Source organism: Bdellovibrio sp., assembly GCF_047637665.1.
Classification (GTDB): domain Bacteria; phylum Bdellovibrionota; class Bdellovibrionia; order Bdellovibrionales; family Bdellovibrionaceae; genus Bdellovibrio.
Map to the genome: position 1 here is coordinate 1 of NZ_JBLJBT010000043.1, position 57,671 is coordinate 57,671.

Sequence of the window (57,671 nt, forward strand, 5' to 3'; positions counted from 1 at the left end):
GGGATAAAGTTGTCTTCATAGTATTGATTCAGGAAATCCACCAGCCATTCGCGAGGATCCTCAACCGCGTCGTTGGGATCAAAATGCGGAAGGTAGTGTGACCTTGTGCCAATCACCCTTCCGGCACGAACGTGAACCGTTTCAATAAGACATCCACGCTCATCCCCGAAGTAACCAACCGCATCCTGGTCTTTTTCGGTGGTGTCGTTGATCACGGCTTGTTTTTCTAAAATCGCTTTGATGGCTTGAACGGAGTCCCGCAAACGCGCTGCCACTTCAAACTTTTCTTCCTCCGCCGCCAGCATCATCTTTTCGGTGATGGACTTCACAACTTTGCGATTTTGTCCTTTCAAAAAGAGTTTGGCTCCTTCGACTTCTTCGCGATACTCATTTTGTGAAATGTAATTCACGCAAGGCGCCGTACACCGACCAATTTGATAGGTCATGCAAGGGCGTTTGCGGGTTTTAAACATCGCATCTGTACAATCACGGATTTTAAAAGTTCGATTTAAAAAGCGAATCGTCCCTTGCACCGCCAGTCCCGAAGTGTAAGGACCAAAATACAAGGAACCATCTTTTTTAACTTTTCTTGCCAAATATAAACGAGGGAATTCATCCCCCCAGCTAAAACGAATGTAGGGATACGCCTTATCGTCACGAAGTCGGATATTGTATTTGGGACGATGTTTTTTAATCAAAGAGGCTTCCAGCAAGAACGCCTCCACTTCGGTTTTGGTCAGAATGTATTCAACTTCATTGATATTCTGAACCAGCAAACGCGTCTTGGGAGAATGATCCTTGCTGTCGTTAAAATAGCTGCGCACTCGATTGCGAAGATTCTTGGCTTTCCCGATATAAATGATTTTATCCGTCTGACTTTTCATCAGATAGACCCCACTTTGCGTGGGGAACTCTTTCACCTTATCGCGAAGTTCCTCGAATCTACTTGAGGCCATCCTTGAGCACCTCCGCACTTTCGGACTCAACCTCACCACTGCGAATACCCAGTTCAGCAATCTGCAGACGTTTGATTTCATCACGGACCTTGGCGGCTTCCTCAAACTCCAAGTTGGCCGAGTGTTCTTTCATTTTTGCGCGAAGTTTTTCAATCTCTTGCTGCAACTTATCCGGCTGATGGGCAAATTTATTCATAATTGCCCCCGCCTTATTTTCACCCTGCAAAACTGTGCTTGCCAATGTGCCGTCAAAAACTTCGCCCAGGCCTTCTTTAATTCTTTTACGAATTGATTGAGGCGTAATACCGTGGGTTTCGTTGTATTCCTGTTGGATACGACGGCGACGTTCCGTTTCTCCAATGGCCTTGCGCATGCTTTCCGTGATTGTATCGCCATAAAGAATTACACGACCGTTGATATTTCTGGCAGCCCGTCCGATCGTCTGAATCAGGGACCGCTCTGAACGCAAGAAACCCTCTTTATCCGCATCCGTGATACCGACCAAACTGACCTCGGGAATATCCAAACCTTCTCGCAGAAGGTTGATCCCGACCAAAACGTCAAAAACTCCCAAACGAAGATCGCGCAGAATTTCGGTTCTTTCCACAGTTTGAATTTCACTGTGCAGGTACTTCACTTTGATACCAAGATTTTCATAATACTCGGTAAGATCTTCAGACGAACGTTTCGTCAGCGTGGTGATTAATACCCGCTCTTTACTTTTGATTCTTTCGCGAATTTCTTTGAGAAGATCATCAACCTGGTGTTTCACCGGGCGCACTTCCACAATGGGATCAATCAATCCCGTCGGACGAATGATCTGTTCGACGATAACACCTTCGGATTTTTGCAGTTCATAGTTCCCTGGAGTTGCCGAAACATAGACCACCTTATCCATCATACTTTCAAATTCTTGAAAATTCAGAGGTCGGTTGTCCAGAGCCGACGGCAGACGAAACCCGTGCTCCACCAAAGTGGACTTTCGCGCCCGATCTCCTCGGTACATGCCCCCAATCTGGGGAACGGTGACGTGGGATTCATCAATAAAGGTCACGAACTCTTTAGGGAAGTATTCTAAAAGAGTGGGAGGCGGCTCACCCGGTCCCCGCCCGGTCATGTGACGAGAGTAGTTTTCAATGCCTTGACAAAAACCCATCTGCTCCATCATCTCGATGTCGTAGTAGGTTCTTTGCTCCAAACGTTGCGCCTCTAAAAACTTCATTTCCTGATTGAGCACGACCAGGCGCTCTCGCAGCTCTTCCTGAATCGTCTTAATCGCACGATTAAGATTGTCTTCACTGGTGACGTGGTGACTTCCGGGGTAAATTCCGACTTGATCCAACTCTTCAAGAACCTGCCCGGTCAGAGGATCAATCCACGAAAGTCTTTCAATAAAATCACCAAAGAACTCAACTCGCACTGCGCGCTCTTCTTCATAGGGAGGAAAAATCTCGACATTGTCCCCGCGCACTCGCACGGTTCCCCGTGAAAAATCAACGTTGTTTCTTTGATATTGAATACGAATGAGTTCCCGTAAAAGATGATCCCGCTTCATCTCGGTATTAGAGATAATTTGAATCATCATCCCTTCATAGGCTTCAGGTGAGCCCAAACCGTAGATGCAGGAGACCGAACTCACAATGATCACATCACGACGATCAAACAACGAACGCGTCGCTGAGTGGCGCATGCGATCAATCTGTTCGTTGATGGCGGAGTCTTTTTCAATATAGGTGTCGGTCGAAGGGATATAAGCTTCGGGCTGATAGTAATCGTAGTAGCTGACAAAGTACTCAACGGCATTGTGCGGAAAGAGTTCTTTAAATTCAGCATAAAGTTGCGCTGCTAACGTTTTATTTGGAGCCAGCACCAAGGCCGGCTGGTTGAGTTTGGCAATCGTGTGTGCCATCGAGAACGTCTTTCCCGACCCCGTGACCCCGAGCAAAGTCTGATGTTTCAAACCCGCCTCAAAATTTTCAAGCATCTGCTGAATCGCTCGCGGCTGATCCCCAGAAGGCTTAAACTCCGACACCAATTGAAAGTTCTTTTTAAACGAAGACCCCATCCCTCCAACTCTACCACGCCCCCCAAAAAGGTGCCTGGTGTTTTTTTCAGTCTACAATGCGTTATCGAGGTCCAGAAGGTCCAATTTTGCACAGTGACATCAAAGCCGCTTGCGTCCCAACCCGGTCCATCCGAAAGTTTCTGAATGAAATTATTAAAGCGCGGCCTTCCTGGTCTTATTCTTTTTTTGGGGCTTATTTCCTTTGGTGTTTATCTATTTTTAAAAACCACTTTAGCGCCCTTGGATGGACAGATTCAGATTCAAAATCTTTCACATCCCGTGACGATCACCCGCGATACCTTTGGGATTCCTCATATTCAGGCCGACAACAAGACCGACGCTCTCAGAGCCTTGGGATTTGTGATGGCCAGCGAGCGTCTTTTTCAAATGGAGTTGTCACGTCGAATGACCCAAGGAAACTTGAGTGAGGTTTTTGGCGAGGCCGCCCTCAAAAGTGATAAACTTTATCGCAGTCTGATGCTGAAAAGATCCATGGAGCGCATGCTGGAACTGGAAAAACGCGAGGGACGCTTCGATAACAAACTCTGGGCCGAGATGGAGGCTTATTTCGATGGCGTCAATCAGTACATAGAGACTCGCCCTCTCCCTTATGAGTTGCAAATTCTAAGAATAAAACCTCGCCCCTTCACTCCGCTTGACGCTTTTATTATGACCGGCCACATGGCCTATAGTTTTGGAATTGCACTCAAAGCCGATCCCTTGATGACTGAGCTTGCCAAGAAATTCCCTCGGGAGCAATTTCAGACATTGAGAAATGACCCCCTCACTGCCCCACTAAAAACCGCCGAGAATCATTTCTTTAAACCCTTTGAGCTTTTCACCGAAGGCCTTTTCTCTGCCTCCTTCGACGGCAGCAATGCCTGGCTGGTGGCCCCCCAGAGATCACAATCTGGCAAAAGCCTTTTTGCCAATGATCCGCACATTGGTTTTTCCTCCCCTTCCGTTTGGGTCGAGGCCCATATTCAAACTCCCGACTTTGAACTCTATGGCCATTACCTGCCACTCGTCCCCTTTGCGATCCTTGGTCACAACCGTCACCACGCCTGGGGCTTCACGATGTCTTTAGCTGACGACATGGATCTTTATCGCGAAACGCTGGATCGAGAACAAAAGACCGCTCTTTTTCAAAACAAACCCCTACCTTATCAAGAGTGGACAGAAACAATAAAGATCAAGGGCCAACCCGATCTGAATCTCGCCATGATTGAAACATCGCACGGGCCCTTGATGGATGAAGTCCTTAGTGACAAAGGTTTATCTCTCAAGTGGGCCTATCATCGCCCGTTAAATAATCCCATGAAATCCCTGCGCGAGATGGCCGAGGCTCACACACTAAAGGATTTTGAAAATGCTCTTCAGCATGCCACGGCCCCCGGGCTCAATGTGATGTATGCCGATGCCGAAAATATCGCTTGGTGGATTTTCGGGGATATCGCCGTGAAAAAGAATCCGAACTCAGACATGATCCTCGATGGAGCCTCCGGCGTTGACGAGTATCAAAAAGTCCTTCCCTGGGAGGAAAAGCCTCACTTGGTCAACCCTCCTCAAGGGTTTATCGTGACCGCCAATTCAAGACCTGCAGGACTCTCTTGGGGAATTCGCGGAGATTGGCAGGCCGACGACCGCCACCAAACCATCACCAAGGCGCTGTCAGAAAAAGATCTCTGGAGTGCTGAAGATTTTAAAGTTTTGCAAACTGAAAACTACAATTCTCAAAACAAACTCCTCCTGGAAAAACTCCTTGAGAATCTTGAGCTTGGCGCGAGTGATTCGCAAACTTATTCAAAACAACTTGAGTCCTTAAAAGCGTGGAATCTTCGTTCCGACAGCTCCTCCCTTGAGGCCGCTTTGTTTCATCAGTGGAACAACGAAAATATCCTTTTACTTCTAAGCGATTGGGAGGATGAAAAACGTCAGGCCTATCTGAACACTCCTTACGCCTGGTCTTTTTATAAAAAGGTCCTTTTAGATCCGCAATCGCAATGGGAAAAGGGAAAAGATCTTTCGCAACTTCTCACTCAAGGCTTCCTTTCGGCTGCAAAAAAAACAAAAGACAATCCGACCTGGGGAAGTCTGCACACGGTTGAGTACACTCACCCCTTGGGACGAAGTTTCCCTCTGAATCTTATTTTCAACCTAGGCCCCTACCCCATGCCGGGAGCTTATAATGAAATCAATAACAACAAAATGCGCGCCCTGGGGGGCGACTTCAAAGTGATCGCGGGCCCCTCCACTCGTCGAATCATCGATTTTGCGAACCCGCAAAAAAGTTGGGGCATCAATCCCATTGGAATATCAGGCCATCTTTTGTCGCCTTTTTATAAAGACCAAGTGCCGATGTTCTTAGAGGGCAAATACCGTCCGCAACTGATGGATGAAAAGGATATTGCGGCGACAAAAACTCACGAACTGAAGCTAATTCCCCCTGCCATGTAGAAGAGCAGATAAGAACCTTGTATCCTCACAGGTCCTGCGCAGAACCGCTTTCAAATGGAGCACTTTATGCCATCCTTCCTCTTAATACGGAGGATGAATCATGAAGTATGCCGTTGGTCTCTTAATATTTCTTTGTGTCACCCAAGGCTTGGCTTATCCCGGCGTCGGAGACAAAGTCCAGTGGACAGGAACCATCCGACTTCTTGATGGATCAAACACCCCTGTGCATATTTCCAAAGAAGTCAGCGCTTTCAATGCTCGAACTCATATGTGGACCATTAAACTTGAAACCACGTTAGGCGAAAAGAAGTCCTCTAAAGTGATGGAAGTCGCCGAACTTTACACACCAGAGAAATTCAAAACACTTATTGCGGGGTGCCTCTCTCAAGGGGGAGTCCTTGAGAAAATCACGGCCCCTGCGGGGACCTACGAAACCTGCAAGATCACGGAGACAACCCCGGAAGGACTTGTTGTCGAAAAATGGTGGGGGGATATTCCCTTTGGAGTGGTCAGCAAAAGCACCAAGGACTTCACAACCAAAGTGGATCTCAAAGATCTGGACTCTCTGCTGGCGGGTCTCTAAAGAGCCCTCGACTTCGCGAACTTGACTCACACTCTCAAAGCCCCTCCTTGGGATGACATGGAGCACTTAAATTGCGCCGCAAAGTATCAGGTATCATTAGACAATCCCAGACCTCCCCTGATACATTTGAGGGCTATGGAAACAGCAAATAATTTTCTCAAGCAGATCATCGAAAAGGATCTTGAATCCAAAAAACACACTTTCATTGTCACGAGATTTCCACCGGAGCCCAATGGATATCTTCACTTGGGTCACGCCAAGTCGATTTGTCTGAATTTTGGTTTAGCCCAAGAATACAAAGGTCGCTGCCATCTTCGCTTCGACGACACCAATCCCGAAACTGAAGACGTTGAGTACGTCGAGTCCATCAAAAACGACGTCAAGTGGTTGGGCTTTGACTGGAATGAGCATCTTTACTTTGCCTCAGACTACTTCCAACAACTTTATGACTGGGCCGTTTACTTGATCAAAGAAGGCAAAGCCTATGTCTGCAGTCTCAGCGAAGCCGAGCTGCGCGAATATCGCGGGAACTTCACAACCCCCGGCAAAGACAGTCCTTACAGAACCAGATCTGTGGAAGAAAACTTGAAACTCTTTGAGCAAATGAAAAATGGAGAGTTTGAAGAAGGCGCCCATGTTTTGCGCGCTAAGATCGACATGAAATCGCCGAATATGAACATGCGCGACCCCTTGCTTTATCGCATCCGTAAAGCGCATCACCATCGCACTGGTGACAAGTGGTGCATTTATCCTATGTACGACTATGCTCATCCTTTGTCCGATGCGATTGAGGGCATCACGCATTCCATTTGTACTTTGGAATTCCAAGATCACCGTCCCTTTTATGATTGGTGTATCGAAAATTGTCCAGTGACGGCTCATCCTCACCAGTATGAGTTTGCGCGCATGAACATGACCTATTTGGTTATGAGTAAGCGCAAACTTCTTCAGTTGGTAAAAGAAAAATACATGGATGGTTGGAGTGATCCACGAATGCCGACGATTTCAGGCATTCGCAGACGCGGTTATACTCCAGAGTCTATTCGCCTGTTCGCAGAGCGCATTGGCGTTGCCAAGGCTGAGTCTGTGATTGAGTATGACATCCTTGAATCCTGCGTTCGCGATGACCTCGATGCTCGCGCACATCGTGCGATGGCCGTTTTAGATCCCATTAAAGTAGTGATCGAAAATCTTCCGGCGGATTACAAGGAAGAACTAGAATCCTCCGTTCACCCTAAGAAGCCCGAATTGGGTAAAAGAAAATTCTACTTCACCAAAGAAGTGTATATTGAGTCCTCCGACTTCCAAGAAAATCCAGAGGCTGATTTCTTTAGATTGTCTCCCGGAAAAGAAGTACGACTTAGAAACGCCTATGTTATTAAATGCAACGAAGTCATCAAGGATTCTTCAGGGAAAGTTACAGAACTTCACTGTACGTACCTTCCCGAAACCAAAGGTGGAAAACCGACTTCGGATGGTCGAAAAATCAAAGGCATCATTCACTGGGTTTCAGCTTCCGAGTGCGTTGAAGCGGAAGTTCGTGTTTACGGTCGCCTGTTCTCTGTATCAGATCCAGAGAACACTCCAGAGGGCAAAGACTTTAAATCCAATCTCAATCCAGATTCTTTGAAAGTCGTAAAAAACGCAAAACTGGAAGTGGGATTGAAAGAGGCTTCTCTTGAACACAGATACCAATTTGAACGCGTGGGTTACTTCTGCTTAGACAGTCAAGACTCCAAACCCGGAGCCTTGGTGTTTAATATGACGGTCGGCCTGGCATCAGGGCATTAATCCATCGATAACAAATCAAAAAAGGTCCTCACCCCGAGGACCTTTTTGTTATTCTCGCCGGTTCACAAAGACTAATTGATTCTCATCAAGTCTTTAGCAACAACGCCTAATTTTAAATCATGAACCGCCTGGAGCGCCTCTTGTTCTGAAGAGAACGTTCGGTCTTTCAACGATTGCAAAACCTGCTCCGTCTCTTCTGCATACTCTTGAATCTCCACGTCTGTGTAACCAAGCTGTCGCAAAGATTCAACATCGACAGTCACGTCCTGCGAGTTTTCACTCAACAATAAAAGGGGAAATCCTATAATGATCCCCGCATAACCAAGTACATTATACTTTTCAGGCCGGGCCAGTTCACCAAACCCCTTTCGGGTCATGAGAAATACATAGTTTGTAGGCTGCTGGTCCGTCGAAACAGACGCCAGCGTCATCCAAACGGTAAACGGCAACGTAATGACGTCAAAAGCATGGGCGCTTCTGACTGAAAACGTAAGCAGACTCGCAACAAGAAGAGTTAGCATGTTTTTTTGAAATCCCTTTTTCATAAAAGCTCCTGTTAAATCAATATTTAATTTATTCGTTTCAGCATCATATTACGAGCACTCTCATTTAAGGATAAATCATCTGCCTATCCGGCGGCAGACTCTCTTCAAGCCAATATCGAGCAAGGGAGGTCACCTCTTTTTTATACAACCAAGAACCCAGAGTAGACCGCTTCGAAAGATCAATCTTCACTCCCTGTTTCGACAATGCATGAAGCAAGATATCAACACTTGAGAATAGCTCTCCAGACTGATGAGAGTTATAAAAATCTTTCCCATAATTTAATCCACACACACTCAGTCTGAATTTTTTAAGTTGCCCATTGTTCAAGCGCGAAGACAGTGATTCAAAATATCTCTTGGTTAAAACAATCTTTCTTCCATTGTCTTGAACCAGTATCGGCGCGCTGTACTGACTGATCCCATCAGCAAGGACTCCGTGAGAAACCCATACAACTTCGTCATATTCATCGCGCGTCAGACATCTCTCCACATCTTCCAACTGAGCCCGTCGAAACACATCAATTTGAGGTTCATACTGAAAAACAAGATTCACGAGTCGATCATACTGAGAGTCCTTTTCAAAAAAAGACAGTACACAAGTTCTCGCCTCAACCCTAGAGGTCATAACAACTATTGAAGCGACAGATAAAATGAATTTAAACACCGAGTGCCACATAAACTAGTTAATTCTCATCAAGTCTTTAGCAACAACGCCTAGCTTTAAACCATGAACGGCCTGGAGAGCTTCCTGTTCTGAAGAGAAGGTTCTTCCTTTCAACGTTTGCAAAACCTGCTCCGTCTCTTCTGCATACTCTTGAATCTCCACGTCTGTGTAACCAAGCTGTCGCAAAGATTCTGCATCAACGGTGACCTTCTGTGAATTCTCGTTCAACAATAAAAGAGGAAGTCCAATAACGAGCCCAACAAAAAGAAGTCCATCAATCTTTTTGAGCCCGGTAAGATCCTCCAGCCCCATTCGGGTCATAGCAAAGAAATACACTTTAGGCTTAGAGTCCGACTGAATAGATTCAAGTGTTAGAACAAGGGCCATCGGCGACATAACGATATCAAACGCATGGGCGCTTCTAACTGAAAACGTAAACAGACTGGCAACAAGAAGACTTAGCACAGCCTTTTGAAATCCCTTTTTCATTATTAACCTCCAGAAAAGTAATACTTTATAACTTTTCCGGCAGACTAGCGGGACTCCATGTGCCTGTAAAGGAGGCATTTTAATTGAGAGACTTCTCCCTATTAAACAGAGGCTAAATAACCATAATGATTATACAAAGAGAACTTAGTAGATTTTACTTACTCATCAGCATCATCTCAAACCCGCGCATTACAAACCTCAAGATGACGCTGTTGTAACGATTAAATGAATTGAATCTCCGTTACTTCGTCACTTCCCAGAAACTGCCTTCGGGAGTGTCACTCACAGAGATCCCCATGGCGGTTAACTTCCCACGAAGCTCATCTGATTTCGCAAAGTCCTTTGCTTCACGAGCTTTCGCTCGCTCTGCCACCAAAGCATCCACTTGTGGACGTTCAATGTTCATCTTTCTTAAAAGCATATCGTCCAGTTTCACCAAAAATTCATGAGCCGGTTCCTGGAATAGACTTAAAAGTCCGCCGAATTTTCTGACGAAATTCACAAAGGCCAGGGCCTTGCCTTGCACAGCAGGATTGGATTTAAGACCACGGCGCACTTGATTGTTAAACTGGCGAACCACCTCAAACATGGCCGCAAAGGCTTCCGGAGTTCCAAAATCATCATTCAACGCGGCTTCAATCTTCACCCAAGCCTCTTTGGTGATTTTCTCAAAACCAGGATCTACCGCTGTCACTTCAGGTGACAGATAGCTTTCCGCCAAAGACAACGCCGAATAAACTCGAGCCAGGCCCGCGACTGCCCTGTCAATGGCAGCATCACTAAAATCACTCATGGAACGATAGTGAACAGACAAGATCATCCACTTGTAGATCTCGGCGTTGTATGTCTCCATGAACTCGCGCATGGTGACGACGTTACCTAAAGACTTGGACATTTTCTGTCCACCGAAATTAAGCATATTGTTATGCATCCAGTATTTCACAAAGTGTTTCCCCGTGCAGCCTTCACTTTGCGCAATCTCGTTTTCATGGTGCGGGAAGATCAAATCCATACCACCACCGTGAATATCAATCTGCTCACCAAAGATTTTCTTAATCATAGCTGAACACTCAATATGCCATCCCGGACGCCCCGGTCCCCAGGGCGACGGCCATGAAACTTCTCCGGGTTTTGCCGCTTTCCACAATGCAAAATCCAAAGGACTGCGTTTCTTTTCATCCACATCCACGCGAGCCCCGGCTTGCAACTCATCGGTGTTGCGACCACTGAGTTTGCCGTACCCTTGAAAAGACTCAATCGAGTACATAACGTCGCCTTGAGTTTCATAGGCTTTCTTATTTTCAATCAAGGTCTGCACCATCGAACGAATTTCATCCATATGCTCGGTGACCTTGGGATTGTGATCGTGAGGTCTTAGCCCCAAAGAAGCGAAGTCTTTCTTATATTCGGTGATATACATTTCCGAAAGATCATGAGGAGCAACCCCCATGTCGGCGGCGCGATTGATGATTTTATCATCCACGTCCGTGAAGTTTAGAGCATAAGTCACCTTATACCCCTGATTCTCAAGCCAGTTGCGCACAAGATTAAAGAACACAACCCCACGAAAGTTTCCCACATGAAGGAAGTTGTAAACGGTGGGACCGCACACATACATCTTCACCTGACCCGGGGTCAGAGGAATAAATTCTTCAAGCTGCTTAGACTGGGAGCTGTAAATCTTTTGAGACATGTATCACCTTATGTTGCCGCCAAAGCTTGTTCCGCTCTGGCAATCAAAGAGTCTTTTTTAAGAAGTGGCACCAGGATTTTTAATTCCGCCCCATGAGGCTTGCCAATGACAGCCACTCGAATCGGCATAAAAAGATGTTTCCCTTTGGCGCCCGTCTGATTTTTCACTTCATCTTGAAGCTTCAAAAACTCATCTTCAGTCATGTACTCCGATGGGAACGCTTTCACCAGATCTCTCCACGCAGTCAAAACTGCCTTGGTCGGCTCCCATTTCAAAGTTTCTTCAGCCTCTGGCAAAATCACATAGGATTTATCATTCAACGGTCTGTAGAGTTCAATCGCATCCGCGAAGGTTTCCATGTAGTTCTTAAATAACGCCACAGATTTTTCCTGCCATACCGGGTCCGTGGGTAACTCCATCTGCTCGCGCGCCAAGAAAGGCTGAATATGATTCCAGATTTCCATATTCGGAAGCGCCCGCAAATGCATCGAATTCATCCACTTAAATTTCACACGGTCAAAGATCGCTCCTGACGGATTCAAGCGAGAGACATCAAAAGCCTGAATCATATCTTCCACCGTCATGATCTCTTTCCCTTCTGGATGAGACCAGCCAAGAAGAGCAATAAAATTCAATACTGCAGAATTTAGATAGCCTTCTTCTTTGAGCTGACCACAAGCCACAGCGCCTTTACGCTTAGAAAGTTTTTGGCGGTCCTCATCCAAAATCAAAGCCATGTGGCCAAACTCAGGAGTTTGCCAGCCCATCGCCTCATAGATCATCATCTGTCTTAAGGTGTTAGGAAGATGCTCTTCCGCGCGAAGCACGTGGGTGATCTTCATCATATGATCGTCGATCACGCAGCAGAAGTTATACACCGGCATTCCGTCAGAACGCAGAAGTACAAAATCCCCCACCATATCCGATGGGAACTTCACCTCACCGCGCACGATATCAGTGAAAACATAGTCTTTTGCTAAACCCTTGGTTTTAAAGCGCACCACACCTTTATGGCCGGCTTTGATATGCTCTAAAGATTTCGCTAAAGGCCACTCCTGATAAGGAGAGTTCACATGCGGAGGTTGACCGGCAGCCTTGGCCGCTTCTCTTTGTTGCTCTAACTCTTCATCCGTCAAAAAGCAGTAATACGCTTTGCCACTTTGAAGAAGTTTATCTGCAATCTCTTTGTAAATCGGAAGACGTTCACTTTGACGATAGGGACCATAGGGGCCCACATCTTTGAGAGTCACAGGGTCCACCCCCTCATCCCAAAGAAGATTCAACCACACCAAATCATCCACCACTCCGCGCAGAGATTCTTCGGTGGAGCGAGCTTCATCGGTGTCTTCGATACGCAGAATGAATTCCCCTTTGTTCTTTTTCGCAAAGAGATAGTTATAAAGAGCTGTTCTAGCTCCGCCGACATGCAAATAGCCCGTCGGAGACGGTGCAAAACGAACGCGAACATGAGGGGAAATTTTTGAGGTCATGTGAGATACTCCAACTACCCAAGCGCAAATAAAAAAGGCCTGGTTTAGAAAAACCAAGCCTTGAATTTATTACGTTTTTTGACTGGCGTCTAGGGCTCGTGCTTAACCCGTAATCCCAAAAATCGCTTTTACTTCTTCTTCTTTGAAGAGCTCTTCTTGGCTGGTCGCCAAAGTGAGTTCTTTTAAAAGAAGGCTGCGAGCAGAATCAAGCATTTTACGCTCTCCGAAAGACAGCTCTTTGTCTGCTTTCAAAAGGAATAAATCGCGTAAAACTTCAGCAATTTCAAAAACCGAACCCGTTTTGATCTTTTCCATGTACTCACGATAACGGCGGTTCCAAGTTTGATTGTCGATTTTGATGTCTTTTTCTTTAAGAATTCCAACAACCTTAGATGCTTCTGCTTTAGAGATGATGGGACGAAGCCCCGCAGATTTTACGTTTGTAGTCGGGATCATGATCTTTAGGCCCGTGTCTACCAACTGCATATTGTAAAATGTGGTCTTAGTACCCAACATTTCTTTGGTTTCAATAGAAACCACTTTTACAACGCCGTAGCCGGGATAAACTGCATTATCACCGATAGAGAACGTCAGCATCAAGAACCTCCCCCGAAAATTGGACAGAGTTACAACCTCGACAGTTCTATCAAATTTGACACGAGTTATCAAACCAGAGCGGTGTGTAAGGAAATATTTTCAGAGCCTCTCTCGAATGCAAAAAGCCTGAACAGAGTCAGGCTTTTTGCAAGTAATTTAGCTATGTTAGCTCAATTAACTAGAGCTCTTTTGCGGTATAAACAAGGGCGTAAGCTTGAGCCCCGCTTTTCGCCTGAGGGATCTTGTAACCCTTAACAGTCAATTTATAGGTTCCCGCAGGAAGACCCGACTTTTCGATCATCTCCAAGTTATTGATATGATCGTTCATGCTTAAAGTTTGCCCGTTAGGTAGAGTTAATACTAAATCCAAGTCATTCACCAAGGCCTGAGCCGCATTGGAAGAGCCCGGAGCATCTGTCCATACGAGGTTGGCGTAAAGACTGCCCGTCTTAGACAAAGTAAACTCATAAGAAACCTCCGCTCCTTGAGCCACCCCTTGGCGGTTATCAACAAGCTTTGTTTGGGATCCTAGGTTTACGATATTTGAAACATCCACACGCCCATACCCCTCATCTGAGTTGGGACGACGAGTAAGGATCTCTTGCCCACGAGCGGCACCGATCTCACCGAATTGGCCTGGATACATATCCACCGCTGTGTGAATCATCGTCGCTTTCATCAAAGCGGCAGACGGGTTTTGAATTCCCAATTTTTCTACAAGAATCTGACGAGCCACAGCCACAGCCCCTGCTGTCAGAGGAGTCGCCATTGAAGTACCACCAGACCAAACATAGTCTTTATTATAAGCGCCCCACAAATCAGATGCGTCTTTGGTTTGTGATTTTACGCTCAAGATATTTGTTCCTGGAGCCACGATATCAGGCTTCACGCGACCATCTTGTGTCGGTCCACGCGAAGAGAACATCGCAATACCATTTTCATTGTTAGAAATATAGTCGCTGTAGATAGGTTCCGTCGGCCACTCATCTTTAGCGGCTCTCAACTTGCTGATAGGAACCTGGATACCACCGGTAGAAACTTTGTTCTCAGAGGCACCGACAGTCAGAACGTTTTTAGCCGTTCCAGGGGACGCCATCGAGTTCGCATCAATACGACCGTCTTTGTTCTTATCAGAACCGCTGTTACCTGCGGCAAAAAGAACCAACATATCAGGATTTGCGTAAAGCCATTCATCCACTTGAACAGCGAAGTTATCGTAAGCACCAAAAGTACGAGCTCCACCCCAAGAGTTTGTGTGAATACGCGCGCCATCAGCATAAGCTTTTGCGAAAAGATCGCCCAATTTCGAAGGAACACTGAGGTTCTTCATCATTGGAGACCACATTCCCTCAGCCACCATTTTCGCCTCATAAGCGCCGCCCTTCAAAAGGCCCTTAGACGCTGTTCCTCGGCCCATCACAGAACCCGCTACGTGAGTTCCGTGTCCCATCGGATCATCCCAAGTTTTTGACCACAATCCAAAAGGGTAACCCGAAAGAATGCCACCAGCGAAATCCTGGTGAATCGAGTTCACGTCACCTGAATCCAAGCCCGTGTCGGCCATAGAAACCGTTTGCCCACGTCCGGTGTAACCCAAAGCCCAAGCCGCATCAAATTTCATCACGCGTGTTCCGGGCTCATCACCGGTCAAATCAGAATAGTCCCCTGCTGCCGATGCCTTCACGTCACCCGCGACATTTTCATCCATCAAGAAATGGAAGGATTCAATCTCTGGAGTCGGCTGAACGTGTTCAACCCCCGTCAAACCGGCCACCTGAGACACCACACCGCGAGGAACTAAAGCCATGATGGACTTTCCATCAACAACTTGAAGTTCTACTTGAGGGTTTAGTTTTGCAATTTTATTGGCAATAGCTTCCGTTTCTGAAGCTTTAAAGGTCTTTACCAAAACACTTTCAACAGAATCTTTATTGAAAACACTCGCGACAGAAAAGTGAGTGCTCACTTTGTATGAAGGAGAATATTTAACGATCGCCTGAACTCCCGAGTGAGAATTCTTAAAGCTCAACAAGCCAGCGTAAGTCCCACGCACAACCAAAGCGTCATCAGGAAGATACCCAAAAACCTCAAATTGAGATTTCATTTGAGCCTTGTCTTGCTCCGTGATCGCTTTCTTGAATTGTACGATGTACTCAGTCGCCTGAGCCTCCATCATCCAAGAAGCTGCATAGTTGTTTGTGATTTTATTTGTGTCGATAGCCCCGGCGTTCAACTTAAGAACTGTTCCTGCCTGAGCCACACTGACAGACAATGCCGCCATAGTCGTGATGCTTTTCACAAGACGAATCATCATTTACCCCCTCTACAGGAGAAAATCAGATCACGACCGAAGTCGGGTATCAATCAGGAATGTTTATTATGCCGCACTGAGCGAAAGCTCTAGGGCGTCCTAGAGCTGATGAGCCATCACAGCCAAAGAAAGATTCCCGGCGGTTTTACCTTTGGAGTTCGTGCCAAACTCCATTTCTTGGTTCTCAGGGGCAAAAATCTGTGCGCGTTCGGTGATTTTAGACTGCCCCCGCACCCGTCTTGTCACTTGAACATCCATAAAAAGACCGTCTTTTTTATTTACCTGAGATTTTTTTGAGTAAACCTCCACCAAGGTTTCCGTTTGTCCGTCATCAGAGAACTGACTGATAAAACTCTTTTTCCCTGATTTTGCCACGGTATTGATGGAAATCGGCGACTGCCCTTTGATGCCAACACGCATGTTTACTTGATAGTGGGGCGCTGCCCCCGCTGAAATAGATACGAAAATTGATGCTATAACACTGCTGAGAATTCTTTTTTTCATCGAACACATCCTTGTGATCTCTGCTAACAGGATGACAAAGATATTTTTAGGACGCAACAGAAAATCTTCTTAAGCGATTCCTGCCAAAGCCGCAGGCCCATGTTCACGCAAAAGCTCTTCACGAAGTCCCTTATGATCGGCAAAAGCAAGTTTGGGATCTTTTCGCAAAACCTCAAACGCCGCCTCCCGAGCTTGCTGCAAAACTTGCATGTCACGCACCAGATTCGCAAGCTTAAATCCCGAGAGACCTGACTGACGAGTTCCCATGAATTCTCCGGGACCACGCATTTCAAGGTCAAATTCGGCGATTTTAAATCCGTCAGAGGTTTTCTCCATCATCTCGGTTCGCTGACGTCCCTCTTCGGAGACCGCATAACCCATGATCAGAACGCAAAAACTCTTATATTCCCCCCGTCCAACCCGTCCACGGAGCTGATGAAGCTGAGAAAGACCAAACCGTTCGGCATGTTCAATGATCATGATGTTGGCGTTGGGCACGTCCACGCCCACTTCTATCACGGTCGTTGATACCAGCACTTGAATCTCATGACGACGGAACTGCTCCATCACCTGCTCTTTTTCATCCGGCTTCATCTTCCCGTGCAACAAGCCGAATTTAACTTGAGGGAACTGCTCTTTAAGCTTTTCATACTCTGAAACAGCATCCTTTAAATCAATCTTTTCACTTTCTTCCACCAACGGGTAAACGATATAAGCCTGACGCCCTTTTTGAAGTTGTTCGAGCATGAACTGCAGGGCCTGAGGACGTTTACTTTCATACGTCACGCGAGTCTGAATCGGACTGCGACCAGCCGGCATCTCGTCAATAATAGAAACGTCCAAATCCCCATAAACGGTCATCGCCAAGGTTCGTGGAATAGGGGTTGCGGTCATGACCAAAAAGTGGGGGGAGTTTCCCTTATTTTTAAGAACCCCTCTTTGCTCCACACCAAAACGATGCTGTTCATCAATGATAACAAGGCCCAAGTTTGCAAACTGCACTTCATCTTCAATCAACGCGTGGGTTCCGATAATCAAATCCACCTCCCCCGCCTGAAGAGAAGCCAGAACCTGTCGGCGCTCTGCCGCTTTGGTTTTTCCAACCAACAACGCCAAACGAAGCCCCAAGGGCTCCAAAATCTTCTTGGCATTTTTGAAGTGCTGTTCGGCAAGAATTTCTGTCGGCGCCATCAGGCAGGATTGGTAACCACTTTCAGCGGCGTAAATCGCCGCCATAAAACTCACCAACGTCTTCCCACTTCCCACGTCCCCCTGAACCATGCGATGCATGGGGTGAGGCTTTTCAAGATCTGCCTTAATCTCACTGAAAACTCTTTTTTGAGCGCCGGTCATCTCAAACGGCAACGCCTGCAGCAAACCTCTAAGTTTTTCACCCTTATTTTGAATCTGCGGGGCCCCTTCTTTTTGGAATCCTGTTTTGCGCGAGGCCAGATAAAGTTCTAACCAAAAAAACTCATCAAAAATAATTCTGCGTTGAGCGGCACTTTTAAACTCCGCATACTCCCCGGCTTTATTGGGATCAGGAAAATGAATTTCTTTAAGAGCGTCCTTGCGAGGTTTCAACTGATACTTTTCCAAAATCCACTTTGGCAAAGCTTCTGGAGGCCATTCTTCAATTTGCGCAAAAGCCTGACGAACGAGCTTCATGATTTTGGCCGTGGCAAGCCCCTCAATTTCCGTGTACAGAGGGATCAACGCATCTTGGGTTTCTTCATCCGGCTCGATATCCCGAATGTCGGGGTGATGAAACTCAATTCGCCCGCGATACTCGATCACCTTCCCGACCACACGCACTTCCGTAAAAGGTTTGAAGCGTTCAAAATACCCTTTGTACGGGACGCGGAAGTACTTGCAATGAATCTGTCCCGAGGAATCGCGCACCACCACATCGTACATTTTGCGAGAAGATCGCCCCATATTGATACTATGAACAGCCACCACCTGCGCTTTAATACTGACGATATCATTCACTTTGAGACTGGAAATGTTACGAGCGGCCCTTTGATCCTCGTAGGCTCGAGGATAGAACTCAAAGAGATCTCCCAAAGTCTTTAATCCCTTCCGCGAGAAGAGATCGCCAAGCTTGGGACCAACCCCTTTAAGGTACTGAATGGAGGTGTCTAGACGAAGGGCCATGGTCTTCGATTATTCAGGATTTTGTTTCTAAGTCAATGTATCCATGGCAGAATTTTACTATGGATTCGTCATATTTCCGTATTCGCCTGAGCACCATCCGCCCTGACAAAGTCACTAGCTTCAATATCTATCTGTACGTAGATCAAAAGTATCTTTTGTATTTACGCGAAGGGGATCGCCTGTCTGACGGAAAGATCAAAGCCCTTCACGGTAAAGACACCGGTGACTCTTTTTTTGTGAAAGTCGAAGACAAACAAAAATACCGCGACTGGGTTCGCGAAGAAATGAACTCAAGTCTTATTGATCCTTTTGAAAAAGCCAAAATTCTTCGCGAATCTTCCGTGGCTTTAATGGAGGATCTTTTTGAAAATCCCGACGTCAACAAAGCTCTTGATGACTCTCGCCCGATCATCAAAGACTTTATCGATCTGATGGAAAATGCTCCCGAGGCGATGGGCTTTATGATCTCTTTGTCGGGGCATGATTTTTACACTTACAATCACTCTTTGGACGTCAGCATCTACTCTTTGGGACTAGGAAAAGCTCTGGGTTATGATGCGCCGACCTTGGAAGAACTCGGTGTCGGAGCCCTTTTTCATGACATCGGAAAACGCAATGTCAGCTTGGACATCCTGTGCAAAAAAGGCGGTTTGAGTGACGCCGAGTGGGAGCAAATGAAAATGCACCCACAGTATGGACTGGTTATTTTAAACAACCACCCCAACATCAGTGATGCCATCAAAGCCGCCTGCTTTGAACATCATGAGTCTTGGGCTGGCAATGGCTACCCTCAGCAGATTGTGGGCGAAGAGATTCATCCTTTCGCACGTATTGTCGCCATCACGGACACCTACGATGCCATGACGACACAAAGATCCTACAATGTGCCCATGGCCCCCGTTGACGCCGTGACGATGATGAAAGAAAAACTGGCAGGACGCTATGATCCCGACATGCTAAAAGCCATGTACTCAGTGCTGTTTAAGATCAAGGTGGCCTCATGAAACTCATCTTTCAAACACTCGCCCTGGTTGTCAGCATCCCTCTTGTCGCTTTAGCTCTTGAGCCCTCCAACCCTGCAGGATTCTGTGATCGCTTTATCGCGGACGCCGATGTTGAGTTTTGCAAAGCCCGCATAGAAAAAGACGAAGTTGACTGGTACGCCGCCACCGTCTGCAACTTACAAAATGACGACAAAGCTTTCTGGAACTGCTGGGACAGCATCAAAGGAAAGAGTTTCAACCCTCAAGCCCTTGAAAAATGCGGAGAAACTCAAGACTTCTCTGACGAGCAGCGCCAAAACTGCGTCAATGGCGCCAATAGCGGCAGAAAACCCGCCTCGCACAGTGATGGACTTTATCAGCCACTGAAACTCAAAACTAAAAAAAAATAAGCGAAAAAACCTCAAAAACCAAAAACAAATCTTAACAAAACCCTGACCATCACAAAGAGATGAATGGGGCATATTCGGCTCAACTTTTACTTTTGCAGAAAGTGGGCCTCTATGAAGACATTGTTATTTGTTCTTTCAACGATCTTGTCAGCAAAAGCGTCTGCCGTGTATTCGATGAACGACTGCTCTGCTGATGCCGAAGGATACCTTGTTAAACTTGGCTACACGCAACCCGCGGAACTTATGGGCTACACTCCTGAAGGCGTTCAAATCTATCACGTCCGAGTCAATCAGCACGGCGGAGATGCCGCTTACGAAGTCGTTGTCGACTCTAGCTGCGACTACATCTCGCATCGCCTGTTGTGGTCTGAATAATTCCCAACTATCCGAAACGGCCTGTAATGTAATTTTCTGTGCGAGGATCCCGAGGGTTCGTATAAACCTGATCACTGGCTCCGAACTCGATCAAGTCCCCCAAATACATGAAGGCCGTATAATCAGAAACCCGGGCCGCTTGGTGCAAGCTGTGAGTCACAATGGCAATGGTGACGTCCTTACGAAGTTCTTGAATAAGCTCTTCGATGTGACGTGTAGAAATAGGATCCAGAGCCGACGTCGGTTCATCTAACAACAAAATTTCAGGCTCAGTTGCCAAGGCGCGAGCGATACAAAGACGCTGCTGTTGCCCCCCGGAAAGAGCCGTGGCCGAAGAGGTCAGACGATCTTTCACTTCATTCCAGAGTCCGGCTTGCTGCAAAGAACGTTCAACACGCTCTTCGATAAAACTTTTCTTTTTGACTCCACGAACTTTCAACCCGTAAGCGACATTTTCATGAATGCTCTTCGGGAACGGATTGGGTTTTTGAAAAACCATTCCGATGCGCATGCGCACTTCCATGGGATCAATGTCCTTACCAAGAATATTGCGTAGATCTGGATGAAGTAGGATCTCCCCTTGATAGTTCGCATTGGGATAAAGATCGTGCATCCGATTAAAGCAACGCAGTAACGTGGTCTTCCCGCACCCAGAAGGACCAATCAAAGCCGTGACACGATTTTCATAAATCGGCAAAGTGACGCCATTAAGGACCTGTTTATCCCCGTAGGAAAAAAGCAAATTTTTGACTTCAGCACGAAGTTTTAATTCCATAGATACTACCACTTCATCTTTTTACGGAAGCGAGAGCGCAAATAAATCGCCCCCCCGTTCATGATAAGAGTCATCAACAAAAGAACGACCCCGGTTGCCGCCGCATTCACGTGGAATTCAGGCTGAGGACGGGACAACCAGTTGAACATCTGAATCGGCATCACGGTAAAAGGATCCATGAGCCATTTAAAATTCACAAAAGGAAAGTGCCCATCAATGGGCGCCGTCGGCAAAAAGGCAATGAACGTCAACGCCCCGATCGTAATCAAAGGCGCTGTTTCGCCAATAGCCCGAGACAAAGAAATAATCACACCCGTTAAAATACCGCCCGAGGAATATGGCAAGATATGATATCGAATGGTCTGCCACTTGCTGGCGCCCATCGCATAACTCGCCTCGCGAATTGTATTTGGAATCGAGCGGATCGCCTCGCGCGTGGTGACAATGATAATAGGTAAAACCAAAAGCCCCAGGGTCAATCCCGCAGTCAAAATGCTTTGCCCCAGCTTAAGTTTATAAACAAAAAGCCCCAGTGCCATCAGACCATAGGTGATCGACGGAATCCCGGCCAGGTTGATGATGTTCAGCTCAATGATTTGCGAAACCCAGTTTTTCTTCGAGTACTCTTCAAGATAAACCCCGGCAGCCACCCCCAACGGAATGGCACAGAACGCCGTCGTGAGCATAATGCAAAAAGACCCGACCCACGCCGAAAGGATCCCCGCTTTTTCCGGGAATCGAGAGGGGAAACTTGTAAAAAAGGCCGCATTAATACGCGGAACACCCGTCAGCGACAGATCCACAATCAAGGTCAAAAGCGTCACCAAAGCAAAGAGCAATGACAAAAGACCCACCATCGCAAAAATAAAATCCCACATCTGACGGCGCTTGATATTCGCTAAGATATCTTGAGAAGGTTTCATCACTCTTTCTCCTGAAACTTTTTACGCAGCCATAGACCGATAATATTAAAACAAAGTGTCAGAACAAGAAGACTCAAACCCGCCACATAGATGGATTGATAGCCGATAGAGCCATGCGGTAAATCCCCTAAACTGACTTGCACGATAAAAGCCGTGATCGTGGCTGCAGGCTGAGTGGGATTCAAGGTCAGATTGGGCTGCATCCCCGCCGCAATCGCCACGACCATGGTTTCGCCAAGGGCCCGAGAGATCCCCAGGACATAGGCAGAAGTCATACCCGAAAATGCAGCCGGAATGACCACACGGAAGGCCGTCTGCATCCGCGAAGCCCCGACAGCAAAAGAAGCCTCTCGCAAGTGCCCGGGCACCGCTCTCATCGCATCTTCACTAAGACTGCTGACATAGGGAACAATCATCACGCCAATAACAATACCTGCACTTAAAACGTTAAATCCCCCCATGGATGGGATGATTTTTTGCAAAAGTGGCGTCACAAAGAGCAAAGCAAAGTAACCGTACACCACGGTAGGAACGGCCGCCAAAAGCTCTAGGATCGGCTTCAAAACTTCACGCCAGGACGGACGAATATATTCACTTAAAAAGGCCGCGGCCACTGTTCCCAATGGAATCGCGACGATCAGGGCAATCATCGTGGATAAGAATGTGCCACTCAACAGAGGTAAAATACCATAACGAGGATTTTCAAAAAGGGGCGTCCACTCGGTCCCCGTCAGAAACTCCTTCAACGAGACATGAGCAAAAAAAGGCAGACTCTCGGTGACTAAAATACCCACGATACCGATGGTCACCAAAACAGAGGACGCCGCCGCCAAGAAAAGCAGAGTTTCGATCACCCGCTCTCTTAAACGACGCATCCGCCGAACAGGATGATCGGCGGATGTAAACTCAGATAATTTTTTGAGTTGATTTTTTGTCACTGGCCTAAACTACAACGAACCTTCACGTTTCATCAACTGTTCAATTTTAAGTCCCACTTCAGAGTGTCCCCCAAAGACCGTTCCCAACTTGTTCTTTTTCACATGCTCTTTGCCCATTTCATAGGCTTTAGCAGGAAGTGGAACGTATTTTACCTGGGGCACAATCGCCGCCGAATTATCCAAATAGAAACCTACGAAGTCTTTGACTTCAGCCTTCTTCAGGGAAGCTTCGTTCACATAGATAAAGATCGGACGAGACAACGGGAAGTAAGTTCCAGCCTCTACCGTGGCACGCGATGGCAAAACGGCTTCGTTCTTTTTAGGAGCTTTTTCTCCACCCACGATCCCTACGATTTTAAGTTTGCCCTTATTTTCTTCATAATAAGCCAAGGGCACATACCCCAAAGAATACAGATCATTGGAAACGCCGGTCACAAGAGTATTGTCATCTTCACTGGCAGTGTAATCACCACGAGACGACTTGGCTTTTCCAACAATAGCCTCCGTAAAGTAATCAAAAGTTCCAGAGTCCGAACCGGCTCCATAAAGCTTTAAATTTTCTTTCGGCCATGCCGGATTCACATCGCTCCACTTCATGACTTTTCCTTGAGCTGTGGGCTCCCACATTTTCTTGAGTTCATCCACCGTGATGGATTTAAGCCATGTATTTTTAGGATTTACCACGACCGCCGTTGCATCATAGGCGATAGGGATTTCAAGAAATTTAATACCCGCTTTACGGCAGGCCTCTAGCTCTGACGACTGCACGGGGCGAGACGCATTTTGAACATCTGTTTCTCCACGGCAAAACTTCTTAAAGCCGCCGCCGGTTCCAGAGATACCCACCGTCACGCGAACTTTTCCTTTTTGCGCCGTTTGAAACTCTTCCGCCATCGCCTCGGTGATCGGAAAAACAGTGCTAGAACCGTCAATCTTAATAACGGGAACCTGAGCGTGAGCCCATGATGCTCCAACAACCAAAGAGAAAGATAGAATCATATTTTTAAGCATAGACATCTCCTGTACGGATATAGGTCTAGCACCATAATGCCGCCCTGTATTGTTAAGGTTTTATTTAGATTTAGCCGTTTCGCGTTACAGAAGAAGTGGGTAAACTGGGGGCGATGGAAAAAAAGTATCTCGCCGATTCAGCCAATATTTTTGACAAAATCAACAAGGCTATTTCTCACGCGGTCTATATTTTCGATCTCGAAAAACAGATGGTCGTTTGGAGCAACGAACGCGGCCAAGAACTCTATGGCTACTCCAATGAACAAATCCGCAAGATGGGCACCGACTACTATGCCAAAGTGATGCACCCCGACGACATCCCTCTCCTTCATGAGGCGGGGCTCAAATCCAAAACTCTCAAAGATGGAGAAGTTCTGGTTCTGGAATATCGGTTTAAAGACTCTGCCGGAAATTACCATTGGATCAATGATCGAGTGACCGTGTTTACTCGCAACGAACACGGCGAAGCCACCGCCGTCTTGGGTGTGGCCACGGATGTGAGTGAACGCAAAGCTTACGAAGACACGCTTAAAAAAACCATCGACAAATTAAACCTCTCCTTGTCAGCTGCCAATCTGGGCACTTGGGAGTGGAACCTGGACGACAACTCTTTGGTTTGGGATGAGCGGATGTATAAAATCCACGGGATCTCCACACACCTTTCAAGCTCTCTCGTCCAAGAGGTTCGCAACCGCACCCATCCCGAAGACCTCGAAGCCAACGCGGCGAAAATCCGCGAAGCGATGGAAAAAAAACAAGACTTCTATCTCACCTACCGGGTCACCTACGAAAATCAGGAAGTGCATCATATTCGCTGTTACGGAAAAATTTTAAGTTATTCCGGAACCCACCGCGCTTATGGAGTCGCCTGGGATTCGACCGAAGAGGTTCTCACCGAACGCCAGATTGCCGACGCTCGAGCGAAACTGATTTCCTCCACCAAGATGGCCGCCCTCGGAGAAATGTCTGGCGGCATTGCCCATGAAATCAACAACCCTCTGACTGTCATTCAGGCTCGCGCCTTTCAGCTTTCGCAAATGGTGGAAACCAACAATATTGATCCAGAGAAGATCAAACAAGCCTCCGAAAGCATCAGCAGAACTGCAGACAAAATTGCCCGCATCATTAAATCCTTGCGCTCTTTTGCACGAGAAGGAACCTACGACCCCTTTGAGGTCGTTCCCGTAAAACAAATCATCGAAGAGACTTTGGAATTTTGTCGCACGCGTTTTTATAATCACGGCATTGAAATTGAGATTCCCGATATAGATCCCGATCTTGAAGTCGAGTGTCGTCTTATTCAGATTGAACAAGTTCTTTTAAATCTCCTCAACAACTCTTTCGATGCCATCCAACATCTTGAGAACAAATGGATTCGCGTGACCGTCAAGGAACTGGTGGACGCTATCGAACTCTCAGTGACGGATTCTGGCAAAGGAATCGCTGACACCATCGCCGAACAAATCATGCTGCCCTTTTTCACCACCAAGGAAGTGGGTAAAGGAACGGGACTGGGTCTAAGTATTTCGAGTGGGATCATGCGCAGCCATAAGGGCTCTTTGACTTTGGCTCAGGGAACTGAAAACACGACCTTTGTGATTCATTTGCCTAAATGGCAAAACGAGGAAGCCCTTCATTACTGACAGCGAGAGCAGACACCGAAAAAATCCAGACGATGGGAAACTTGTTTATATCCCATCTCTTCAACCATCTTGATGTGCTGATCAAGATCGCAAATATGCAAAGGCTCTACACGTTGGCAGTGGCGGCAAATCACATGGTGATGATGGTGACCAGACTCCAGAGTCAACTCAAAGCGGGCGACACCATCGCCGAATTCCAAACGTGAGACCAGGCCCGCCTCTTCGAACTTTTTAAGAATTCGATAGATCGTCACCAAATCCATTCCCTCGGACTTATTATCAAATTTTCGAAAGATCTCATCCGCAGAAATAGGATCCGGATGGTTGAGCAGGATCTTCAACAATTGAGACCGCTGCTGGGTGATTTTCATCCCCGCCTTGCGCACCCTCTCGTTGAGAGATTCAATATCAATGTTCTTCCGCTCTTGGCCGCACTTGGTCATACAAAAGGTACTACACCAGTCTCAGGGGAAAAGCCACTAGCTTTCACCCTTGCGTAGGGCTGCGAGAGCATTGAGACCGAAGTAAGTATAAGAAAGTGCTGATAAAACCGGCACAAAGAAAAACGCCAGGGGGATATATGAAAGAAATCCTAATAAACAGCCCATGCCATACAAAGGCAGGGATTGCGCCTTTGCGATGCACACTCTCTCCTCCTGGGTGGCAAAGTCCTGGAGCACATCGTACAAAAATACTTTTTTATTCAGCCAAGATGTTAACAACAATGGCAGCCCAATCTGAAAGCCCGGCACAAGCCACAAAGGCAACGTGGCAATAAAAACAACCACAAAAACGACCGTCCCCACCAGAGTATTCCAAAGACTTCCTAAGAAAGATCCACCCCGTTTTTTTTCTAGGTATTTGAAGTCTGAATCTCCCACCCACTTCACCACCAGGGGCATGACCAAAACTGAAATCAAAAGGACCGAAGTCAGATAAACCAAGGGAATAAACACCAAGATCAGAAAAGCCATGGAAAACCACAGGCTCAGTTCTTGTAATCCGCTCCAGCTTTCAATCCACTGAACAACACTCATCCCCGCGAAAAGTGCCGTCAGACCGGCACTCCACTCTTGCCAATAAATCACAAACAAAAGAAAAAGCCCTACCACGGCCACCACCGGCAAAAGAAAAATCAACAGGAACATACGAAAACGTAAAAGGGCCTCAAAGGACTGTCGCAAGGATTGTAAAATCATATTCATACTCAGATTTTTTCCCTTTCCGTCCTTGCTGGCAAGTGCTTCAATAGGGGCATTATGCCAAAAATCATTCATCTCTTTCGTCACGGCCAAACAGATTGGAACAACCAACGTCGTCTTCAGGGGCATACCGACATCCCCCTCAACGATGAAGGTCGCCAGCAGGCCCTGACACTGCAAAATTACTTTCAAGAAAACCCTATTGACGTCTTTATGACAAGCGACCTGCGGCGCGCCCAAGAAACAGCGGAAATCGCCAACACCCATTTGGAAAAACCTTTTTTGATCTCTCCTGATTTACGAGAAGTTTTTTTAGGGGATCTGGAAGGGTTGACCCAGCAAGAAGTCCTCGAAAAATACGGTGGTGAAGCGTGGGAGCAATGGACATCCCTTCTCCCCTCCCAGGCCGACTTTCGTTATCCCAATGCGGAAAGCGCCAATCAGGCGGTCGCTCGCTTTTCGCAGTCTCTTACTCATTTTTGCCAGGAATACAATTTTACCAGTGCGGGACTTTGCACCCACGGTTTTATTATTCGCCGCTTTTTGCATTCACTAAAACCTGAGATGACCGAGGCCCTTCCCATTCCAAACTGTGTTATTTACAAAGTTGAATGGAACGAGAAGACGGGACTCTTTTATTTTAACTCATAGCGTGTCAGATCCAGATAGCCAAAATTAACGGGGTCGGTTCTGCGATAGTGCGAATTGAGTTCATCATAGTGGCCCCAAAAGTTGGCCTGGGTGCGACGAACTCCGAAACTGGAGATCAAACTTTGGTAATCCTGTTCGGACTTTATAGCTCCCACTCGGGCGACAAAATTCTTCAGGTCCTTTTCTTTAATATCAAAAATCATATTCGGATAGGAGCCCCAAAAACCTTCTCGAATCGTCAGCGAATCCTCCTGAGGAGCCATTCGCAAAGATTCCCCCAGTACCCACGAAATATTTTCGTGCTCTTTATTGTGAATCAAAGAAAACACCCGCAAGTCACCTTCCTTGGTGGTCACTTTCAATAACGACAACTCGGGGAAGTACCGCGCAAAAGGAGTCTTTTCCGAAGCCCTCACTGATGAAATCTTACGCAGCTCTTTATTAAAACCGACAACTTTCCACTGTTTCCCTAAACTGTCGGGCACCTTCAGTCGCTTCCAGTTAATAGTATCCAAGGAGCCGCGAACCTTCTCGTTCAAACGGAAGAAAAGAATCTTTTCGATCATTTGTTTTTTGGTATTGACCTCTTCACTAAAACGAACCGCAGTGGGTTCGGCAATCCCTACTGTGGGAAAAACATAGGTCATCTTCATCTGAGTCAGAAGCCCTTGATACCAAACCCGGCGATACTCCAAACGCTGCTCTGGTGGTAAAAACATCAAGAACAATTCCTCGGCCTCCATGCGGATCATATCCATATAAAGCCGCGTCAGGTACTGGTGGCTGACATTCCCGAAAACATCAAAGTTCACGACCAAGTTATAAACCAGTCTTTCTAAAAGAGGAAAATCCAAAACAAAAACCGTTTTTGATAGATCTCCGATGGCCCCGCGGCTGACCACCGCATTGTCGTCATGACGGAACACCGTTAACACTGCGTTGGGATTCGTTTCATCCCCATTCCAGATATCTTGCAGGGAGTATCCATCGGGGCGAATCTTCCTTTGCCACTCGGTTCGTAGCTTGCGGTAGTTCTCCCGATGCTCCACCAGTTTTTTATAAAGTACAGGGGTCTCAGGAATTTCCACCTCACTGCCCCACACTCCCGGCAACATCAAAAGGGCTTGTGCTTTTTGGTCATACTCGTCAGAAAGAACCATGTTGTCGGACTCTGGCGCCAAGAAAAACACATAGAACTGTTCTTGGATAGAGTTGACGGCCATGCTTCCATTGCAAACAGGTCCCTTAATGAAGGTATTGACCTGATATTGCGCATCTTCAAGCAAGAACTGATAGCGTGCCCGCACGGGGATGTCCTTAAAGGCGATAAAAGGATTTTCGGCCACACCGGGCTCATACCCAGGCAAAGACTGCACCTTCCACTCTTTCGCCCAGAATATCTTCTTATACCGCTCTAATTTTTCGCGACTCCACTCGTAGGGAATATGTGTTTTTTCAACGATCGTCCCCGGAAACTTCCTCAGGCAGTAGTAGAAGTTTTTGGTCCGAGGATCATCATTGGGGCGTCTGGTAGCAATCTCTTCGATGCCTTTTTGACAGGCCGTCTTGGATCTTACCAGTTTAAAAAACTGGTTGGAATGTTCGGGGAAATAGAGATGCGCTAAAAAAAGATGTTCATAGATATAACGACTGACGAGCTGCTGAGAGGGCTCTTTGTCATTGAGGAACTTCTCCCACTCATCGATCTGTTTTTGTATTTCGACAGGGTTTTTATTAACAAGCTTCCGCGTTTCCTCTGTCGGCCCCGGCGCGCCTTTTTGAATCCAACTTTCCAGGATGTTTATCTCTGCACTATCTAAAGGTGGAAGCCCGTAGGGCATGCCCAACTGGGAGGAGTCTTTAAACGCCGCGCGAAGGTCCTTCATGGATGAAGAACAGACTTGGGAATCCGCCACCTGCTTTTGAATTGCGATATTGGGCTCTGCCAGGCGTATTTTCAAGAAACTTAAAAACAAATTCTCTTCGGGTTTTTTTGAGGTATTCACTTCAAAGAAACCCTTTTTTCTCCATTCGTTCTCGCTATGGGCATCGACCCACATGCGTGTCGGATCGACACTCTTGGTCCTTGTGCCATTATAAACATTGAGCTTGTTTGCTCCCCGTTGAAAACCCTCGAAGCTCTGCAAATTAAGTTGGCAAGGAGCATTAAAACAACTATGACAAGCCAGGCAGCGGTTATCAAAAATGGGTTGCACCTTATGGGTGTAGAAATCTAAGACTGGTTCTTCCGCTTTTGAGACGCTCATCATCAGAACTGAAATAAAACAAAGCACAGCTGCCTTAATAAATTGCATAAAACCGGACTCCCCGTGTATTCTGATCAATATAAAATGCTTTCTTGCTTAAGGGAAAGAATAAAGACTAAGAAAAAAAGAGGACGATGATGGAGAAAATTCCGTTTCAAACTGTACAAAATTCGATTGATAAAATCTGCAGCATCACGGAAGAAAGTGATCTTGAACTCGCATCGCAACATCTCTTTGAAGTTCAACCAGACCTCGCAGGTTTCTTGATGGAGTTCATCGAAGACATGAGCGAAGGCGCTCAAGACTTGGGCTTCATGATGGCTTTGATCCTCAATAAGTCTTTTGAAGATCAGTATAAAAATCTTCGCCCCATGAATGAAGATGAAGTTGTCGCCCGTTTTGAAAAAAATGAAGCGGAATTCGAAAAGTATCTTCAGATCAACGACGATATTATCGCCGATCTTCAAGAGAAATCCACTCGTGAAGGACAGCCTGAGGTTCTTAATTACATCATTGAAGAACTTTTTATGTCGCCCGAACTAGAGCCCTCTCTTGAGGTGAATGAGCAAGTGCACTTGTTCATCATCTGTAAGTTCTTTGTCGATTGTTTGAACGACCTTGCCAGCGAAACCTCCCCTGAATTGATCCGCCACTAAGGCGGGTCTCACTTTGAGACGATCGGGCGCTGAACTCGTTAAGCCAAGTGTTTAGCAAAAATCGGCGCCCTCCTCCATTCCTCTGCTTAAGATCAATATACCGTAGTTAGATCCCCTTATTTTTGGCAAAACCGTTGCAGTTCTTCTTAACGACGTACTCGTTCAGGAACGGAGTGGTTTATGCTTTTACGCTTATGGAGTCTTCTATTTCTATGCCTCGCGTGGGCCGGCACCCCGGCGCTGGCTTACTCTGCGCCCACAAAGGTGCTTGTCTCCGTCGGCGATCTCAAAGAAAACTACTCCCTGCGCTGGCGTAAAGACACGTGCGCGATGATTCATGCCATCGCCAATCAAGTGAGTGATGCGGCCGTCAACGTGACCTGCCGAAGTTTTGACACTCAGAATTTCCTCGACAAATCCCTCATGCAGCTCAAAGGCGACCATGCCTACCACATTCGTATTATGCGCGATCAGAAGGACACCGTGGAAGTCGACGTCACCAACTGGCAACGCCACCACGAGACTGACTTCAACAATCTCAGATGGAAATTCAAAAAAGACTCGGCCAGCAACGTGACTCAAAACGAAGCTTTTGCCAAAGCCATGGCGAACTTCTTTGTCTTTGCCTCTAATGAAGAGTCCTTTAAAGCCGGGCTGTTGGTGAATGGCGCTGCCGAATCCGAACAAATCGAATATGATCAAAAAAACGGTGTCTTCATCGACAAAAGCACTCGCTCAGTTTTATCGATTGACCAAGCCTACTCGATTTACGAGGGCGAAAGTGAACGCAAAAAGAACTACCTTCGCACGGGCATTGAGCTGGGTGTGATGCTTTCCTCGGGGATGGCTCTTTATTATAAAAACTTAGCCTATAATAAGCAGGACTTTGACTATAGCCTTGGCGACGGCATTAAAAAGAAGTTCAGCGGTGAAGCCATTCTTTTTGATGACAACGATAAGTTTGCTAACTACGGACACGTTTTTGCGGGGGTTTTATATTATCAAACCGCTCGCTCCAACGGCTTTAACTCTTTAGAGTCTTTCTTAGTAAGCTTCGCCTCTTCCGCCGTTTGGGAGTTCATGGAGTACCATGAGGTTTTCTCTCTCAACGACCAAATTATGACTCCGATTGGAGGCTATGTCATTGGTGAGGCGTCTTATCAGATCTCTTGCGCTCTTTTAGCTAAAGGAACCACCATGGGGAAAATCGTGGGTTATGGTATTAATCCTGGCTTAGCTCTAAATCACGCCATTGACAAAATGCAAACCGGCGACAAATACGCTTCACAGCCCGATTGTAAAAAACCTCGCTGGTCGGATATCTCGATGTATATCGGCTTAGAAAAAAATCAAAAGCCTTTCGAAGCCGTGAAAGACAACACCTACGTTCTGGGCATGAATGCAGAGGTGGTCAATATCGCGAACTACAACAAACCAGGCAAGGAGTCTCAGCTTGTTTATGACACGGCCATGGTCAAAGCCCTTCTAGAAAAAAGCGGCGGCGACGGTTTGGGTGATCTTAAAATTATCGCGCAAGTCACAATGGCCGCTTACAACAAAAAAAATCTGGAGCTAGATAGCCAAGGACAGCTACGTGGTTATGACTTGATTCTCGGCATCGGTTCGGGAACAACCTGGCACGATCGTGGTGGGGCGAAAAAATCCGACACGGAAGACTTCTACGGGACTATCAACATTTTAGGAGCCACAGCGCGCGCCAATATCTTCTATAAAGGAGTTAACATCCAAGCCGAGTTTGGTTTTTACGGAGACTTCGCCATGGTCAAGTCCTGGGCGTTGAATGACTTTCAAGGAAGCGGAGGCAGCCTTGAGGAACAATTTGGTGTCGTCAGAAAGCGTGGTTACTATTGGGGTTTAGGCACAACCACTTTGGCCGCTTTATCCGCAGAAAGAGGTCGCATTAAAGCCGGTTATGAAATGCAAATGTCTTCAGCGACAGACATCAAAGACCATCATCGCAATCAAGGCGATGCGACAAATCCCGCAGACTTCAAAGACTCGTTTGTTTCTCATCGGGTTTACGTGAAATTCCGTATCACGCAGAATTTAAGCTTCCAATTATCCCAAGAGATGATTGTGCGCCAAGGATCAGTCAACGGACAAGAATCCCCGCGAGGAACTGAACATCGCACTATGGGAACTCTTGTTTATCTTTTCTAAAAAAGCTACCTACCGAGGCGGGCCTTGCAAGGCCTGCTTCAAGGCCGCAAAGGCTGGCTTGTGAAAGGGCTGCCCTAAAGCGATCTCAATAAACTGCAAAGCGGCCGGGGCCGTTTTGGGATGCGGGTTATTGGGCGACTCCATGACAATCTCAGAAAAACAATCCGCCAAGGCCACCACGCGGGCAAAGGGGTTGATCTTAATATCGCGCAGTCGTCGTGGATATCCTTGCCCCGGAGCATTTTCATGATGCTCTAAAACAATCGCGATAATGTCATCTGAAATGGACGGCATACTTCTCAATATCTCAACACCGCGATAGACATGGGATTCATAGACGGCAGCCTGATCGCGAGTCATTGCATGCCTTGGCATTTCCAAGATCTCGTCGGGAAGCTCTTTCATTCCCACATCATGCAACAAGGCCCCGAGTGCTAATTTCTCTAAATTTTGTGCCAAGGTCCACTTCATAGAGCGAGCAATAATCACAGAGATCGCCGACACCATCATCGAGTGGCGAATCAGATCATCGTTGAGGTTCGACATCATCGTGATGACAGCCGCAATGTCGGGTTTATTTTCCACCAAGGTCTGAATGGATTTACTGACGATTTTAGAGTGCTCCAAAGTCTGATGATCAAACCCCAGATGCTCAATCTCTTTAAAAATAGAGTCCGCCGCTTTGGAAAGAAAGACGGTTTTCTTTTCCTGACTGATTTTATCACTGTCTAAGACAATTCCCGCAACAGTCAAAGTCTGCCCGACACATTTGTGATAGTCGGTTTTTCGCACATAGAGCCATTCCGCTTTTTCGGGAAAGTGCATTTGGTCAAAACGAACGATGGCTCCCTCTTTGAGAATCATCACATATTTAGACTCAGAGAGTTTTAAAAAAATATCCACCGGCACCTGCGTGCCGACGATGAATTCATCCCGAGAAACTGCAACGTAATCTTCCTGATCATTTTTCATATCCATCTGTGGCTTATCGGATCATCTTCCTAGCAACTAGAGATGATGACTCAATTTGGGACGTTTTACTGCCACAATTATTTTAAAAATCGCGATTGCAGCGCTTTCAGCTTTTCCTGCGAAAGGCCATACTCCGTCGCAAAATAGTTTTCGATGTTCTGATAGCGGTTTTCAATCTCTGCAAAAGAAGAATGCAAGAAGCTTTCCTGGGCCGCCATCATATGTTCAAAACGCTTCAAAGCTTTGGCGCTCAAAAGATGCTCCACCTGATTAAGCAGCTTCACTTTGAAAGGGTGAAGATTTTTATCCGTCAGCAGGTAATCATGCAAAACAGTCTCTTTATCGACCCCTAAAGCCAACAACAACAAAGCCGATCCCACTCCTGTTCGATCTTTTCCGACCGCGCAGTGATGAAGCAGGGCCCCTTGCTCTAGGGACTCCATTTTTTGAAAAAGATTTTTGTAGGCGGAGTTCCCGAAAGGAAGGTTTTGATAAAGAGTCTCCATGTAATCCGCAGGCAAGGCCTCCAAATGTTCCGAAGCAAAAAAGTCTTTCCCAGAAGCTTTGGTCACATGAGTTGGAGGATTCGCGGGGCAGCACTCATAATGAACACCACTCCATAACACGTCCTTGTCTTTTTCAGATTCATGACGATCGCGATAATCAATGACGTACTTCACTGACAGTGATTCCATTTTTTGGCAATCTTGAGTCGTTAATCCCGACAACGAACCAGAACGAAAGAAATGTCCCTTTTTGACCTGGCGTCCATCTGCCGTCGCGTAACCACCCAGATCTCTAAAATTAATTCCACCTTCTAACGTCATGACTTCTCCTAAAAGAACCATCATACCAGGCTTTCCCCTATTGACAAGATGAGGGATTCCCATAAAGCTGAGCACATGAAAGCAATTCTCACTATTTTATTTCTAACAGGTATCTTTTCCCCTCCGGCCCTGGCTAAAAGCGACTTCCAGTTGGCTTGTTCCGATGAGACACCGACTTTGGGCGTTGTTATTCGCGAAGTTCCTGAAGATCAAACCGTGGTTACAGAGCTTTTCGCTTTCCAAGGAATGAAGGTCACTTATCCAAGCCTTGCGAATTTCCCTAGCTACTTACGTTTTGAATGGCCCCGCCAAAACTGCCAAAAATTTGAGGCCTATGCCATGAAGTGTGAACACACCTCCGAGATTCAAACAATCGAGGGTCATCGCGTTCAAGCGCTCTCGATGGAATCTTTTAACAAGATCGAACAACGTGATGGCCAACAGGTCCTGCTCAGAAAAACTCTACTGCGCCTGAATGTTGACGGCGTGACTCACGAAATTCACGGAGAATTCAGTGAACTTCAATGCTCAGACTCTGGGGTCTTTCGTTCAGAACCAGAGTCGACGTAAGATTTCTGAGCATCCTCCTTAAGAACCTGCGCCAACTGATCCATTCCCAAACGTGAAACATCCAGATAAAGATTCGCATCGTTACGAACCTTGAACTGTTCCTGAAGCATAAGCTCATCATGTCGGCGGAAACGCTCCACCATCTGGCGAGCCCTCTCTGCGGGAATCCCCAAATCCACCAAGAGGTCTCCAGTTAAAATCAAACTGGAATCCAAAGTTTCTCGCCGTATATGCTCTACATCTAAAGCCATCAACTCAAAGACATGTTGCCGATTACGGGCCCGGGCATAAATTTTCAGATGAGGATATTCTTGACGAACCATCTCGGCAATCTGAGTGGCCGTCATCATGTCATCCACAGCAATGACGAAGTATTGCGCCTTCTTCGCGCCGGCCGCCTCTAGGATCTCCTTGCGAGACGCATCTCCGTAATAAACTTTAAAGTTAAAACGACGAAGAAGTTCAATCTGTTCAGTGTCGTGATCAATGGCAGTAAAACCAATTCCCTGGCTCCGTAACATACGACCAAAAATCTGACCAAAACGGCCAAAACCGGCAATGATGATCTTGTTGTCGCTGTCCTCAATGTGATCATATTTTTGCGGAGGTCGCTTTTTCATCCAAATGCTTTGAATTTTCTCGTCCATTAAAATAATGAACGGACTCAGAATCATCGAAAGAGTAATGATCAAAGTCAGCGTCTGAGTCCATTCCAACGATATCACCTTCGCACTTTGGCCCACGCCGAAAATGACAAAAGCGAACTCTCCCCCTTGGACAAGATAGGAAGAAAGACGGCGCGAGGCCTCACGGGGAAGTTGCATGATTCGACCCACACCAAAAATCACCAGCCCCTTTAAACCCATATACAAAACGGCGAGCGCCAAAATAGTCAATGGCCGTTCAAGAATAAGACTGAGATTCACCGCCATACCGACCGAGACAAAGAAGAGCCCCATCAAAAGCCCCTTAAACGGCTCCAGATCTGCTTCCAACTCATGTCGATATTCCGATTCTGACAAAAAGACCCCGGCCAGGAAGGCCCCCAGAGCCATTGAAAGTCCCACATGCGCCATCAGATAAGACACACCCATCACAATGAGCAATGTGACACCCGTAAAAAGTTCGCGACTGCGCAGACTCGCCACCTGACGCAAAAAGGGCCCCAGCAACGTTCGACTAAAAATAGCAAAACCGATAAAGGCAAAAAGAAAAGCTCCCCACTGAACCGAAGCCGTGCTTGCGGAATTAAGACCAAGACTGGGAATAATAGCTAGCGCGGGAATCGCAACCACGTCTTGCATTAACAAAATCGCGAAGGACGCACGTCCAAATTCCGTATTAAGAACTTTCTTCTCACTTAAGGACTGCAAAGAAAATGCGGTCGACGACAATGAAAGCGCAAAACCGACAACCGCACTTGCCGCCCCCGAAAGACCAAAGAGATACGCAACGAAGGCAAAGACGATCGAACCAAAAAGAATCTGCAGCCCACCAAACCCCAGAAGAGTTTTTCTTAAAGACCAAAGTTTTTTGGGCTGCAACTCTAAGCCAATCAGAAACAAAAGAAATACAACGCCGAATTCCGACAAACTTTGCGTGTATTTGACATCCGTGATGAGCCCTGACATCTGCGGGCCAATCAGAATACCCGCAGCCAGATATCCTAAGATGCTCCCCAGCCCCATTCTCTGAAACAAAGAAACCAGCAATACGGAAGAGCCAAGAAAAACGATGACGGGCAATAACGGAGTGTGAGTCATTTGCTCAGCCTAGCAAAACACCCCTGCGAAGGGTAGTATCAGTTTGACATCATCTTCAATGTCCTTATCATCAAAGGGGAAGCTTGGTACACCGTCGTCTAGGAGGACCTATGAGCAAGGGTGTTTGCGTTTCTATTTTAAGCCTCGTCGTCATGCTCATAACCGCCTGCGCAGGCATGAAGGTGATTGACCCTAGTGAACCCAACAACAAGGGCACGTTGGCTCTGGATATGAGCGGTGGCAGTCCTAAACTCGTTGCCACTTACACCTGCAAGTTAAAATCCATGGGTAACCGTTTTTATGCCGTCGCAAAAACCGAAGAAGAAGCCCGTAAAGAAGTGGCCGCAAAGTGCCGCGATCGAACACTGCTGTCTATCTGTGAAGAAGACAAAATAGAGTGCGAGAAGAACTAAGTTTTTTGTATCTCATCAGGCCCCCTTGCCTTAAGCCTCTGGTCTATAGATATTGCAGTTCTAGGAGGCCCCATGAAAGCACTTATCTATCGTGGACCAGGCAAAAAAGAATGGGCGGAAGCACCCCGCCCCACCCTGACGAAACCCACAGATGCTATCGTCAAAGTTCTTCATACAACTATCTGCGGAACGGATCTGCATATTCTTAAGGGTGACGTCCCCGCCGTCACCGATGGGCGTATCTTGGGGCACGAGGGCATCGGCCTCATTGAAGAGGTGGGAGAGGCCGTCGCCAACTTCAAAAAAGGCGATCGCGTGCTTATCTCGTGCGTCACCTCTTGCGGACGCTGCTCCTACTGCAAAAAACAACTCTATGCACACTGCCAGGATGGTGGATGGATTTTGGGGCATAAAATCAACGGAACCCAAGCCGAGTATGTTCGCATTCCCCACGCGGATAACAGTCTTTACCTCGCACCTAGCGGAGTCGATGATGCCGCTTTACTGATGTTGAGTGATATTCTTCCGACTGGATTCGAAATTGGTGTTCTCTCAGGTCAAGTCAAGCCGGGCGACACGATCGCGATCATCGGTGCTGGCCCTATCGGGATGGCCACATTGCTCACTTCAAAGTTCTATGCTCCCGCTCGCACCTTTATGGTGGACCTGGATGACAGTCGCTTAGAAACCGCCAAGAGATTCGGCGCCACCGATTTGGTTAATTCAGGACGAGAAAAAGCCGTCGACAGAATTCTGAGCATGACCGACGGCGTGGGAGTTGATGTTGCCATTGAGGCCGTGGGCGTCCCCGCCACGTTTGATATCTGCCAAAAAATCATCAAACCGGGAGGCCATATTGCCAACGTGGGTGTTCACGGAAAAAGTGTTGAGCTTCATCTGGAAGAGCTTTGGATTAAGAACATCACCCTCACAACGGGACTTGTCTCAACCTACAGCACACCCATGCTGCTCAACACGGTCAAATCCAAAACGATCGCCCCCGAGCAACTGGTCACTCATCGCTTCAAAATGAACGACATGCTGAACGCGTATGAGGTCTTTGCGAACGCCAGTAAAGAGAAATCCATGAAGGTTTTGATTTCGGCGGAGTAAGGGGGCCAGACTCATATCCACTGCGGGGCTTCGCCCCGCAGTGTCACGGGACAAACACACAGCGAAACCCGTAGTCCGTGGACGCTGCCGACGGCCCAATGCGCAGATAGACTGCAAACACGCCTGCGCCCACGTCGTCGATCCAGCAACCACCACGAAAGACGGCTCCGGTGGTATCGGCAATACTACCATAACCTAACCCACCATATTCGCTGGTACCAAGACTGACATAATTCCCTTCTGAACCAAAAATCTGCTTAGCAGCTCCATTTAAAGTGCCACTCCCCACAGTCGTATGACTTGCGGTCGTCACTTGCGACATAAAGGCTTCTGCTCCGAAATTTGTGCTATTATTATCGCTCACCCATTCCCAAGCGTTACCCGCAAAGTCCCAGATGACTTTGCCATTAGAAAGCTTATGCGTGCGGCGCTGGGAATCCCAAACCGTACTACTACATGTTTGGTCCGTGTTCGCACAGGCATTGTTATCATCCACATCCGCAGCCCGAGGAAAAGCTGGAGCACCATCTGAGTGGCCTCGATTGAGACTTCCGGTTCCCACGATGCCACTCGACCAGTTCGATGGGACCATTTCAATATTTCTGGCAATCGTCTGCCATTGAGCGTTGGAGATTAAATCATAGTTGGCTCCTAGATCGCGACAGGCTTTCCAAGCTCCGCCCACTGTTGTTGGGAGGCTCCCTCTAGGAATGTTTTCCCAAGGAGGAAATGCCGCTTGAGAGGTCGCAACACCTCCAATATCTTTCATTTCATACTTCGCCACACAGAAATCCTGTGTCGTATAGCCCGCCAAGGCCGGAACTAAAATATAATTCGTTGGACATGGATCATTCATACTTATCCAAGATGAGATAACGGATTCTTCACTCCTATTGCCGACATTGTCATAAGCTCTGACTTTAAAGTAGTAACTGGTATTTAATGCTAACGACAAACCCGTCATCGTTCCTCCGCTAGCAAGGACGGCCCAGTCTTTCATCACGACATTGTCAGATGACCTCATTACTGTGACTTCGTAATACACTACACCAGATCCGCCAACATCCGTTGAGGCCGTCCAAGAGAGTGGCGGGCTGCTCGTGAGGTTACTAGGCACAACTCCCGTAGCTAATCCCGTTGGAGCCGTTGGTGCCGTTGCATCAGCAACCCATCCATCTCCCTGCACCACAGAGGATATATTACCGACATTATCAATGGCTCTGACTTCGGCGCGGTAGATTGTATGGGTCGCGAGAGTCAGGCCCGAGATAGTGCCGCCTGATGTGAAGGAGGCCCAAGGACTTATCTCTGCACTATCAGATACGCGAACAATACGCGCCTCATGTCTTGCTATTCCACTATGTGCATCGCTTCCGGCTGTGAAAGTAATCACCGGAGTATTGGTTAAGCTGCTACTATAATTTTGATCAACAACGGCTGTGGGAGATACTGGCGCGGTGTTATCAATTTTTGCCGACACATGCAGTACACTTGTATTCCCGGCAACGTCTTGCGCTTCAACGTGTAAATAATAAGTTCCCGTTGCTGAATTTTGAGTGGTGGTCGTTGTTGATCCGTAGATACCCGTAGGACTTGTCGCTGCATTTGTGTCCACCAAATATCTATATGTACAGGATTCACTGCATCCCCAGGCCCAAGTTTTTGAAGTTACCCAAGTGGGATCGTCGCTAAGTCCTGTAATAGTGGGCCCTACGCTATCATAGGTTCTTTCTAAGTTCGTTGCAGCTGTATTGCCATTGCCGGCTACATCTGTTGCGACTCCCACTCCGACGGCAACAGTGACAAGCCCCTGCGCTGTAGGTGTCACCGTAAAAGTGTACGTTGTGCCAGAGCCACTAAAACCAGAAACTGTTCCATTAGTGACGCTAATATCTCCAGCCACAAAACCTGTTACCGACTCAGAGAATGTCGCCGTTACTGAAAAGTTAGCAGCATTAAACGGATCACCAGAGGCTGACGAGAGTGCTAGACTTGGCTGGACGCTATCATATGTTCTTGTGAGTGACGTTGCGGCTGTATTGCCGTTACCTGCGGCATCTGCTGCCGCCCCCGCTCCGACGGCGACAGTGACAAGTCCCTGCGCTGTAGGAGTCACCGTAAAAGTATACGTCGTGCCAGAGCCACTAAAAGCAGAAACTGTTCCATTAGTGACGCTAATATCACCAGCAGCAAAACCTGTTACCGACTCAGAGAATGTCGCCGTTACTGAAAAATTAGAAGTGTTAAATGGATCACCAGATGCCGAAGACAGAGACAGACTTGGCTGTACGCTATCATAGGTTCTGGTTAAGTTTGTTGCGGCTGTATTGCCGTTGCCTGCGGCATCTGTCGCTACTCCGGCATTAACAGCAACAGTGACAAGCCCTTGTGCCGTAGGAGTCACGGTAAAGGTGTAGGTCGTACCGGAACCGCTAAAACCAGAAACTGTTCCATTAGTGACAGTAATATCACCAGCAGCAAAACCCGTTACTGACTCAGAGAACGTCGTCGTCACGTCAAAGCTTGAGCTTTTAAAGGGATCTCCAGCTATTGAAGACAGACTGGCTGTAGGCGCAATGCTGTCATAGGTACTACTTAAAGTATTAGATGCTGTATTACTATTGCCACCAGCGTCTTGCGCTTTTCCAACTTGATACTGCAAGCTCACTGCTCCCTCGACAACCGGGGTCGCGGTCACGGTATATACACTGGGACCGCCGGATAGACTTGTTAGGATTGCATTCGTCACTGCAAAATCACTAAGCTCTACACCTGAAACCACTTCGCTAAAGGTAAGAGTTGCCGTGAAGGCACCATTGGTATTTGCAGATCCTCCACTTAACGTGACACCAGGAGAGACTGAGTCGAAGGTTCTTGATAGGTTTGTCGCAACAGTATTGTCATTGCCAGCTGCATCTGTTGCCACACCCGCTGCGATGGCCACCGTGACAAGACCTTGGGTAGTGGGTGTCACCGTAAAGGTATACATCGAGCCAGAGCCGCTAAAACCAGACACTGTTCCGTTCGTGACGCTGATATCGCTGGCGACAAAACCTGTTACCGACTCAGAGAACGTCGCCGTCACGTTGAGAGTTGATGTATTAAAGGTGCCTAGTGCTGTCGAAGAAAGAGTCAACGAAGGAGATACTCGGTCAATAGTCAAAAGCCCCGAAGCTGTCGCTGCATTCGTAGGTTGCCAAAATCCGGCGATGTTTTTACCGATCACACAAACTAAATAAGTGCCGTCTGAATTAATTGAAAAAGCAAAATCTGATGTATTGGGCGTTTCTGTCGCCCCACTAAAATCCGCACTAGAACAATCAGAATAATTATGAAGTACCACGGCTTTATAAGAGGTGATATTTACACCACCGACTGAAACTTTGCGATCCACCGCCACATTGCTTATATTTCCCACTGGATCAAAAACACTGATTATCGCCAAGGCGATGGTCGTGTCTTTATTCCAGGTGAATTCGTAAATATCCGAAGCTAGCTGACGATTCCCTGCAGTATCTTGTGTCCACACACAGAGCTTTAAGCTTGTATCTGGCAAAGAAGAAATATCAGTTATTAAATTTATTGAAACTTCCCTAAACGAACTATACCCACTTGAAGTGTCTGCACAACTCACGCCGCTGACCACTCCAACTTTATACGCATACTCCGTTACATCAGTCCCACTGACCACCGAATTTAAACTAATATGAGGAGATGGGGACGCCGGTAAATTTGTAAGAACCGCCAAACCGGGGCGAATCGTATCCTTTTGTGTAGATGCGCTATCAGAGGTCTCATTGCCTGCCGCATCCGCATGGACCGCTGTTAAAGATACAGCGCCCTCAGAAAGAGCCATAAGATTTAGGCTTCCACTGAAACTCCCCGACGAACACAGCACCGGAACTCGCAAAAGACCGGATGTTATAAAAACAAATTGGCCCGATTCAGAACAAGTCCCACTGACTGGGAAAGCAGAAGCATTGGCAAGATTGATAAACGAAACCAACGAGTCCAACTTCACCACAGGGGGAGTGATATCTTTCACTACCATCCATGTTTTGGACTCCCCAGTATCGGGCCTTAATGTAAATGTATATTCACCTTCAGGAAGAGCAGACACATCCACAATACCGTTAAAATCCCCATTCACACATGGAAATGTCGCGGTCACTGGGGTTTCAAGAATAACCTCTGTAGCATCACTTGGGCATTGACCAGATATGGGGAAATTCCCCTGATTGGAATCATTGACATGGGTGGGGGTGGTCTCTGAATCGATACGGGTTTCAATCTGTGATTTATAGCTAACATCAAGAAGAGATGCAGAAATATTACAAGCGGAGAGACTCAAGGCAAGTCCGCCAACCACAAGAAACTTGAATAGCTTTAATGCTATAACGTACCGATAGTTCATTGCTAGACACTCCAGGTCCCAGTATTCCCGAAATTGGAAGCTTTCATAAACAGATCGGATTTTACATGGGAATCTAAAGGAGAAAATGCGAATAAATAACACTATGTTTTCTATTGAGACAATACACTATTGTTTCAATTCAAACCACTCCACCCCAGTTGACTTGCGAAACACTAAACACTTGTTCCTGACCTCGATTTGATTTGGACACACAACCTTGAGTCAGCAATGATTGCCATCATCAATACGAACGGCGTGGTTTTTGCGAACGCCAGTAAAGAGAACTCCATGAAGGTTTAAGCTGAGCCTGAACTACAAAAGGCATCAGCACTGTCACAAGCAAAATAGCTAGATGCCTGGTTGCATGATACATTCTGCCTCCGCAGACGCAAGTGAAGGTCCGTCACCTCGGAGTTATTAAGAGAGCTCTAAAGACTTCCTGAGCACTTTTGAGCTATAGCGACACCTTTAAATCTCAAACAACAACAAATTGACTTAATATAAAGAAAGGGATTGATGAGCCTATATAAAATCTTTAAGAGTGTCCTCACGGCACTTACTTTTTTATTGGGGGAACCGTAGTAGAAGGCTATTTGCCCTACAGATAAACTAAAAACACTTAAAGCTTTTTCAACAATACCCGATCACCTTATAACTTAAGGGCAAAACAATCTTAGAGGGATGTATGATAAAACATAATATGGTAATTTTTATTAGTCTGTTGAGTATAATTTCATGCTCTCACATTAATGGTGAAAAACGAGCAATAGCTTCATCGAATTTAAATTCAGCCTCCTCTGACCGACTTCTTATTCCATCTTTTCCCATTACGATTCATGATTATGGCCAATTAGAGGGAGAGGGAAGGCCACTTATTTCAATGGATATAACCGTTGAGTGCGATACGGGAAAGGCAAGCGGTTCGCTGTTGGATATGTTTAAAGATAAACGCCCAGTCAGTTCAACAGTTAAGTGCGGCGCAAAAAATTATCACTTAGAATTTAAAGATAATGATGTCGTAACAGTTCCAGATATCCCATACTTCGACAGCCAAAATGTAGATCACTATCGTGTCTATGTTAGAACGACAAGGGCTTTAGAATATGATAAAAATAGTATGACAAAAGGGAACAATTTTGAAACTTTAATATTCAAACCCAATGAAGTTCATAACCTTAAAGAACTCTCAATCTATGCAATTCCACTCGACTCTTCTCTTAGTAAAAACTCAGATCATTTTTTTCGAGTCGTAGATGGGTTACCTCTAAAAGCGGCACCAGACGTTGGAGAGGCCGCTGATTGGAAATATTTGGTACAATTTTATTTTGAAATGAACATTAAAGATAATAGTTCAGATTTAGCATTTAGGAATTTTGTGCCAACTTCTTCTATTATTGAGGCCCCTAGACCATATTATCCAACTACTACCGTTAAGGGGGGTTCTAAGTTTTATTACATGCTAGGATTGGGAGACTTTGGAGATAATCCTCAGTTTGCTATAGATGCAAAATATAAGCTTACTCATTCGTGTAACGAAAAAAGAAAGTGCTATCATAATAATGACTTAAAACTTATTTCAGAAATGGTCGATTATAAAGATTTAAAAACATTTCTTAATAAAACTGTCACCTTTAATACAAAAGGAAAAGTGCCAGGGACACCTTCAGTTAGAATTACTGAAAAATGTATAGTGACTCGTTCTAATTCACAAGGAGTCAAAATTAAGGATTATTATGAACTACACAGTGATTATTATAACGTTGATGTAAAAGGCGAAGCTTGTAAAAAGGCAATGCATTCATGTCAATCTAGCATTCGCGAGAATGAACGCTGTGATGAAAGTAAGGATAATGAGTTTCACTATTACAACTGAATCCAGATCATCTCTTGATGCGCAGTCATCAGACACTTCTCTTTGAAACTCTAAAAACAAAAACGGCTCAGCCTTATAGGGCGGAGCCGTTCATTTTTCTGATTGCTGGAACAATCACCTTTTCAAGGTGGTCCGTGATGAGCGGCTTTTTGAAAGCCGAAAACTGGTCTGCGTGATAGGATTTGAACCTACGACCTCTTGCACCCCAAGCAAGTGCTCTACCAAGCTGAGCCACACGCAGACTATTGGATATTATTTAAATAGCGACCGCACACGGCGGATATCGAGAATGAGATCATCCACCTTTTCATTGAAATTTTCAAGCTTGTGGAACACTTGACTCATATCTTTTTCTTTACGCACCTGAGCTTTCAGCTCTTTCATCGCGTTGCGCGCACCTTCGATAGAAAAACGATCACGGTGCAAGAGCTTGCGAATCAACAAGGCATTTTCAACGTCTTTCCGAGTGTACATACGCTGATTGTTGGATGCCTTCTTAGGACGGAGGATCTCAAATTCCGTTTCCCAATAACGAAGAACGTACTGCTTAATACCCAGGATATCCGCCACGTCACCGATTTTAAAACCCATTTTGTCAGGGATCGCATTGATCTCTTCCAAAAGCTTGTCATCACAAAGCATTGCGGGAATTGAAATAGGTGCCGATGCCATTACTGGGATCGATTTTGCTTCAGCCTCTTCGACAAAGTCGACGTGCTGATCCCCGAGGGAAAGCTCTGAACTTTCCAACTCAAGGGTTCCGGGATCATTCGTGATCATCGTAGTCATCATCATCGTCCTCATCACTTAAGTGAGCATACTCTTCACCGTTCAGCATCGCCTTCAATACTTGTGAGGGACGGAAGGTAAGAACACGGCGTGCAGAGATTTTAATCTGCTCCCCTGTTTGTGGGTTGCGACCAATTCTTTCGTTTTTGCCACGAACAACGAAGTTACCAAAACCAGAAATCTTCACTTTATCGCCGTTTTGCAAAACATCCTTTAAGGTGTCGAAACACAGCTCAACAAGTTCAGAGGCTTCCTTTTTTGAGAAGCCAATTTTCTGATATACGTTCTCGACGATATCGGCCTTAGTCACCGTTGATTTTCCTAAGTTCTGGCCTGCCATAGTGAGTTTTACTCCATAAATTACTTTAAGCGGCTTCAGCTTCGGCCCCAAGGGCCTTCACTCTGCATGCTTACGCACATTAAGCCTAACAAGTTACTGAAAACAATCAAGAATTTATCTTACGGAAAGATCAAAATTCTTCTTTAAGCTCTCAAGGACCTTGTTTGTGACCTCTGTGATCTGATTTTCTTGCAGCGTGGCATTCTTATCCTGCAACCACAGACGAATCGCGACCGACTTCTTCCCTGCTTCCATCTTCTCGCCTTCGTAAAGGTCAAAGACATCCACATTCGTCAGCAGACTTCCCGCCGCCTTGCGAATGTCTTTAAGAACATCCCCAACCTTCAACGACTTCGGCATCACGAAGGCAAAGTCACGCTCTACCACCGGGAATTTTGAAACACTTTGAATACGGTAAGGACGAGGTTGACCTTTATAAAGCTGATCCAAATCCAACTCTGCCAAGGCCGCCGGAACTCTGATCTTGTTGTCATCCAAAAGAACCGGATGAAGAGTTCCGATAAAACCCACCTTCTTCCCTTCCACCAAAAGCTGCGCAAACTGCCCCTGATGCAAGAAAGCCGGAACCTCAGACTTATTTTGCGGCGTCACCCAAGTGTAAGAAGAGATATTCAAAGACTTGAGCAACACTTCAACCGCTGCTTTCAGTTCAAAAACAATGGGATAATCCAAAGATTTATTCCATAGATTTTGCTGACGTCCCCAAAGAGCCAGCCCCAGGCGACTGTTCTCGCCATAACTTCCATCTTCTTTCATCGCAAAGGTGCTGCCAATTTCAAACAAACGCCCCTGCATGTTTCCATAGTGGAAGTTGGTGTTGAGGTTTTTAAAAAGTCCATAACTCAAAGAGGATCTCATCACGTCCATCTCTTCATTCAAGGGATTCATAATGCGAATCTCTTTTTCAGAAGAGGCCAGCCCAGCGGCTTTCAACATTTCAAAAGATCCCAAGAAGGCTTTTTCGCCTTTAGAACCAACGAAGGCAAAGTTGAATGCCTGCTGATAGCCTTCAGCGCGCAACAACTCACTGGTCGTGCGATTCAACAAAAAGGCCTTATCATGATGAGAAGGCATGTTTTTGAAGGTCGGCAATGATTCTGGAATATGCTCATAACCATTCAGGCGCGCATACTCTTCCACCAGATCCATGTCTTGCTCTAGGTCGAAACGGAATGTCGGAGGAAGAACCTTATAAGTCTCTCCGGCTTTTTCCAACTGACAACCCAAACGCTTCATAAAGTCGACAAACTTGTGCTCTTCCGCCTGATACCCCAGACGATCCGTCACTGTTTGAATCGTGATACTGACAGGACTTTTCTTCACTGGATTCGGATAGAAATCATGATGTTCGCCGAAAGCTTCTCCGCCCGCGACTTCCAAAATCAATGCGGTTGCGCGGTTTAACCCTCGCAAAGCCCCATCAGGATCCACGCCGCGAGAAAAACGATACGCCGAGTCCGTATCAATCCCATGAGAGCGCGATGTTTTGCGGGCACTCATCGGCAAGAAGTACGCCGATTCCAAAAAGACATTGGCCGTCGTCTCACTGACGCCAGAATTTTTCCCCCCCACAACCCCAGCCAAACAAACGGGATGAGAAGCATCACGAACCGTCAGTTCTTCTCCGTTTAAAGAAATTTCTGAGCCGTCCAAAGTGATAAACTTTTCCCCTGCCGTAGCACGGTCCACGATGATCTTTTTACCACCGATAAATGCGGCATCAAAGGCATGCAAAGGCTGACCTAACTCCATCATCACATAGTTTGTGACGTCGACGATATTGTTGATGGAATTCAGCCCGACACTCTCAATACGTTTTTTCAACCACTCCGGAGAAGGCCCGACCTTGACACCCTTAATGAATCGTCCCGTATAGCGAGGGCACAAATCAAACGCCTTCACTTCCAAAGCAATTTCACCCTTCGTAGAGGCCGCACTGACCTTGGGCTCTGCCATAGGGGCTTTGAGTTCTTTTCCGAATAGACAAGCCACTTCACGAGCCAAACCATAATGACTTAAACAGTCCGCACGATTCGGAGTCACCTTCAATTCAAAAGTGATGTCATCATATCCACCATACTCTGCATAAGACTTTCCGACCGGAGCATCCGCAGGCAAAATAGCAATGCCGTCAGATTCCTTAGCCAGACCCAGTTCCTTCAAAGAACATAACATCCCCGCAGAATCCACACCGCGCACCGCCGACTTTTTGATCGCAAAATTACCGGGCAACACAGCACCGGGCAAAGCCACGATGACACGGTCCCCTGCTTTGTGGTTTTGTGCGCCACAGACGATCTGATGAACCACACCTTCGCCCGTCGAAACACGACACAAAGACAATTTATCCGCATTGGGATGTTTGTCTTTCTCAAGAATGTGACCAATCACCACGTGGTTGAAATCTTTGGCGCGATTGGTGATCTCTTCCACCTCAAGGCCGGCACGAGTTAACGCCTCGGCAAGTTCTTCCGGTTTTTGAAAGAACTCTGCCACATCTACATAATCTTGGAGCCATTTTAAACTGATCTTCATTTTACAAACTGCCTTAAGAATCTCACGTCATTTTCAGGGAACAAACGAATGTCTTCAATACCGTACTTGATAATCGCCATGCGCTCTAAACCAAATCCAAAAGCAAAACCTTGCCACTTCGGATATTCAATTTTTGCCGCCTGGAATACGCGAGGATTGACCAATCCACAACCGCCGATCTCAATCCATCCGGAATGCTTGCACAGGCTGCAACCTTTGCCTTTACAAATCGGACAAGAACAATCCACTTCCGCAGAGGGTTCAGTGAAAGGAAAGAAGCTAGGACGGAAACGCGTTTTTAAACCCGGGCCGAAGAATTCTCTCACAAAGAAACTGATCGTCCCTTTAAGATCCGCCATCGACACTTTCTCATCTACGCACAAGGCTTCGATCTGATGAAAGTTGGGAAGATGGGAGATATCACTATCGCAGCGAAACACCGGACCCGTACCGATAATTCGCAAAGGCAACTTCTCAGTTTCCAAAGAGTGAATTTGAATCGGAGACGTGTGCGTTCTCAACACATGAGTCTTGTCGATAAAAAAAGTGTCTTGCATATCCCGGGCAGGATGGTCCGCCGGAATATTCAAAGCTTCAAAGTTATAATAATCTTTCTCTATCAACGGCCCGGTGCGAATGCTATAACCCAAACGAGACATCACCGTGAAGATCTCTTCCATCACAATATGCACAGGGTGCTGAGAGCCCTTGGCTTGTGCGAATGCCGGCAAAGTCATGTCGATCTCTTCCGAAGCCATCTTGGCGGAGATCTCACCCTTCTTCAGGTTTTCTTCGGCCTCAGAATAGGCTGTCTCCAGAAGCTGTTTCACTTCGTTGACCTTCTTACCAAAAAGAGGTTTTTCCTCTTTTGGCAAAGCCGCCATTTCTTTCATAATTTCAGTTAGAGATCCACTCTTCCCCAAATATTGAACTTTGAGGTCGTAGAGATCTTTGGAGCTGGGAGCCGCTTTAAAGGCCGCCAGGGCTGCATCTTTGATGGAATCAAGTTTGGAAGTCGACATAGGCTCTCATAATTACCTCAGAGCCCCGTATTTTCAAGCATTTAGCTTTTACACACGGCGCAGAAAAAGCTTGAGGTTTAGGTCCTTTAGGCCTATGTTCCCCCAACTCGTATGGCCCATAAGAATAAGACCAATTACAGCCCCTATAAAGCCCGTCAAGAAGCCCGTGGAGTCACGGCCTCCACCCAAATGGGGCGTCATAAGAAACCTGAGCTTATTTACGAGCTCAATGAGGCCAACGATCGCCTTGCCGATGTCTTCCGCAATCACGGCTTCGATTTGGTGAATCATCAACAACGAATGCAACTTGCTCAATTCTATCGACTGCTGATGCTCAATCAGGAAAAAGAAAATTTCACTCGCCTCTTAAAGCTCCGAGACATTGCAATTAAACACTTTATCGACAGCATTATTATCACGCAGTACACGAAGCTGCAGTTTCCTCTTCTCGATGTTGGGACCGGCCCCGGCTTCCCCGGAATCCCTCTGAAGATCATGTTTCCCGAGGAAAAGATTCTTCTTGGGGAAGGAGTTCAGCGTCGGGTGGAATTCCTAAAACACGTGCGCAGCGAGATGAAGCTCAAAAATCTGGACATCCTGGGCCGCAATATCAATGAACACTGTGTCTATCCCGTCAAAGGGGCCATCACACGTGCCGTTGAAGATATTGGCAATACCTTAGGAAATGTTATTAACTGCGTGCAAGTTGGCGGTCGGGTTTACTTCATGAAAGGTCCCGGAGTGGATCCTGAAATCAAGGCCGCCAAAGAAAACTGGAGCGAGTATTACAAACTCGTCGAGGACGTCGCCTACACCCTCCCCCAGACTCCGCACGAGCGCCGCCTGGTCGTTTACGAAAAAATCAAGAACCGCCCTCTTCCAGAAGAAGACGAAGGCGAAGATCTTCTGATGGATGAATTGTCCGGTGAAGAAAAAAGAAGATGGAGTCACTACACGTGAGTTCTCTTGCCCTTCCCTCATTGACGATTGCCCGCCTTCAGGTCCGCAAAGGAGATCTGCACGAGGCTCGTTTTTCTGCTGAGGATGCGCGCTATGAAGCTCTCTTAATCCCAGATCGTGCCCAATGGCTTGAAGCCTCTCGCATCTTCCTGCAATGTTGCCAAGAGCTCGAGGAACTTTCGTTGGCTCAAGGAGCCATGGAGGAAGTCCTTCAGTTTTTAGCCACCAATCCCTCCGAGGCCCCCCAAGCCCAAGCTGAAACTTTGATCAGCTCTTGGCTTCTCGCTCAGGGTAAAATTGAAGAGTCGCAAGGATATGCGAATTCTGCGATTGCCAAAGCAACTCACAGTCGCGATCTTGGCACCCTCGCCCGATCTCTCTTGATTCTCTCTTTGTCCTTAAGCATGAGTCCCACAACCTATGGATTGGCATTACAGCAGCTAGAAAAATTAGATGTTCTTTTAGGAGAACTTGAGAATCCCGAAATCCTTCTCACTGCAAAACTTTTGCGTGGTTATATCTACACTCAAAAGGCTCAGTTCGATAAAGCCTTAGAACTTCTTTGGCAAAGCTATGAACAGGCCAAACTCCATGGCTTCCATCTTTTGATCTCCAGCATCTTGGCTCAGTTAGCCCGAGTCTATCGAGACCAACAGCATGAGGAGCACTACAAGATCTATGCAGAACTGGCTCTTAAGGGCGTTGATAAGACAAAGTCTCCTCGTCTCTACAAAGCGATTTCCCAAATATGTCCACCGGGGTTAAACAATCTACCTCAATATGATTTTTGCATTGATGAAGATTCGCGACTTGTCATGGAGAAATCCAAAGGACCGATCGACTTTAAAAACCAACACATTCTTTTTGAGATGGCTCTTTTGTTTATCAAAAATCCTGGGCAGCGCTACAGCAAAGAGAATCTGGTTGAAGCCATCTGGAGTCAAAGTTATGACCCAGAACTTCATGACAATTTGATTTACGTTTCCATCAAACGTCTTCGCACTTTGTTAGAGCCCGATCTAGAAAGTCCACGTTACATTCTGCGAGATCGAAAAGGTTACTACTTCAATCCCCAATCCACTGTTCAGTTTAAGAATACGGAGGAAGCAACACTATGAAACTTCTCATCCCCCTTCTTTTAACATTCCTCTCATTGGCGGCTTTTGCTGGCCCTGGCGATGGCCCCATTGTTCCGTGGCCGACAAGTATCAATCGCCAAAACATCACTTCGGAAGAACTGATTGGCAATTGGGTGACCTTCAGTCACAATACAATCTGGTTTTTGGAGGTCACTCCCGACGATGGAATTGAAGGAGTGCTTTATCTCTTTCTCAAATCAAACGCCCTGTTCAACCACAAAGCCACGGGATATGTTTTTCCAGATGAGCGCATTTTCTGGGGAGATCTTATCATGGATAAAAATCACATTTCACGTATAGCGATTTTTAGAGACCGCGATGGGCTCAAACTTCGTATTTCGTCAAAGCAAGACACCTTCCACGATCTCAAACTTTATCGAGTCAAGTAAGGATTCCTTGTGATTGAAATCAGTTCGAAAAGTAACGATCACTTCAGACGCTGGGCGGATTTAGCTTCTGCCCGCGGCATCAAAAAACACAATGAGTTTATCCTTATGGGAGAAAAACTTATTGAAGAGTTTTTGAAGAACCCCACCTTTAAAGTCAAAGCTGAGTTGGTTCATGAGGATCTTCGTTCTTTGACAATGACCGCTGCCACTTTGAAGGGCCAGCGAATCCCTGTCTTCAAACTGCCAAAAGCCCTTTTCAATGAGCTGGATGTCATCGGCACGCACTACAATCTTTTGGTGTTAGAACCCATCGACATCGCCCCCCTCCCTGAGGCAAACACTCCGCAAGGACTTGAGGTTGTGTGTCCACTGGGCGACCCTGCGAACTTGGGTGCTCTCGCCAGATCTGCTCTCGCCTTTGGCGCAAGCAAGTTGATCCTGACGGAGGAAAGCTGCAACCCGTTCCATCCCAAAGCCATCAAAGCCTCTGCGGGAGCTCTTTTAAAGCTGCCGGTTTATCGTGTCGGTAAATTTATGGAATTCGTCGGCGGAAATGAAGACGTCTATGCTCTTGATATGAAAGGCGAAGACATCGCTCGTTTTAAATGGCCCAAGAATCTGCGCTTAGCCATCGGCGAAGAAGGTCCGGGTTTTAGTGGCATCAAAGGGTTGAAACGCCTTTCTGTTGCCACTCAGGGAGTCGAATCCTTGAACGCCACTGTGGCCGCGAGCATTGCCCTCTTTAGTTATTCAAGCTTTCACAAGTAAACTTTAAAGATCCATGTAGTGACGACGCTCTTGAGGCGAAAGATGCTCAAGAGCATAGCGAAGCATGGTCCGAGGCATCTTGGCGGCATGCACATCTAAGAAGCCCTTAAGATCCTTCTTGCTCACCCGTTTTCCCACCTCACGAAGCATCCACCCCACAGCCTTGTGAATAAGGTCGTGTTCGTCCTTTAGCAACACCTTCGCTAAACGCAAAGTCTCTTGAGACTCTTGATGTTTAATGAAATGAAAAGTTGAAAGGACGGCAATTCTTCGTTCCCAAAGACTAGAAGAGGTCGCCAGGCGGCGAAGAACTTTTCGATCTTTGTCGTATAAATACGCCCCGACAATACGTTCCGCTGACAAGTCAACAAGGTCCCAATTGTTAATGTACTTTGTATTTTTAAGGTAGAACTTATAGATCTTTTCCTGGTCCCGCTGACTTCCGCGAGAATATTTTCCGACCAAAATAAACAAAGCGATCAGACGCTCTTCGTGAATTTTAGACTTTAAGAGTGTTTGAATTTCGCGCAAAGACAGCGTTGCATACTTTTTTGCCAAACTTCGCGACTGTGGAACATTGAGACCTACAAAAAGATCCCCTTCCCCATATTCGCCTTTTCCCGTTTTAAAAAAACGTCGCAAATTTTTAGCGCGGTCGGGATCTTGCAGTTTAGAAATATCTTTGCGTAAATCCTTTAGCATACAAATCTAACAAGGAATGAGCTTCTCAAGGATTTCAACGGGAGGCTCATTCCTCCACAGCGAAAGAACATAACCGCCGCCACCTGATCCGGTGGGTTTGACAGCAAGGGCGCCATTTTTTCGCAACCACTCAATATGTGCCCGGGGTTCCCCATCATTAAGACCCCATTGCTCAAAACACTGCCCGGCAAGCTCTATGGCCTCAGCCAAAACGGGAAGCCCTTCTTGGGAGGTTAATGTCAATGCCCTCTCGGCAATTTCAACGGCCTTGGCCATTTGCAAATCCAATTTTTCCCCGAGATCCGGATTCTTCAAGATGAGATCTTTCACTTTGTTAACCGCATCCACGGTCACTCCCCGCTTGCCGGAGTATGAAATATACCAATGAGGTCTCCATGTCGCCGTGAGAGACTTCTTTTCTCCGTTTCTTACAAAACGTAATCCCTCACCCGAAAGAGCTACGGCAATATCAACACCGCTGCTTTCACCATGGAAAAGATTTTCAAGATTTCGGGCAAATTCATAATATTCAGATTCATCCACATAACCCAAAAATCCCAACCATCGAGTCACAGCCACACAAAGAGCCGCCGAGGCCCCCATGCCGGCACCCACAGGAATAGACGACTCTAACAACAGCGTCCCTTTAAGATCTGCGCGAGATATTTTCTTTAACTCGCAAGCTTTCTCTAAAACGCCCCAAACCAGTAGCTGCAAATCTTTTCCATGATCTCCGACCAACTGCAGTTCCAAAGACTGAGAACCCTTTGAATAGTTCAACTCGAGATTGCGAGATTGAATAGGGAATACCAACGCAGGGACTCCACGAAGAACGGAATGCTCCCCAGCCAGTATCCACTTTCCAAATGATTTGCAGGAAAAATCAATGGACATTGTCTTTGACACCTTCAAAGGCCAGAACCTTAAAGTCTTTTTTAAAATGATCACGATATGTTTCAAAAGACTTCTTTTGATCGTTTCTGAAGAGCATATGAACATTCGCTCCGGCATCCATCGTCACCAAGGGGCCATCCTGCCATTTATTCCAAAATCCTTGGCAGTCTTCCAAAACCTTTTTAGATCCCGAAGTCATATAGGAAAAAGCGGGAACACTTGTTTCGAATAAGCGATGCATATCCATAAACTCGTCCCAAACAATTTGACGAGCCATGTGCCAGTCATTCCAACACAATGCCTGCACCAAATCCTTGAGACGCAATTCCGCTCGCTCGGGTCGTCCGTTAAAACGAGGGCTGGTGGTTACAAGCTTATGAGCATCAGAACTGGAAACTTCCTTCTTAGAGTCCTCCACCACCACAACAATGTGGTGAAAGTGGTCCAGGGAAATCCCCATGGGCTCGGCGTATTCCGCCTGCCATAACGCCCAAGGACCGAAAAGAGACCGACAAGACGAGCCAGATCCTTGTCGAGAAAGTTCAGAAAGAACCTTTTTATCCGTGCCCCAAGGTTGGGGATTGAGTTTTTGAAACATCTCTGCCGCCGCCAAGGTCAAAGCCGCAAAACTAGAGGCGGAGCTCGCTAAACCGCAATCCGATGGAAAGTTATTGGCGGATTCGACAAGAAAACTTTTGTTCACTCCCCACTTCTGTTTCAAGTTCTGCAAATGTTTTAAAAAACGCTGCTGCCCTTTTTCAGAAAGTTCGATTTTTTCCAGATCTTCACGCACTAACGGTTTCCACTGGTCCTCAGCGCCCTCGATTTCAGTCAGACGGACGAAGGTTCGCAGATTCTCTAACGTATAGGACAAGGAACCGTTCGTCGGTTTATTCCCCGTGCCCTCAATCTTTCCCATATACTTAATCAACGCAATATTGGAAGGTGCCGAAACTAATACCTGATTCATAACGAGCCTCGTAACTGAAGTCCTGAAGAAATATTTTTAGAGGAAGATAAAATCACAAGTCCACGGGTCTGACAGAACTCCTGGACGCCCCGGGTTTCCGCCTTGTTGGTCACAACCAAAACCACATCCGCCCCCAAAGCCCCGCAGCCTTTTACCGCTCGAACGCCCGGTATTTGCCGAAGCTCGCTTAAGAGGCTTAAAGTCTCTTTGCAGGTAAACCCAAGATCCTGCAAAGCCAGGGCGTAGGCATTCACACCGTCGATAAAACGTGTGCTGTCCTGCTTTTCAAATCCCTCGCGAATGATGGCAAAAGCCTGCTCTAAAGAACTGCCATCAAACTCCGGCAGATTTTTGAGATGTTCATGGGTTGCCACTTTATTACCGGTATGGATCAGAGAAAATTCTAAATCCATAAAAGGCCAACTTTTTACAGAGATCAAACCTTGTCGCTTTTCAAAGAACGTCAAGGAACCCTTAAGCTGTCCGACAAGATCCGCACCACTGGGGCGCTGCCCCTGTCCCTGCCAAGCCACTTCGTAATAGGCTTCCAAAAGATGTTTAAAATCGAGAAGCTTTTCCATGTCCTGCTGCGCTTTTTCTTTATAAAGCCAAAGGGCATAGACTGAAAGAAACTGTGCCGTCGAAGCGCCAAAGCCTCCCCGACCTATGTAAGGATCTTGAAAACTCAAATCAAACTGCGAAAAATAATCCGCATACTTGGCGATAAAAAGCCCCGCAGGGGATTCAGGATGAAGGCCCTCTTTTTGCCCCTGCCCTTTTTGAACATTCATTTCAAAACAAGGCTGAGAAAGGAACACCAGCGTAGGTCCCCCTTGAAGAGCCAAATACTCTCCGGCCAAAAACGTTTTGCCAGGGACAGAGAAGACCAATGACAAGGCACCTTCTCCTAGGAATGATGTTGAGGAGTCGTCGTAGGTCGTTGCGCCGCGCGAAGTTCTTTCAGTACGTCAATCGCGTTGCTTAAAGAAATGCGTTTACGCACAGCCAAGATCTCTTCCAATTTTTTTTGCACCAAAGGAATTTCTTTTTCTTCAGCGCCTGCACCCAAAGCCAGATTCTTAGTGTGCAGCTTCATATGACCTTCGATAATTCCGACAGTTGTAAGCGCTTTTAACGCCCCAAGGTTTTGCACCAAACCAACAGCGGCAATCACACGGGACAACTCGTTGGCCGTCGTGGTGCCTAACATTTTCATGCACATCATGGCAGTGGGATGAAGAGTGGTCACTCCACCAACAGTTCCCACAATCAATGGGGCCTCAAAAATTCCTTTAAGACCGCCTTCGCCATCACGGAACCATTTTGTAATTGAACGATACTGCCCGTCGCGAGCCGCATAAGCATGAATTCCAGCTTCCACCGCGCGCCAGTCATTTCCCGTCGCAATCAAGACAGGGTCAATCCCGTTAAGCACACCCTTGTTGTTCGTCGCCGCACGGTAGGGATCTTGCTGAGCAAACAGCGATGCCTCTTCAATTTTTTCGGCCAACTCAGGATCAATATCGGTGATGTGAACAGTGGCTCGGGTGATCTTCGAATCCACAAGATTTGAAAGAATGCACATGGTGACTTTTTCACCTGTGAACTGCTCGATCGGCTCTTTCAAGAATTCGCAGACTTGATTCATGATATTGGCACCCATGGCGTCGCACGGATCCATCAAAACATGAACAACAGCCATATCGCTGCCATCACCGCGAGGGATGCGACGAACTTGAATGTCACGCACTCCGCCCCCACGACGAACCAACCCAAAGGCCACTTCGCGGTTGGAGATTTCAATCATGAAGTTCTTTTGCGCCAGAATTTGTTTTTCAAAATGCGTAAAGTCTTTGATCTTCGCGCACTGGATCTGCCCGATAATCTCAGCACCCACAACTTCCGTTGTGATAGAGCCTGATTCGCGAATCCACTTCGCCGATTTACAAACCGCCGCGACGATCGAGGTTTCCTCGACCGCCATCGGAATCACATAGTCTTTGCCATCAATGCGGAAGTTTGTCGCCACTCCCAGTGGCAACTGAAAATAACCAATTACGTTTTCGATGAACTTTTCTCCAAGAGACGTATCACGCAGACCGCCCTTGGCAATGTACTCAACATCAGAATCATGAAGAACGCCGACTTCCATCAGTGCCTTCAATCTTTCCTCACGAGACAGTTTAGAGAACCCTTTGAAGATGTCGTGGAGTTGTTTTGTCATTTCATCACCCTCTTCGTTTGCAGGTCTTTGAGATTTTTTGAGCCCGTACAGAACATCGTGATCTTAAGCTCCAGTTCCAGTTTTTTAAAAAGCTCTTCCAGAGCTTCATCCCCCAGCAACGCCGCTTCCAGGAAGGGTTTCGCAACCCCCACCTTGCTTGCGCCCAAAGCACAAAGTTTACCTACTTCTAGACCATTTCGAACGCCACCTGAAGCCCAGATTTCATAACTCACGCGAGCTTCCTTCGCATTCAGAACGGATTGCACCGTACTGACACCCCAGTTTGAAAATGTTTGAGCAACTTTATAAAGAAGCTCATCTTCTTTAGAGCGATATCCTTCGACACGCCCCCAATGAGTGCCGCCTTTACCGCTGACATCCACGGCATGAACTCCCGTGCTTTCCAGTCTTTTCAAAGTGTCTACGGAAAAACCGCAGCCCACTTCTTTGACGATCACGGGAACCCCGACCATCTTCACAAGATTTTCAATCGCTTCCAGACCGTTTTTAAACTCGGTGGTCCCTTCAGGCTGCAAAGCTTCCTGAAGAGGATTCAAGTGAACAAACAAAGCCATGGCTTGCGTTGAGTCCACCAAACGGCGGATTTTATCTATCGGGCTTTTTATCAGCTGAGCAATTCCAATATTTCCGAGCAA

At 46.7% G+C, this 57,671-nt stretch carries 50 protein-coding genes and 1 tRNA gene (1 of these 51 running past the window's edge); 18 read left to right on the forward strand and 33 right to left on the reverse strand.

Translation table 11 applies throughout. The features are described 5' to 3' along the window. Both uvrC and uvrB read right to left on the reverse strand, forming a co-directional pair. Nucleotides 1-956, reverse strand: a 956-nt coding sequence (uvrC, locus tag ACM64D_RS14380) for an excinuclease ABC subunit UvrC (RefSeq protein WP_415063923.1), incomplete at its 3' end; no start/stop codon positions are given. Further along, the gene (uvrB, locus tag ACM64D_RS14385; RefSeq protein ID WP_415063924.1) at nucleotides 943-3,021 is read right to left on the reverse strand and encodes an excinuclease ABC subunit UvrB; all 2,079 of its coding nucleotides are present in this window, start codon (nucleotides 3,019-3,021) and stop codon (nucleotides 943-945) included. The genes uvrB and uvrC, both read right to left, overlap by 14 nt. Before the next feature lie 144 nt (nucleotides 3,022-3,165). Between uvrB and ACM64D_RS14390 the strand changes: the two genes are divergently transcribed. From ACM64D_RS14390 to ACM64D_RS14400, 3 genes are all read left to right on the forward strand, one after another. After that, nucleotides 3,166-5,478: a penicillin acylase family protein gene (locus ACM64D_RS14390; protein WP_415063925.1), complete on the forward strand. Its 2,313-nt coding sequence runs from the start codon at nucleotides 3,166-3,168 to the stop codon at nucleotides 5,476-5,478. A gap of 100 nt (nucleotides 5,479-5,578) precedes the next feature. After that, a complete protein-coding gene (locus ACM64D_RS14395; RefSeq protein WP_415063926.1) occupies nucleotides 5,579-6,061 on the forward strand; it encodes a hypothetical protein in 483 nt (160 codons plus the stop codon). A 135-nt stretch (nucleotides 6,062-6,196) separates the two neighbouring features. Further along, nucleotides 6,197-7,852 carry a glutamine--tRNA ligase/YqeY domain fusion protein gene (locus tag ACM64D_RS14400; RefSeq protein WP_415063927.1) on the forward strand — a complete coding sequence of 552 codons (1,656 nt, stop codon included), beginning with the start codon at nucleotides 6,197-6,199 and terminating at the stop codon, nucleotides 7,850-7,852. A gap of 71 nt (nucleotides 7,853-7,923) precedes the next feature. On the opposite strand, the gene ACM64D_RS14405 is transcribed toward ACM64D_RS14400, so the two are convergent. From ACM64D_RS14405 to recG, 9 genes are all read right to left on the reverse strand, one after another. Further along, nucleotides 7,924-8,397, reverse strand: coding sequence for a hypothetical protein (locus ACM64D_RS14405; RefSeq protein ID WP_415063928.1), 474 nt, complete (start codon nucleotides 8,395-8,397; stop codon nucleotides 7,924-7,926). 64 nt (nucleotides 8,398-8,461) lie between these two features. Beyond that, nucleotides 8,462-8,950, reverse strand: a complete 489-nt coding sequence (locus tag ACM64D_RS14410) for a hypothetical protein (protein WP_415063929.1) — start codon at nucleotides 8,948-8,950, stop codon at nucleotides 8,462-8,464. Between the two features lie 126 nt (nucleotides 8,951-9,076). Next, nucleotides 9,077-9,550 (reverse strand): hypothetical protein, encoded by a 474-nt coding sequence (locus tag ACM64D_RS14415; protein ID WP_415063930.1) that lies wholly within the window; start codon nucleotides 9,548-9,550, stop codon nucleotides 9,077-9,079. Nucleotides 9,551-9,791: 241 nt separating this feature from the next. Then, nucleotides 9,792-11,243, reverse strand: a complete 1,452-nt coding sequence (gene cysS / locus ACM64D_RS14420) for a cysteine--tRNA ligase (RefSeq protein WP_415063931.1) — start codon at nucleotides 11,241-11,243, stop codon at nucleotides 9,792-9,794. 8 nt (nucleotides 11,244-11,251) lie between these two features. Continuing rightward, entirely contained in the window at nucleotides 11,252-12,733 is a 1,482-nt protein-coding gene (gene gltX, locus ACM64D_RS14425) for a glutamate--tRNA ligase (RefSeq protein ID WP_415063932.1), read from the reverse strand. Between the two features lie 102 nt (nucleotides 12,734-12,835). Next, nucleotides 12,836-13,330 (reverse strand): CarD family transcriptional regulator, encoded by a 495-nt coding sequence (locus ACM64D_RS14430; RefSeq protein ID WP_415063933.1) that lies wholly within the window; start codon nucleotides 13,328-13,330, stop codon nucleotides 12,836-12,838. A 178-nt stretch (nucleotides 13,331-13,508) separates the two neighbouring features. Then, nucleotides 13,509-15,644, reverse strand: coding sequence for a S8 family serine peptidase (locus tag ACM64D_RS14435; protein WP_415063934.1), 2,136 nt, complete (start codon nucleotides 15,642-15,644; stop codon nucleotides 13,509-13,511). A gap of 96 nt (nucleotides 15,645-15,740) precedes the next feature. Continuing rightward, the gene (locus ACM64D_RS14440) at nucleotides 15,741-16,145 is read right to left on the reverse strand and encodes a hypothetical protein (RefSeq protein ID WP_415063935.1); all 405 of its coding nucleotides are present in this window, start codon (nucleotides 16,143-16,145) and stop codon (nucleotides 15,741-15,743) included. A gap of 69 nt (nucleotides 16,146-16,214) precedes the next feature. Continuing rightward, nucleotides 16,215-18,302: an ATP-dependent DNA helicase RecG gene (gene recG / locus ACM64D_RS14445; RefSeq protein ID WP_415063936.1), complete on the reverse strand. Its 2,088-nt coding sequence runs from the start codon at nucleotides 18,300-18,302 to the stop codon at nucleotides 16,215-16,217. Between the two features lie 59 nt (nucleotides 18,303-18,361). Between recG and ACM64D_RS14450 the strand changes: the two genes are divergently transcribed. From ACM64D_RS14450 to ACM64D_RS14460, 3 genes are all read left to right on the forward strand, one after another. Further along, nucleotides 18,362-19,306: an HD-GYP domain-containing protein gene (locus ACM64D_RS14450; RefSeq protein ID WP_415063937.1), complete on the forward strand. Its 945-nt coding sequence runs from the start codon at nucleotides 18,362-18,364 to the stop codon at nucleotides 19,304-19,306. Further along, nucleotides 19,303-19,695 (forward strand): hypothetical protein, encoded by a 393-nt coding sequence (locus ACM64D_RS14455; RefSeq protein ID WP_415063938.1) that lies wholly within the window; start codon nucleotides 19,303-19,305, stop codon nucleotides 19,693-19,695. Before ACM64D_RS14450 ends, ACM64D_RS14455 begins: the two co-directional genes overlap by 4 nt. Before the next feature lie 111 nt (nucleotides 19,696-19,806). Next, nucleotides 19,807-20,070 carry a hypothetical protein gene (locus ACM64D_RS14460; protein ID WP_415063939.1) on the forward strand — a complete coding sequence of 88 codons (264 nt, stop codon included), beginning with the start codon at nucleotides 19,807-19,809 and terminating at the stop codon, nucleotides 20,068-20,070. A gap of 7 nt (nucleotides 20,071-20,077) precedes the next feature. Here ACM64D_RS14460 and pstB read toward each other — a convergent pair whose 3' ends face one another. From pstB to ACM64D_RS14480, 4 genes are all read right to left on the reverse strand, one after another. After that, nucleotides 20,078-20,845, reverse strand: coding sequence for a phosphate ABC transporter ATP-binding protein PstB (gene pstB / locus ACM64D_RS14465; protein ID WP_415063940.1), 768 nt, complete (start codon nucleotides 20,843-20,845; stop codon nucleotides 20,078-20,080). Between the two features lie 5 nt (nucleotides 20,846-20,850). Next, complete coding sequence (gene pstA, locus ACM64D_RS14470) at nucleotides 20,851-21,768, reverse strand: phosphate ABC transporter permease PstA (RefSeq protein WP_415063941.1); 918 nt, start codon at nucleotides 21,766-21,768, stop codon at nucleotides 20,851-20,853. Then, a complete protein-coding gene (gene pstC, locus ACM64D_RS14475; protein ID WP_415063942.1) occupies nucleotides 21,768-22,643 on the reverse strand; it encodes a phosphate ABC transporter permease subunit PstC in 876 nt (291 codons plus the stop codon). Before pstC ends, pstA begins: the two co-directional genes overlap by 1 nt. Nucleotides 22,644-22,715: 72 nt before the next feature. Beyond that, the gene (locus tag ACM64D_RS14480) at nucleotides 22,716-23,717 is read right to left on the reverse strand and encodes a PstS family phosphate ABC transporter substrate-binding protein (RefSeq protein WP_415063943.1); all 1,002 of its coding nucleotides are present in this window, start codon (nucleotides 23,715-23,717) and stop codon (nucleotides 22,716-22,718) included. A 113-nt stretch (nucleotides 23,718-23,830) separates the two neighbouring features. Between ACM64D_RS14480 and ACM64D_RS14485 the strand changes: the two genes are divergently transcribed. Beyond that, on the forward strand, nucleotides 23,831-25,360 hold the full coding sequence (locus ACM64D_RS14485) for a PAS domain-containing protein (protein WP_415063944.1): 1,530 nt from the start codon (nucleotides 23,831-23,833) through the stop codon (nucleotides 25,358-25,360). Here the strand turns inward: ACM64D_RS14485 and ACM64D_RS14490 are convergent. Together ACM64D_RS14490 and ACM64D_RS14495 are read right to left on the reverse strand one after the other, a co-directional pair. Next, nucleotides 25,354-25,803 (reverse strand): Fur family transcriptional regulator, encoded by a 450-nt coding sequence (locus ACM64D_RS14490; protein ID WP_415063945.1) that lies wholly within the window; start codon nucleotides 25,801-25,803, stop codon nucleotides 25,354-25,356. The two genes, ACM64D_RS14485 and ACM64D_RS14490, sit on opposite strands and share 7 nt — an antisense overlap. Nucleotides 25,804-25,839: 36 nt before the next feature. Beyond that, nucleotides 25,840-26,565: an EI24 domain-containing protein gene (locus tag ACM64D_RS14495; RefSeq protein WP_415063946.1), complete on the reverse strand. Its 726-nt coding sequence runs from the start codon at nucleotides 26,563-26,565 to the stop codon at nucleotides 25,840-25,842. 54 nt (nucleotides 26,566-26,619) lie between these two features. Here ACM64D_RS14495 and ACM64D_RS14500 point away from each other — a divergent pair, with 54 nt between their 5' ends. Continuing rightward, complete coding sequence (locus tag ACM64D_RS14500; RefSeq protein ID WP_415063947.1) at nucleotides 26,620-27,213, forward strand: histidine phosphatase family protein; 594 nt, start codon at nucleotides 26,620-26,622, stop codon at nucleotides 27,211-27,213. On the opposite strand, the gene ACM64D_RS14505 is transcribed toward ACM64D_RS14500, so the two are convergent. Beyond that, nucleotides 27,198-29,528, reverse strand: coding sequence for a fatty acid cis/trans isomerase (locus tag ACM64D_RS14505; protein ID WP_415063948.1), 2,331 nt, complete (start codon nucleotides 29,526-29,528; stop codon nucleotides 27,198-27,200). The two genes, ACM64D_RS14500 and ACM64D_RS14505, sit on opposite strands and share 16 nt — an antisense overlap. Nucleotides 29,529-29,614: 86 nt before the next feature. Between ACM64D_RS14505 and ACM64D_RS14510 the strand changes: the two genes are divergently transcribed. Further along, nucleotides 29,615-30,136 (forward strand): hypothetical protein, encoded by a 522-nt coding sequence (locus ACM64D_RS14510; RefSeq protein WP_415063949.1) that lies wholly within the window; start codon nucleotides 29,615-29,617, stop codon nucleotides 30,134-30,136. A gap of 180 nt (nucleotides 30,137-30,316) precedes the next feature. Then, nucleotides 30,317-32,317 (forward strand): DUF3943 domain-containing protein, encoded by a 2,001-nt coding sequence (locus ACM64D_RS14515; RefSeq protein WP_415063950.1) that lies wholly within the window; start codon nucleotides 30,317-30,319, stop codon nucleotides 32,315-32,317. A 9-nt stretch (nucleotides 32,318-32,326) separates the two neighbouring features. Here ACM64D_RS14515 and ACM64D_RS14520 read toward each other — a convergent pair whose 3' ends face one another. After that, nucleotides 32,327-33,295, reverse strand: a complete 969-nt coding sequence (locus ACM64D_RS14520) for an HD-GYP domain-containing protein (RefSeq protein ID WP_415063951.1) — start codon at nucleotides 33,293-33,295, stop codon at nucleotides 32,327-32,329. Between the two features lie 71 nt (nucleotides 33,296-33,366). Then, nucleotides 33,367-34,140 carry a tyrosine-protein phosphatase gene (locus ACM64D_RS14525; RefSeq protein WP_415063952.1) on the reverse strand — a complete coding sequence of 258 codons (774 nt, stop codon included), beginning with the start codon at nucleotides 34,138-34,140 and terminating at the stop codon, nucleotides 33,367-33,369. A 51-nt stretch (nucleotides 34,141-34,191) separates the two neighbouring features. Between ACM64D_RS14525 and ACM64D_RS14530 the strand changes: the two genes are divergently transcribed. Beyond that, the gene (locus tag ACM64D_RS14530; protein WP_415063953.1) at nucleotides 34,192-34,686 is read left to right on the forward strand and encodes a hypothetical protein; all 495 of its coding nucleotides are present in this window, start codon (nucleotides 34,192-34,194) and stop codon (nucleotides 34,684-34,686) included. Here the strand turns inward: ACM64D_RS14530 and ACM64D_RS14535 are convergent. Next, nucleotides 34,638-36,449 (reverse strand): monovalent cation:proton antiporter-2 (CPA2) family protein, encoded by a 1,812-nt coding sequence (locus tag ACM64D_RS14535; protein ID WP_415063954.1) that lies wholly within the window; start codon nucleotides 36,447-36,449, stop codon nucleotides 34,638-34,640. The two genes, ACM64D_RS14530 and ACM64D_RS14535, sit on opposite strands and share 49 nt — an antisense overlap. A 110-nt stretch (nucleotides 36,450-36,559) precedes the next feature. Between ACM64D_RS14535 and ACM64D_RS14540 the strand changes: the two genes are divergently transcribed. Continuing rightward, nucleotides 36,560-36,862 (forward strand): hypothetical protein, encoded by a 303-nt coding sequence (locus ACM64D_RS14540; RefSeq protein ID WP_415063955.1) that lies wholly within the window; start codon nucleotides 36,560-36,562, stop codon nucleotides 36,860-36,862. 72 nt (nucleotides 36,863-36,934) lie between these two features. Next, nucleotides 36,935-37,975, forward strand: a complete 1,041-nt coding sequence (locus ACM64D_RS14545) for a zinc-dependent alcohol dehydrogenase family protein (protein WP_415063956.1) — start codon at nucleotides 36,935-36,937, stop codon at nucleotides 37,973-37,975. A gap of 43 nt (nucleotides 37,976-38,018) precedes the next feature. Here the strand turns inward: ACM64D_RS14545 and ACM64D_RS14550 are convergent, their stop codons facing one another. Continuing rightward, nucleotides 38,019-42,389, reverse strand: coding sequence for an Ig-like domain-containing protein (locus tag ACM64D_RS14550; RefSeq protein ID WP_415063957.1), 4,371 nt, complete (start codon nucleotides 42,387-42,389; stop codon nucleotides 38,019-38,021). Nucleotides 42,390-43,074: 685 nt separating this feature from the next. Here ACM64D_RS14550 and ACM64D_RS14555 point away from each other — a divergent pair. Further along, the gene (locus ACM64D_RS14555) at nucleotides 43,075-44,262 is read left to right on the forward strand and encodes a hypothetical protein (protein ID WP_415063958.1); all 1,188 of its coding nucleotides are present in this window, start codon (nucleotides 43,075-43,077) and stop codon (nucleotides 44,260-44,262) included. 164 nt (nucleotides 44,263-44,426) lie between these two features. Here ACM64D_RS14555 and ACM64D_RS14560 read toward each other — a convergent pair. From ACM64D_RS14560 to pheS, 5 genes are all read right to left on the reverse strand, one after another. Further along, a tRNA-Pro gene (locus ACM64D_RS14560) sits at nucleotides 44,427-44,503 on the reverse strand. Between the two features lie 11 nt (nucleotides 44,504-44,514). Next, nucleotides 44,515-45,057, reverse strand: a complete 543-nt coding sequence (locus ACM64D_RS14565) for a MerR family transcriptional regulator (protein WP_415063959.1) — start codon at nucleotides 45,055-45,057, stop codon at nucleotides 44,515-44,517. Next, nucleotides 45,029-45,361 (reverse strand): integration host factor subunit alpha, encoded by a 333-nt coding sequence (locus tag ACM64D_RS14570; RefSeq protein ID WP_415064042.1) that lies wholly within the window; start codon nucleotides 45,359-45,361, stop codon nucleotides 45,029-45,031. Before ACM64D_RS14570 ends, ACM64D_RS14565 begins: the two co-directional genes overlap by 29 nt. Nucleotides 45,362-45,505: 144 nt before the next feature. Further along, nucleotides 45,506-47,947 carry a phenylalanine--tRNA ligase subunit beta gene (gene pheT, locus ACM64D_RS14575; RefSeq protein ID WP_415063960.1) on the reverse strand — a complete coding sequence of 814 codons (2,442 nt, stop codon included), beginning with the start codon at nucleotides 47,945-47,947 and terminating at the stop codon, nucleotides 45,506-45,508. Then, complete coding sequence (pheS, locus tag ACM64D_RS14580; protein WP_415063961.1) at nucleotides 47,944-48,969, reverse strand: phenylalanine--tRNA ligase subunit alpha; 1,026 nt, start codon at nucleotides 48,967-48,969, stop codon at nucleotides 47,944-47,946. The genes pheT and pheS overlap by 4 nt, the downstream gene beginning before the upstream one ends. A 111-nt stretch (nucleotides 48,970-49,080) precedes the next feature. On the opposite strand from pheS, the gene rsmG reads away from it, so the two are divergent. Genes rsmG through ACM64D_RS14600 form a run of 4 tightly spaced genes read left to right on the forward strand, consistent with a single transcriptional unit; the run spans nucleotide 49,081 to nucleotide 52,225 of the window. Next, complete coding sequence (rsmG, locus tag ACM64D_RS14585; RefSeq protein ID WP_415063962.1) at nucleotides 49,081-49,929, forward strand: 16S rRNA (guanine(527)-N(7))-methyltransferase RsmG; 849 nt, start codon at nucleotides 49,081-49,083, stop codon at nucleotides 49,927-49,929. Beyond that, a complete protein-coding gene (locus tag ACM64D_RS14590; protein ID WP_415063963.1) occupies nucleotides 49,926-51,047 on the forward strand; it encodes a winged helix-turn-helix domain-containing protein in 1,122 nt (373 codons plus the stop codon). Before rsmG ends, ACM64D_RS14590 begins: the two co-directional genes overlap by 4 nt. Next, nucleotides 51,044-51,457 (forward strand): hypothetical protein, encoded by a 414-nt coding sequence (locus ACM64D_RS14595; protein ID WP_415063964.1) that lies wholly within the window; start codon nucleotides 51,044-51,046, stop codon nucleotides 51,455-51,457. The genes ACM64D_RS14590 and ACM64D_RS14595 overlap by 4 nt, the downstream gene beginning before the upstream one ends. Nucleotides 51,458-51,466: 9 nt before the next feature. Further along, nucleotides 51,467-52,225 (forward strand): TrmH family RNA methyltransferase, encoded by a 759-nt coding sequence (locus ACM64D_RS14600; protein ID WP_415063965.1) that lies wholly within the window; start codon nucleotides 51,467-51,469, stop codon nucleotides 52,223-52,225. A 3-nt stretch (nucleotides 52,226-52,228) separates the two neighbouring features. Here the strand turns inward: ACM64D_RS14600 and ACM64D_RS14605 are convergent, their stop codons facing one another. The 6 genes in view from ACM64D_RS14605 to fni are tightly spaced (at most 11 nt apart) and all read right to left on the reverse strand, a layout consistent with a single transcriptional unit that may run on beyond the window. Continuing rightward, complete coding sequence (locus ACM64D_RS14605) at nucleotides 52,229-52,927, reverse strand: DNA alkylation repair protein (RefSeq protein ID WP_415063966.1); 699 nt, start codon at nucleotides 52,925-52,927, stop codon at nucleotides 52,229-52,231. Between the two features lie 6 nt (nucleotides 52,928-52,933). Then, nucleotides 52,934-53,821, reverse strand: a complete 888-nt coding sequence (locus ACM64D_RS14610) for a mevalonate kinase (RefSeq protein ID WP_415063967.1) — start codon at nucleotides 53,819-53,821, stop codon at nucleotides 52,934-52,936. Further along, on the reverse strand, nucleotides 53,811-54,791 hold the full coding sequence (mvaD, locus tag ACM64D_RS14615; RefSeq protein ID WP_415063968.1) for a diphosphomevalonate decarboxylase: 981 nt from the start codon (nucleotides 54,789-54,791) through the stop codon (nucleotides 53,811-53,813). Before mvaD ends, ACM64D_RS14610 begins: the two co-directional genes overlap by 11 nt. Next, nucleotides 54,788-55,687 (reverse strand): hypothetical protein, encoded by a 900-nt coding sequence (locus tag ACM64D_RS14620; protein WP_415063969.1) that lies wholly within the window; start codon nucleotides 55,685-55,687, stop codon nucleotides 54,788-54,790. Before ACM64D_RS14620 ends, mvaD begins: the two co-directional genes overlap by 4 nt. Before the next feature lie 11 nt (nucleotides 55,688-55,698). Beyond that, nucleotides 55,699-57,015 carry a hydroxymethylglutaryl-CoA reductase, degradative gene (locus tag ACM64D_RS14625; RefSeq protein WP_415063970.1) on the reverse strand — a complete coding sequence of 439 codons (1,317 nt, stop codon included), beginning with the start codon at nucleotides 57,013-57,015 and terminating at the stop codon, nucleotides 55,699-55,701. Then, nucleotides 57,012-57,671: the 3' portion of a type 2 isopentenyl-diphosphate Delta-isomerase gene (gene fni, locus ACM64D_RS14630; RefSeq protein ID WP_415063971.1), read on the reverse strand. The gene runs 384 nt beyond the window's last position; 660 of the gene's 1,044 nt are visible here — the last part of the coding sequence; its start codon lies off the right edge, out of view — the gene reads right to left on this strand; its stop codon occupies nucleotides 57,012-57,014. The genes ACM64D_RS14625 and fni overlap by 4 nt, the downstream gene beginning before the upstream one ends.

Excerpts from the sequence above, each read along its gene's own strand:
- ACM64D_RS14565 (WP_415063959.1), bottom strand. The coding sequence starts at position 45,057 with ATGATGATGACTACGATGATCACGAATGATCCCGGAACCCTTGAGTTG.
- ACM64D_RS14605 (WP_415063966.1), bottom strand. The coding sequence starts at position 52,927 with ATGCTAAAGGATTTACGCAAAGATATTTCTAAACTGCAAGATCCCGAC.
- ACM64D_RS14485 (WP_415063944.1), top strand. The coding sequence starts at position 23,831 with ATGGAAAAAAAGTATCTCGCCGATTCAGCCAATATTTTTGACAAAATC.
- cysS (WP_415063931.1), bottom strand. The coding sequence starts at position 11,243 with ATGTCTCAAAAGATTTACAGCTCCCAGTCTAAGCAGCTTGAAGAATTT.
- ACM64D_RS14520 (WP_415063951.1), bottom strand. The coding sequence starts at position 33,295 with ATGGATATGAAAAATGATCAGGAAGATTACGTTGCAGTTTCTCGGGAT.
- ACM64D_RS14505 (WP_415063948.1), bottom strand. The coding sequence starts at position 29,528 with ATGCAATTTATTAAGGCAGCTGTGCTTTGTTTTATTTCAGTTCTGATG.
- ACM64D_RS14525 (WP_415063952.1), bottom strand. The coding sequence starts at position 34,140 with ATGATGGTTCTTTTAGGAGAAGTCATGACGTTAGAAGGTGGAATTAAT.
- ACM64D_RS14490 (WP_415063945.1), bottom strand. The coding sequence starts at position 25,803 with ATGACCAAGTGCGGCCAAGAGCGGAAGAACATTGATATTGAATCTCTC.
- ACM64D_RS14530 (WP_415063953.1), top strand. The coding sequence starts at position 34,192 with ATGAAAGCAATTCTCACTATTTTATTTCTAACAGGTATCTTTTCCCCT.
- ACM64D_RS14435 (WP_415063934.1), bottom strand. The coding sequence starts at position 15,644 with ATGATGATTCGTCTTGTGAAAAGCATCACGACTATGGCGGCATTGTCT.
- pstC (WP_415063942.1), bottom strand. The coding sequence starts at position 22,643 with ATGCGTCGTTTAAGAGAGCGGGTGATCGAAACTCTGCTTTTCTTGGCG.
- ACM64D_RS14430 (WP_415063933.1), bottom strand. The coding sequence starts at position 13,330 with ATGCTGACGTTCTCTATCGGTGATAATGCAGTTTATCCCGGCTACGGC.
- ACM64D_RS14515 (WP_415063950.1), top strand. The coding sequence starts at position 30,317 with ATGCTTTTACGCTTATGGAGTCTTCTATTTCTATGCCTCGCGTGGGCC.
- pheS (WP_415063961.1), bottom strand. The coding sequence starts at position 48,969 with ATGTCGACTTCCAAACTTGATTCCATCAAAGATGCAGCCCTGGCGGCC.
- pstB (WP_415063940.1), bottom strand. The coding sequence starts at position 20,845 with ATGGAATTAAAACTTCGTGCTGAAGTCAAAAATTTGCTTTTTTCCTAC.
- ACM64D_RS14510 (WP_415063949.1), top strand. The coding sequence starts at position 29,615 with ATGATGGAGAAAATTCCGTTTCAAACTGTACAAAATTCGATTGATAAA.
- uvrB (WP_415063924.1), bottom strand. The coding sequence starts at position 3,021 with ATGGGGTCTTCGTTTAAAAAGAACTTTCAATTGGTGTCGGAGTTTAAG.
- recG (WP_415063936.1), bottom strand. The coding sequence starts at position 18,302 with ATGGCCCTTCGTCTAGACACCTCCATTCAGTACCTTAAAGGGGTTGGT.
- ACM64D_RS14400 (WP_415063927.1), top strand. The coding sequence starts at position 6,197 with ATGGAAACAGCAAATAATTTTCTCAAGCAGATCATCGAAAAGGATCTT.
- ACM64D_RS14535 (WP_415063954.1), bottom strand. The coding sequence starts at position 36,449 with ATGACTCACACTCCGTTATTGCCCGTCATCGTTTTTCTTGGCTCTTCC.
- ACM64D_RS14610 (WP_415063967.1), bottom strand. The coding sequence starts at position 53,821 with ATGTCCATTGATTTTTCCTGCAAATCATTTGGAAAGTGGATACTGGCT.
- ACM64D_RS14390 (WP_415063925.1), top strand. The coding sequence starts at position 3,166 with ATGAAATTATTAAAGCGCGGCCTTCCTGGTCTTATTCTTTTTTTGGGG.
- ACM64D_RS14625 (WP_415063970.1), bottom strand. The coding sequence starts at position 57,015 with ATGACAAAACAACTCCACGACATCTTCAAAGGGTTCTCTAAACTGTCT.
- ACM64D_RS14440 (WP_415063935.1), bottom strand. The coding sequence starts at position 16,145 with ATGAAAAAAAGAATTCTCAGCAGTGTTATAGCATCAATTTTCGTATCT.
- ACM64D_RS14395 (WP_415063926.1), top strand. The coding sequence starts at position 5,579 with ATGAAGTATGCCGTTGGTCTCTTAATATTTCTTTGTGTCACCCAAGGC.
- ACM64D_RS14545 (WP_415063956.1), top strand. The coding sequence starts at position 36,935 with ATGAAAGCACTTATCTATCGTGGACCAGGCAAAAAAGAATGGGCGGAA.
- pheT (WP_415063960.1), bottom strand. The coding sequence starts at position 47,947 with ATGAAGATCAGTTTAAAATGGCTCCAAGATTATGTAGATGTGGCAGAG.
- pstA (WP_415063941.1), bottom strand. The coding sequence starts at position 21,768 with ATGAAACCTTCTCAAGATATCTTAGCGAATATCAAGCGCCGTCAGATG.
- ACM64D_RS14480 (WP_415063943.1), bottom strand. The coding sequence starts at position 23,717 with ATGCTTAAAAATATGATTCTATCTTTCTCTTTGGTTGTTGGAGCATCA.
- ACM64D_RS14455 (WP_415063938.1), top strand. The coding sequence starts at position 19,303 with ATGAAACTCATCTTTCAAACACTCGCCCTGGTTGTCAGCATCCCTCTT.
- ACM64D_RS14495 (WP_415063946.1), bottom strand. The coding sequence starts at position 26,565 with ATGAATATGATTTTACAATCCTTGCGACAGTCCTTTGAGGCCCTTTTA.
- ACM64D_RS14595 (WP_415063964.1), top strand. The coding sequence starts at position 51,044 with ATGAAACTTCTCATCCCCCTTCTTTTAACATTCCTCTCATTGGCGGCT.
- rsmG (WP_415063962.1), top strand. The coding sequence starts at position 49,081 with ATGGCCCATAAGAATAAGACCAATTACAGCCCCTATAAAGCCCGTCAA.
- ACM64D_RS14540 (WP_415063955.1), top strand. The coding sequence starts at position 36,560 with ATGAGCAAGGGTGTTTGCGTTTCTATTTTAAGCCTCGTCGTCATGCTC.
- ACM64D_RS14405 (WP_415063928.1), bottom strand. The coding sequence starts at position 8,397 with ATGAAAAAGGGATTTCAAAAAAACATGCTAACTCTTCTTGTTGCGAGT.
- ACM64D_RS14550 (WP_415063957.1), bottom strand. The coding sequence starts at position 42,389 with ATGAACTATCGGTACGTTATAGCATTAAAGCTATTCAAGTTTCTTGTG.
- gltX (WP_415063932.1), bottom strand. The coding sequence starts at position 12,733 with ATGACCTCAAAAATTTCCCCTCATGTTCGCGTTCGTTTTGCACCGTCT.
- ACM64D_RS14415 (WP_415063930.1), bottom strand. The coding sequence starts at position 9,550 with ATGAAAAAGGGATTTCAAAAGGCTGTGCTAAGTCTTCTTGTTGCCAGT.
- ACM64D_RS14460 (WP_415063939.1), top strand. The coding sequence starts at position 19,807 with ATGAAGACATTGTTATTTGTTCTTTCAACGATCTTGTCAGCAAAAGCG.
- ACM64D_RS14450 (WP_415063937.1), top strand. The coding sequence starts at position 18,362 with ATGGATTCGTCATATTTCCGTATTCGCCTGAGCACCATCCGCCCTGAC.
- ACM64D_RS14555 (WP_415063958.1), top strand. The coding sequence starts at position 43,075 with ATGATAAAACATAATATGGTAATTTTTATTAGTCTGTTGAGTATAATT.
- mvaD (WP_415063968.1), bottom strand. The coding sequence starts at position 54,791 with ATGAATCAGGTATTAGTTTCGGCACCTTCCAATATTGCGTTGATTAAG.
- ACM64D_RS14500 (WP_415063947.1), top strand. The coding sequence starts at position 26,620 with ATGCCAAAAATCATTCATCTCTTTCGTCACGGCCAAACAGATTGGAAC.